Source organism: Pseudoalteromonas sp. 4NS20-0020, from assembly GCF_057554385.1.
This window is the reverse complement of sequence record NZ_BAAJMI010000001.1, coordinates 576715-634385: the sequence shown is the minus strand read 5'-3', so window position 1 is coordinate 634385 and position 57671 is coordinate 576715. Positions and strand designations below refer to the sequence as shown.

The 57671-nt window shown below is 39.4% G+C and carries 57 protein-coding genes (1 of these 57 running past the window's edge); 11 read left to right on the top strand and 46 right to left on the bottom strand.

Features of this window, described 5'->3' with window-relative positions; translation table 11 throughout:
• The 11 genes from fliM to AC27JL_RS02855 form a co-directional block, all read right to left on the bottom strand.
• Window positions 1-1055: the 5' portion of a flagellar motor switch protein FliM gene (gene fliM / locus AC27JL_RS02905; protein WP_010555915.1), read on the bottom strand. The gene continues 37 nt to the left of window position 1, outside the view; only the first 1055 of its 1092 coding nucleotides appear in the window; its start codon is at window positions 1053-1055; the stop codon falls past the left edge of the window.
• 9 nt (window positions 1056-1064) lie between these two features.
• Window positions 1065-1592: a flagellar basal body-associated protein FliL gene (gene fliL, locus AC27JL_RS02900; RefSeq protein ID WP_008132626.1), complete on the bottom strand. Its 528-nt coding sequence runs from the start codon at window positions 1590-1592 to the stop codon at window positions 1065-1067.
• Between the two features lie 57 nt (window positions 1593-1649).
• On the bottom strand, window positions 1650-3941 hold the full coding sequence (locus AC27JL_RS02895; RefSeq protein WP_487194853.1) for a flagellar hook-length control protein FliK: 2292 nt from the start codon (window positions 3939-3941) through the stop codon (window positions 1650-1652).
• Window positions 3942-4036: 95 nt separating this feature from the next.
• Window positions 4037-4483 (bottom strand): flagellar export protein FliJ, encoded by a 447-nt coding sequence (gene fliJ, locus AC27JL_RS02890; RefSeq protein ID WP_006792740.1) that lies wholly within the window; start codon window positions 4481-4483, stop codon window positions 4037-4039.
• The gene (fliI, locus tag AC27JL_RS02885) at window positions 4483-5817 is read right to left on the bottom strand and encodes a flagellar protein export ATPase FliI (RefSeq protein ID WP_006792739.1); all 1335 of its coding nucleotides are present in this window, start codon (window positions 5815-5817) and stop codon (window positions 4483-4485) included. The genes fliJ and fliI overlap by 1 nt, the downstream gene beginning before the upstream one ends.
• An 18-nt stretch (window positions 5818-5835) precedes the next feature.
• On the bottom strand, window positions 5836-6642 hold the full coding sequence (gene fliH / locus AC27JL_RS02880) for a flagellar assembly protein FliH (protein WP_487194762.1): 807 nt from the start codon (window positions 6640-6642) through the stop codon (window positions 5836-5838).
• 3 nt (window positions 6643-6645) lie between these two features.
• Complete coding sequence (fliG, locus tag AC27JL_RS02875) at window positions 6646-7692, bottom strand: flagellar motor switch protein FliG (RefSeq protein WP_006792737.1); 1047 nt, start codon at window positions 7690-7692, stop codon at window positions 6646-6648.
• A complete protein-coding gene (gene fliF / locus AC27JL_RS02870) occupies window positions 7685-9400 on the bottom strand; it encodes a flagellar basal-body MS-ring/collar protein FliF (RefSeq protein ID WP_008132632.1) in 1716 nt (571 codons plus the stop codon). Before fliF ends, fliG begins: the two co-directional genes overlap by 8 nt.
• A 20-nt stretch (window positions 9401-9420) precedes the next feature.
• Window positions 9421-9753, bottom strand: coding sequence for a flagellar hook-basal body complex protein FliE (gene fliE, locus AC27JL_RS02865; RefSeq protein WP_008132633.1), 333 nt, complete (start codon window positions 9751-9753; stop codon window positions 9421-9423).
• A gap of 157 nt (window positions 9754-9910) precedes the next feature.
• A complete protein-coding gene (locus AC27JL_RS02860) occupies window positions 9911-11377 on the bottom strand; it encodes a sigma-54-dependent transcriptional regulator (RefSeq protein ID WP_039036587.1) in 1467 nt (488 codons plus the stop codon).
• Window positions 11374-12486 (bottom strand): sensor histidine kinase, encoded by a 1113-nt coding sequence (locus tag AC27JL_RS02855; protein WP_138740375.1) that lies wholly within the window; start codon window positions 12484-12486, stop codon window positions 11374-11376. The genes AC27JL_RS02860 and AC27JL_RS02855 overlap by 4 nt, the downstream gene beginning before the upstream one ends.
• A 131-nt stretch (window positions 12487-12617) precedes the next feature.
• Here AC27JL_RS02855 and AC27JL_RS02850 point away from each other — a divergent pair, with 131 nt between their 5' ends.
• Entirely contained in the window at window positions 12618-13214 is a 597-nt protein-coding gene (locus AC27JL_RS02850) for a DNA-3-methyladenine glycosylase I (protein WP_487194761.1), read from the top strand.
• A 187-nt stretch (window positions 13215-13401) separates the two neighbouring features.
• Here the strand turns inward: AC27JL_RS02850 and AC27JL_RS02845 are convergent, their stop codons facing one another.
• Both AC27JL_RS02845 and AC27JL_RS02840 read right to left on the bottom strand, forming a co-directional pair.
• Window positions 13402-14838 (bottom strand): sigma-54 dependent transcriptional regulator, encoded by a 1437-nt coding sequence (locus AC27JL_RS02845; protein WP_487194760.1) that lies wholly within the window; start codon window positions 14836-14838, stop codon window positions 13402-13404.
• A gap of 161 nt (window positions 14839-14999) precedes the next feature.
• Window positions 15000-15785 carry a flagellin N-terminal helical domain-containing protein gene (locus AC27JL_RS02840; protein WP_277054189.1) on the bottom strand — a complete coding sequence of 262 codons (786 nt, stop codon included), beginning with the start codon at window positions 15783-15785 and terminating at the stop codon, window positions 15000-15002.
• A gap of 185 nt (window positions 15786-15970) precedes the next feature.
• Between AC27JL_RS02840 and pseB the strand changes: the two genes are divergently transcribed.
• Genes pseB through AC27JL_RS02825 form a run of 3 tightly spaced genes read left to right on the top strand, consistent with a single transcriptional unit; the run spans window position 15971 to window position 18996 of the window.
• Window positions 15971-16972, top strand: a complete 1002-nt coding sequence (gene pseB / locus AC27JL_RS02835; RefSeq protein ID WP_487194758.1) for a UDP-N-acetylglucosamine 4,6-dehydratase (inverting) — start codon at window positions 15971-15973, stop codon at window positions 16970-16972.
• Between the two features lie 15 nt (window positions 16973-16987).
• Window positions 16988-18139: a UDP-4-amino-4,6-dideoxy-N-acetyl-beta-L-altrosamine transaminase gene (gene pseC, locus AC27JL_RS02830; protein ID WP_305470952.1), complete on the top strand. Its 1152-nt coding sequence runs from the start codon at window positions 16988-16990 to the stop codon at window positions 18137-18139.
• Window positions 18136-18996: an aldo/keto reductase gene (locus tag AC27JL_RS02825; RefSeq protein ID WP_487194757.1), complete on the top strand. Its 861-nt coding sequence runs from the start codon at window positions 18136-18138 to the stop codon at window positions 18994-18996. Before pseC ends, AC27JL_RS02825 begins: the two co-directional genes overlap by 4 nt.
• Here AC27JL_RS02825 and AC27JL_RS02820 read toward each other — a convergent pair.
• The 31 genes from AC27JL_RS02820 to AC27JL_RS02670 form a co-directional block, all read right to left on the bottom strand.
• Window positions 18985-19713, bottom strand: a complete 729-nt coding sequence (locus AC27JL_RS02820) for a WbqC family protein (RefSeq protein ID WP_487194756.1) — start codon at window positions 19711-19713, stop codon at window positions 18985-18987. The genes AC27JL_RS02825 and AC27JL_RS02820 overlap by 12 nt on opposite strands.
• Before the next feature lie 5 nt (window positions 19714-19718).
• Complete coding sequence (locus AC27JL_RS02815; RefSeq protein WP_487194755.1) at window positions 19719-20363, bottom strand: class I SAM-dependent methyltransferase; 645 nt, start codon at window positions 20361-20363, stop codon at window positions 19719-19721.
• Window positions 20344-21279 (bottom strand): DegT/DnrJ/EryC1/StrS family aminotransferase, encoded by a 936-nt coding sequence (locus tag AC27JL_RS02810; RefSeq protein ID WP_487194754.1) that lies wholly within the window; start codon window positions 21277-21279, stop codon window positions 20344-20346. The genes AC27JL_RS02815 and AC27JL_RS02810 overlap by 20 nt, the downstream gene beginning before the upstream one ends.
• On the bottom strand, window positions 21270-21938 hold the full coding sequence (locus tag AC27JL_RS02805; protein WP_375277562.1) for a class I SAM-dependent methyltransferase: 669 nt from the start codon (window positions 21936-21938) through the stop codon (window positions 21270-21272). The genes AC27JL_RS02810 and AC27JL_RS02805 overlap by 10 nt, the downstream gene beginning before the upstream one ends.
• Window positions 21931-22893 (bottom strand): glycosyl transferase, encoded by a 963-nt coding sequence (locus AC27JL_RS02800; RefSeq protein WP_487194753.1) that lies wholly within the window; start codon window positions 22891-22893, stop codon window positions 21931-21933. The genes AC27JL_RS02805 and AC27JL_RS02800 overlap by 8 nt, the downstream gene beginning before the upstream one ends.
• Entirely contained in the window at window positions 22886-24256 is a 1371-nt protein-coding gene (locus AC27JL_RS02795; RefSeq protein ID WP_006792721.1) for an FAD-dependent oxidoreductase, read from the bottom strand. Before AC27JL_RS02795 ends, AC27JL_RS02800 begins: the two co-directional genes overlap by 8 nt.
• Before the next feature lie 2 nt (window positions 24257-24258).
• On the bottom strand, window positions 24259-25314 hold the full coding sequence (gene pseI / locus AC27JL_RS02790) for a pseudaminic acid synthase (RefSeq protein ID WP_487194752.1): 1056 nt from the start codon (window positions 25312-25314) through the stop codon (window positions 24259-24261).
• A gap of 17 nt (window positions 25315-25331) precedes the next feature.
• Complete coding sequence (locus tag AC27JL_RS02785; protein ID WP_487194751.1) at window positions 25332-26084, bottom strand: cytidylyltransferase domain-containing protein; 753 nt, start codon at window positions 26082-26084, stop codon at window positions 25332-25334.
• Window positions 26084-27409, bottom strand: a complete 1326-nt coding sequence (locus AC27JL_RS02780; RefSeq protein ID WP_487194750.1) for an aminotransferase class III-fold pyridoxal phosphate-dependent enzyme — start codon at window positions 27407-27409, stop codon at window positions 26084-26086. The genes AC27JL_RS02785 and AC27JL_RS02780 overlap by 1 nt, the downstream gene beginning before the upstream one ends.
• A gap of 119 nt (window positions 27410-27528) precedes the next feature.
• Complete coding sequence (locus tag AC27JL_RS02775) at window positions 27529-28008, bottom strand: GNAT family N-acetyltransferase (protein WP_006792717.1); 480 nt, start codon at window positions 28006-28008, stop codon at window positions 27529-27531.
• Window positions 28009-28013: 5 nt separating this feature from the next.
• Window positions 28014-30134, bottom strand: a complete 2121-nt coding sequence (locus AC27JL_RS02770; protein WP_487194749.1) for a motility associated factor glycosyltransferase family protein — start codon at window positions 30132-30134, stop codon at window positions 28014-28016.
• Window positions 30127-30390 carry a hypothetical protein gene (locus AC27JL_RS02765; RefSeq protein WP_238530323.1) on the bottom strand — a complete coding sequence of 88 codons (264 nt, stop codon included), beginning with the start codon at window positions 30388-30390 and terminating at the stop codon, window positions 30127-30129. Before AC27JL_RS02765 ends, AC27JL_RS02770 begins: the two co-directional genes overlap by 8 nt.
• A gap of 1 nt (window position 30391) precedes the next feature.
• Window positions 30392-30820: a flagellar export chaperone FliS gene (gene fliS / locus AC27JL_RS02760; protein ID WP_487194748.1), complete on the bottom strand. Its 429-nt coding sequence runs from the start codon at window positions 30818-30820 to the stop codon at window positions 30392-30394.
• 41 nt (window positions 30821-30861) lie between these two features.
• Window positions 30862-32268: a flagellar filament capping protein FliD gene (fliD, locus tag AC27JL_RS02755; RefSeq protein WP_006792713.1), complete on the bottom strand. Its 1407-nt coding sequence runs from the start codon at window positions 32266-32268 to the stop codon at window positions 30862-30864.
• 27 nt (window positions 32269-32295) lie between these two features.
• A complete protein-coding gene (locus tag AC27JL_RS02750; RefSeq protein WP_006792712.1) occupies window positions 32296-32730 on the bottom strand; it encodes a flagellar protein FlaG in 435 nt (144 codons plus the stop codon).
• A gap of 86 nt (window positions 32731-32816) precedes the next feature.
• Window positions 32817-33791 carry a flagellin N-terminal helical domain-containing protein gene (locus tag AC27JL_RS02745; RefSeq protein WP_006792711.1) on the bottom strand — a complete coding sequence of 325 codons (975 nt, stop codon included), beginning with the start codon at window positions 33789-33791 and terminating at the stop codon, window positions 32817-32819.
• Between the two features lie 164 nt (window positions 33792-33955).
• Window positions 33956-34924, bottom strand: coding sequence for a flagellin N-terminal helical domain-containing protein (locus tag AC27JL_RS02740; RefSeq protein ID WP_010555890.1), 969 nt, complete (start codon window positions 34922-34924; stop codon window positions 33956-33958).
• A 483-nt stretch (window positions 34925-35407) separates the two neighbouring features.
• Complete coding sequence (locus AC27JL_RS02735) at window positions 35408-36382, bottom strand: flagellin N-terminal helical domain-containing protein (RefSeq protein WP_006792709.1); 975 nt, start codon at window positions 36380-36382, stop codon at window positions 35408-35410.
• A gap of 333 nt (window positions 36383-36715) precedes the next feature.
• A complete protein-coding gene (gene flgL / locus AC27JL_RS02730) occupies window positions 36716-37948 on the bottom strand; it encodes a flagellar hook-associated protein FlgL (protein WP_006792708.1) in 1233 nt (410 codons plus the stop codon).
• Window positions 37949-37950: 2 nt separating this feature from the next.
• Complete coding sequence (gene flgK / locus AC27JL_RS02725; RefSeq protein ID WP_487194746.1) at window positions 37951-39954, bottom strand: flagellar hook-associated protein FlgK; 2004 nt, start codon at window positions 39952-39954, stop codon at window positions 37951-37953.
• Complete coding sequence (gene flgJ, locus AC27JL_RS02720) at window positions 39955-40950, bottom strand: flagellar assembly peptidoglycan hydrolase FlgJ (protein ID WP_487194745.1); 996 nt, start codon at window positions 40948-40950, stop codon at window positions 39955-39957.
• Window positions 40951-41071: 121 nt separating this feature from the next.
• Window positions 41072-42166 (bottom strand): flagellar basal body P-ring protein FlgI, encoded by a 1095-nt coding sequence (locus AC27JL_RS02715; RefSeq protein WP_487194744.1) that lies wholly within the window; start codon window positions 42164-42166, stop codon window positions 41072-41074.
• A 12-nt stretch (window positions 42167-42178) separates the two neighbouring features.
• Window positions 42179-42862, bottom strand: coding sequence for a flagellar basal body L-ring protein FlgH (gene flgH / locus AC27JL_RS02710; protein WP_006792704.1), 684 nt, complete (start codon window positions 42860-42862; stop codon window positions 42179-42181).
• Between the two features lie 15 nt (window positions 42863-42877).
• Window positions 42878-43666, bottom strand: coding sequence for a flagellar basal-body rod protein FlgG (flgG, locus tag AC27JL_RS02705; RefSeq protein ID WP_006792703.1), 789 nt, complete (start codon window positions 43664-43666; stop codon window positions 42878-42880).
• Window positions 43667-43686: 20 nt separating this feature from the next.
• Complete coding sequence (locus AC27JL_RS02700; RefSeq protein WP_006792702.1) at window positions 43687-44430, bottom strand: flagellar basal body rod protein FlgF; 744 nt, start codon at window positions 44428-44430, stop codon at window positions 43687-43689.
• A 156-nt stretch (window positions 44431-44586) separates the two neighbouring features.
• On the bottom strand, window positions 44587-45948 hold the full coding sequence (flgE, locus tag AC27JL_RS02695; protein ID WP_058403535.1) for a flagellar hook protein FlgE: 1362 nt from the start codon (window positions 45946-45948) through the stop codon (window positions 44587-44589).
• A gap of 59 nt (window positions 45949-46007) precedes the next feature.
• On the bottom strand, window positions 46008-46688 hold the full coding sequence (locus AC27JL_RS02690; RefSeq protein WP_487194743.1) for a flagellar hook assembly protein FlgD: 681 nt from the start codon (window positions 46686-46688) through the stop codon (window positions 46008-46010).
• 13 nt (window positions 46689-46701) lie between these two features.
• Window positions 46702-47133, bottom strand: coding sequence for a flagellar basal body rod protein FlgC (gene flgC, locus AC27JL_RS02685; RefSeq protein ID WP_006792699.1), 432 nt, complete (start codon window positions 47131-47133; stop codon window positions 46702-46704).
• Window positions 47134-47138: 5 nt separating this feature from the next.
• A complete protein-coding gene (gene flgB / locus AC27JL_RS02680) occupies window positions 47139-47546 on the bottom strand; it encodes a flagellar basal body rod protein FlgB (protein WP_006792698.1) in 408 nt (135 codons plus the stop codon).
• Between the two features lie 141 nt (window positions 47547-47687).
• A complete protein-coding gene (locus tag AC27JL_RS02675; protein WP_277054180.1) occupies window positions 47688-48518 on the bottom strand; it encodes a CheR family methyltransferase in 831 nt (276 codons plus the stop codon).
• A gap of 20 nt (window positions 48519-48538) precedes the next feature.
• Window positions 48539-49471: a chemotaxis protein CheV gene (locus AC27JL_RS02670; RefSeq protein WP_487194742.1), complete on the bottom strand. Its 933-nt coding sequence runs from the start codon at window positions 49469-49471 to the stop codon at window positions 48539-48541.
• A gap of 142 nt (window positions 49472-49613) precedes the next feature.
• Between AC27JL_RS02670 and flgA the strand changes: the two genes are divergently transcribed.
• The 3 genes from flgA to flgN all read left to right on the top strand — a co-directional run bounded on the left by flgA (window position 49614) and on the right by flgN (window position 51141).
• Window positions 49614-50321, top strand: coding sequence for a flagellar basal body P-ring formation chaperone FlgA (gene flgA / locus AC27JL_RS02665; protein ID WP_487194741.1), 708 nt, complete (start codon window positions 49614-49616; stop codon window positions 50319-50321).
• A 75-nt stretch (window positions 50322-50396) separates the two neighbouring features.
• On the top strand, window positions 50397-50717 hold the full coding sequence (flgM, locus tag AC27JL_RS02660; RefSeq protein WP_487194740.1) for a flagellar biosynthesis anti-sigma factor FlgM: 321 nt from the start codon (window positions 50397-50399) through the stop codon (window positions 50715-50717).
• The gene (gene flgN, locus AC27JL_RS02655; RefSeq protein ID WP_006792693.1) at window positions 50710-51141 is read left to right on the top strand and encodes a flagellar protein FlgN; all 432 of its coding nucleotides are present in this window, start codon (window positions 50710-50712) and stop codon (window positions 51139-51141) included. The genes flgM and flgN overlap by 8 nt, the downstream gene beginning before the upstream one ends.
• A 245-nt stretch (window positions 51142-51386) precedes the next feature.
• Here the strand turns inward: flgN and AC27JL_RS02650 are convergent, their stop codons facing one another.
• Entirely contained in the window at window positions 51387-51845 is a 459-nt protein-coding gene (locus tag AC27JL_RS02650) for an LPP20 family lipoprotein (protein ID WP_033019180.1), read from the bottom strand.
• A gap of 139 nt (window positions 51846-51984) precedes the next feature.
• Here AC27JL_RS02650 and AC27JL_RS02645 point away from each other — a divergent pair, with 139 nt between their 5' ends.
• On the top strand, window positions 51985-53178 hold the full coding sequence (locus AC27JL_RS02645) for a flagellar assembly protein FlgT (protein WP_487194739.1): 1194 nt from the start codon (window positions 51985-51987) through the stop codon (window positions 53176-53178).
• On the opposite strand, the gene AC27JL_RS02640 is transcribed toward AC27JL_RS02645, so the two are convergent.
• Window positions 53175-54074: a LysR substrate-binding domain-containing protein gene (locus tag AC27JL_RS02640; RefSeq protein WP_243532932.1), complete on the bottom strand. Its 900-nt coding sequence runs from the start codon at window positions 54072-54074 to the stop codon at window positions 53175-53177. The two genes, AC27JL_RS02645 and AC27JL_RS02640, sit on opposite strands and share 4 nt — an antisense overlap.
• Window positions 54075-54185: 111 nt before the next feature.
• Between AC27JL_RS02640 and AC27JL_RS02635 the strand changes: the two genes are divergently transcribed.
• From AC27JL_RS02635 to AC27JL_RS02625, 3 genes are all read left to right on the top strand, one after another.
• Window positions 54186-54914, top strand: coding sequence for a glutathione peroxidase (locus AC27JL_RS02635; protein ID WP_006792689.1), 729 nt, complete (start codon window positions 54186-54188; stop codon window positions 54912-54914).
• A gap of 52 nt (window positions 54915-54966) precedes the next feature.
• On the top strand, window positions 54967-56415 hold the full coding sequence (locus AC27JL_RS02630) for a dihydrolipoyl dehydrogenase (RefSeq protein WP_305470923.1): 1449 nt from the start codon (window positions 54967-54969) through the stop codon (window positions 56413-56415).
• A gap of 145 nt (window positions 56416-56560) precedes the next feature.
• Window positions 56561-57493 (top strand): DHH family phosphoesterase, encoded by a 933-nt coding sequence (locus AC27JL_RS02625; protein WP_010555880.1) that lies wholly within the window; start codon window positions 56561-56563, stop codon window positions 57491-57493.
• The last annotated feature ends 178 nt before the right edge of the window (window positions 57494-57671 follow it).

Sequence of the window (57671 nt, the reverse complement as noted above, 5' to 3'; positions counted from 1 at the left end):
TCTTCTTCTAATTCTGCTAACTCTGCATCTGAGTCAATTTTCTTGCCGCCTTTGGTAAATACATGCAGCTCAGATTTAACTGAATCAGGACGTTTAATTTTTTCGCTAATTTGCAACGCAACATTATCACGAGAGCGGCCCATTTTAGCTCTAAACGTGGGTAGCTCTTCTACAAATACAGTTATATGCTCTGGCATTTCAACAGGAATAATATCACCTGCTTTAAGCTCCATTATTTGTTGAAGTGTTAAGTCAACTTCTAAAAGCTGAGTTGACATGTCAACCTCAACATCCATTATTTCATCTCGTAATGCCTTACTCCAACGCAAGTCGGTATCTTCAGTATCTGACTGAACACCCGCATCCAAAAGTTCCCTTATTGGTTCGAGCATTGAATATGGCAAGGCAATATGAAAATCACCGCCGCCACCATCGAGTTCAATATGAAAAGAGCTAATAACCACAACTTCAGTCGGGCTTACAATATTAGCCATTGCGGGGTTTACCTCTGAATCGAGGTACTCAAACGACACGTCCATTACCGGTGCCCATGCCTCTTTATAATCTTCAAAGATTATTTTTAGCAACATTTGCACAATTCGGCGCTCTGTTGGGGTAAATTCACGGCCTTCAATTTTTGCATGGTAACGGCCATCACCGCCAAAAAAGTTATCCACCAAAATGAATACTAACCGTGCTTCCATGGTGATCAGGCCGGTACCCTTTAAAGGTCTGAAACGCACCATATTTAAGCTTGTTGGTACAAATAAAGTGTGAACATACTCACCAAACTTTATCATTTGAACGCCATTAATAGACACTTCCGCTGTGCGGCGCATCATATTAAATAGGCTAATTCGCATATGGCGAGCAAAACGCTCATTAACAATTTCCAGCGTCGGCATGCGACCACGTACGATTCGATCTTGCGAAGAAAAATCGTACTGAAGCGTACTTCCCCCGCCATCTTCACCATCGTTTATATCTTCCTCTTCAACGTCATCAACACCATGTAATAGCGCATCAATTTCGTCTTGGGATAATAAGTCGCTCACGCTAACCCCTTATTGCATTACAAAGCCGGTAAATAATACCCGCTCAATTACTTTGCTGCCTTCAACGTCATTTAAGGCAGTTTGCACTGTCTCTAGCGCAGTAAAACGCAGTGTTTCTTTACCTGCACTGGTACTAAGCTCGTCAGCAGTAGTGGTCGAAAATACACTGAGTAACTTACCTTCAATCAGCGGAATATGCTTTTTAGCTGTTTCTTCATTTACCTCACCACGTACCAAAAGTTGTACTTTAATTTGTACAATTCTATCTCGGCTCGAGCCCGGAACGTTAAAAACAAAAGGTCTTGGCATCGCAACATAAAGTGCACTGCCTATTTCTGCAGATGACCCAGAAGCTTCTGGCGCTTCTTCTGAAAGGGTCGTTTCTTCATCTAATGTTTCAACAGGCTCATCCGAGCCCGACATTAAAAAGAACCCCGCAGCACCACCTACAACGAGCAGTACTGCTGCAATAATAATTATCAGCTTTTTTTTACTTTTTGGCGCTTCTTCTATTTCTAAACTTGTTTCTTCAGCCATCATGATTCCTTATATCGCAAAGGTATTTGCTTGTTTTAGTTATTATAATAGCAGTAGTTAGGCATAGTAATCTATTGATGATGATGTTTGTTGCTCAGAAGTTTGTTCTGGGCTATTTGATGGCTCATCACTTTCACTATTTGCTGCTCCATTTTTGGCTAATTGCTCACCCGCCCCCGATTCATTTTGCTCAGCATTTTCACCACCTGATTGGCCATATGAAATAGTGCTTTCACCAAGTTCCAAACCCTGTTGTGCTAACATTTCGCGTAAGCGAGGCATAGATTGTTCGAGTGCTTCTTTGGCCTGTTGGTTTTGTACCACAAAGTTAATTTGTGCTTGTTCTGCATCGCTACGAACTCGTATTTGCATGCTGCCCATCTCAGGTGGATCCAGACGAATTTCAGCCTCTTTGTTATTAATGCTTAGCATTGAACTAACGCGCTCTTGTAGTAACTTGGCCGCGTCACTTTTAATTATATTAATCGCCTGCATCATACCAGGATCAATACTTACCTGCTTTGTCTGTGCTGTACTTTGTAACTGCTGATTTTGAATAGCTTGTTGATCCAACAAGCCCATTTCATAATCAACCGAATCATAATAGCTTTGGGCACTGGTTTGGGTTGTATTTAAAGCATTAGTTATATGGTTAAACACCTGCATAACTTTAGCGGGTGACTGCTCAGCCGTAGTATTTTTTAGCCCCTCTTTTTGCAATTGCTCAAGCGCTTTTGTAAGTTCTTCATCACCAGTAGGCTGTGCTGCTAATTTAGTTGGATCAGCGCTATTTTCAGAGCCTGATTTCACACTCACTTTTTGTGGTCTGTTTACCGTATTTGGTGTTTGTGAAGCTACAAAAGTAACTGGTTTTGTTATCTCTTCACCTTTTACCGGTAAGGTAACCACTTTGTCTATTTGAGATTCATTTGTTTGCGGCAATTTTTGTGAGTCATTTACAGCTTTTTGCGATATCGTAAATTTAGTGTCTGATGATTGATTCGCATCTTTCGCAACCAACACTTTTAGCTCACCAATCGCTTGCTTAATAGCTGCTAACTGTTCACCTTTTGGTTGCTCGGCTTTAATAAAGGCATTTAATTGAGTCAGTAATGCCTGCTTTTCGGTCCCTGAAAGCGTATTAAACTGCTCACTGGCTGACGACTTAACGTCAGTGCTTTGTGTCTGTTTATTATCTGTTATGAATTGGGTAAGCATTTGCTTTAAAACCGTCAATTTTTCAGCTTTGCTTGATGCGTCAAGCATTACTGGTTTAATTTCAGTCTGTAATTTTGTTAGCTGCTCAGGCGTTAGGCTTGCTAATACTTTATCTGTTTTAAATGCATTTACATCTTTAGCAATGAGTGCATTTATCGCGTCTGCTTTTTCAGTTTCAGTTATGTTTGAGTTGGGTGAAGTTGCTGTGAGCGTATTTTCTGCTGGTTCCGCAACTGTATTTTTAGCTATGGTATTTTGAGCTAAAGTATTGGCGTTAACTTTACCGCTATTCTCTACTGTGCTTTGAGTAGTAACTATTTTATCAACATCCGTTTTTAAAATAGTCTGATCAGAATTGACACTCACGTCAGAGAGTACTGAACTTTGTGAAGCTGTTATTTTATCCGTAAAAATGCCTTTGTTAGTATCTGCTCCATTATCCTTTGTATCAAAGCCCTGAGTTATACTTTGCGCTTCTGCAGGGTGTTTAACTTTATCCGATTTTATATTTAGTTCTGCTTCAACAGCCTGAGCAAGAGACGTTTTATTTTGTCTTTGTGAATTTGACGAGTCATTAATATCTTCATCATTTACTAAACTTGCCACACCGCTTGTGTTGTTATCAGTAAGTGGTGCATGTGGTCTTATTATTTTACCTACTTCATCTTTAACAGGTAAATCTTTTACTGGCACAGCAACATAGCCTTTAACCGGCAGTTTCTCTTTTAAATCAGCAATAACAAGCGGTGTTTTATTTGTTGATGTATCTGCAAGGTTTATATCTTTTGCTTTTTCACTTGGCTTTGTAACCTCAGTGTTCATTAGTTGAGATGAATTGATCTGCTCCAGAATATCGCTTCCAGACAAATTTATTTGGGCAATGTCTTCATCATCTGAATCACTGTTTAATTTTTCATTAGTAACTGATGAGGAATCTGCTGAGGCGGCAGATAAAGTATCTGTTTCAGGCTTATTAATCTCTTTTTTTATTGGCTCAAATGTAGTGTGAGCATCTTGCAACTGAGTAAAAAATTCAGTACCTGATTCATCGGCAGAATCAGCTAAGCTACTGTCTTTAAATGCTAAAAAAGACTCTTTATCAGCCGAAATTGAAACAGAAATATCATTCATCGCCATAAGTCACCTAATACGGTTACGGCAACATGTCACCGCACATTGCCCAAAATTAAATACCACCCATTAATAAAGCAATAAACGTGCCTAACTTAAGAAAGCTTGCGACGCTGAAAAAATTGATTAGATGTGAACTCATCCAGCATTTTTTGCTCGTTTTTAGCTACCACAGCTGCTGCTTTTATTTTTTGATTTTCAATCAATTTAGCCACCGCTTTAGCCTTTATTTGCTGTTTTAACCACAACGTTTTTCGCTGTGAAACAACTTGCTTTGCCGTATTTACAGTACTTGCTTGTTGCCGAATAGCCTCTTCAATTTTTGCTATAAACGCATGATACTGCCCAAAACCAGCGCTTGATAAACCTGATTGACCTTTTAAATGTAACTGTTGAGAGTATTCAAGCCTAAAGTCATTTAAGCCTTGAAGTTTTTGCTGGTTTGCTTGCAGGTTTTGATTAGCTTGCAAATAACTCATACGTAAACTTTCTTCTTTGTCGCTTTCAAGTTTTAGCAGCAAGTCAAATTTGTTTTTAGCCATTACCCTTGACCTAATAATTGGGCTAGCCCTTGCAGCCCATCGTCATAACTTATCACATCACGCATACCTTGCTGTAAAAACCCGTTTACTCTTGGCATCATATTTATTGCTTGGTCGAGCATGGGATCAGTGCCCTTTTGATAGGCGCCTAATGTGATCATGTCTTTATTTTGTTGGTACATTGAATACACTTGTTTAAGTACTCGCGCTTGTTGCATATGAGGCTCTGAAACCACTTGGGGCATAACACGTGATATAGATTTTTCGATATCTATTGCTGGATAATGGCCGCTGTCGGCTAACTCACGAGAAAGTACAATATGGCCGTCTAGTATGGCGCGTGCAGCGTCTGCAATTGGGTCTTGCATATCATCGCCTTCACTTAAGACGGTGAAAAAGGCTGTTATAGCACCTTGCCCTTCCCCCCCATTACCAGCTCGTTCAACTAAGGCTGGTAGTTTTGCAAAAACCGATGGTGGGTATCCTTTTGTTGCCGGTGGTTCTCCAACTGCTAAAGCAATTTCACGCTGAGCCATTGCGTAGCGAGTTACTGAATCGAGTAGCAGTAACACATTTAAACCTTGGTCTCTAAAATATTCGGCAATGGTCACTGCACTTTCACAACCTTTTAAACGCATTAATGGCGATGAATCGGCGGGTGCTGCAACAACAACAGAACGTTTACGCCCTTCTTCTCCAAGAATTTCTTCAATAAACTCTTTGACCTCACGACCACGTTCACCAACCAAACCAACTACAATGACATCGGCTTCGCTGCCCCTAGTCATCATTCCTAGCAGTACAGACTTACCTACACCAGAGCCTGCAAATAAGCCCATACGCTGACCTTGCCCTACGGTGATCACTGAATTAATAGCCCGCACCCCAACGTCCATTGGCTGGCTGATCGGACGTCTGGCTAAAGGGTTAATCGTATTTTGAGCAAACTTTAAATAATGTTCAGCGTTTATTTTACCAAGTCCGTCGAGTGGACGCCCTAAGCCATCAACTACACGCCCTAGTAGGCTCATTCCTACAGGTAACCCCAAATTATTTACTTGGGGTATTACTCGGGCACCTGGCAGTACGCCAGAAATATGATCATTAGGCATTAAATATAAGGTTTGGTCGTTAAAACCAACAATTTCTGCGTCAACAAAACCGTTCATGGTTTCGATTTTACATTGACTACCAACAGGTGCCCTCAGACCTTTTGCCTCTAATGTAAGGCCAACAACACGCGTTAATATACCCGCTACTGCAGGTGTGTAGGGCTTAATGTTTTGTTGATATTGCGACAAGCGTTCGCTCAAAGAAGCAATTTGCACAGACATAGTACGCCTAAAAAATATTTAGATATTACTATTATGCAAAAAACTATCCAACGTTTCTTTGACGCGTGTTTTTAACGTCATATCGAGCGAAGATTGCGCGGTTTTCACCTCACATCCACCTCTTTCAAGCGTGGGTTCGGGAACTAATTGCCAGTTATTGTCTGCTATAGTTTGCTCGCCATAGCTATCTTTTATAACCTCTAGATCGGTTGGGTTTAGATGCACTTTGACTTTTTCTTGTTGCGCATTTAACGAATCAATACTGTGTTTTAATGTATGTAAAATAACATCTGCCGATGTTTGTACTTCTTGGTATATAACTGCTTCAGCCAACATGCTAGCTAATTGAATAAGTTGCAACTCGGCTTGTTCATCCACTTTTTTTAGCGGTGAATTAAGTGCTTCTAAAATACCTTTAAGACTAATTAGTTGCTCTTCAATAATCGGTTTTATATCTTCTTGGCCTTGAGTTTTACCGAGCTCTACCCCTTCTTTATAACCAGCTTCATTTCCCTCACTAACGCCTTTTTCAAAGCCGTCAATGTAGCCTTGTTCATGACCTTGTTTAAGGCCTTCTTCATAAGCATCTTGTCTAATGCGTTCAAGCTCAACCATAGTAAGCTTTGGCAGCTCGGGCTCTTCGGGTTCATCAGCGGGCATTTCTTCGGCAAGCTCTTTTTTATAAAGCTCGCCCAATGGGGTGCCATAGGCTGTTGAGCGGTTACCAAAGCTTTTTTCGTTAGGTGCTACATCGGGAATAGCCCAATGTTTTAATAATTCATCAGCTTCTTCAGCTCGAAGTGGACGCCCTTTGAGTTTGCTCATGGCTTACAAGAACTCCTCACCACCACCACCGCCTAACTGAATTTCACCCGAATCAGATAAACGACGTGCCGTTGATAGAATTTCTTTTTGGGCAGCTTCAACTTCGCTAATACGTACAGGCGCCATTGCTTCTAAATCATCAGCCAGCATATCGGCAGCACGCTTAGACATATTGCCCAGTATTTTGTCTTTCAGACCGTCGTCTGCACCTTTGATTGCTTTCATTAATACATCTTGTTGTACTTCTCGTAGAATGGCTTGAATACCACGGTCATCCACATCCATTAAGTTTTCAAATACAAACATAAGATCCTGAATTTGCTGAGACATCTCTTCGTCATGTTCACGAATAGAATCCATTAACTGCCCTTCTACGTTTGTATCTAGGTAGTTCATAATGTCTGCCGCGGCTTTTAAGCCACCCATTTTCGCAGCTTGTGCCCCTGCTTGTCCGGCAAATTGTTTTTCCATAATTTCGTTAAGCTCTTGCAGTGCAGCTGGTTGCACTTCTTCAAGGTTAGCGATTCGCATGGTTAAATCAAGACGAACTTTCTCTGGGAACTGCGCAATAATTTCTGCGGACTGCTCAGGCTCTAAGTAAGACAATACAATCGTTTGTATTTGGGGGTGTTCATTACGAATAATATTCGCCACCTGCTTAGAATCCATCCATTTGAGAGAATCAAGGCCTTTAGCCCCAGACCCCATAACAATTTGGTCAATAAGGCTGGCCGCTTTATCTTCACCCAATGCAGCAGTAAGCGCCTTTTTAATAAAGTCTTCCGACTGAAACCCTATAGTACTGAAGCTTTGAATTTGCTCAATAAATAAATTGTGAACCGCACTTATTTTAGCCTGTGACAGGTCGTCTAACGCAGCCATTGCCATCCCAACTTTTTGAACTTGTTTAGGCTCCAAGTGCTTAAGTATTTGCGCTGCATCTTCCTCTGATAAACTCAGTAATAAAATAGCGGCTTTATCTACACCGTCTAGCTTATCAACATCAAACGCTGCTGGAAGTTGTTTTTGTTCTTGATCTTGATCAGTCATCTTCTGTTAACCACGCTTTCACTACTTGTGATGATAGTTCTGGTTCATTGGCTACAAGGGCACGAATTGCTTTAAGTAAGTCTTCGTCGCCATGTAAATCTGGTAATTGCAGTGTACCATCGCTTGAGAAACCAATTGAAGCAGAATCAAAGTCTTTGTTTAGCATATCCAACGTGCTATCGCCAATGTCTACGCCTGCACTTAACGCATCTTCGTCATACTCTTCAAGTGTATCGTCTGGGTAAATTAAACGTTTAAGCATCGGTTTAACTACCGCCATTATGAGTACAATAATGACTAATGCACCCAGTACCAAGCGGATTATTTTCATAAACCAATCCTGCTCCCAAAGCGGCACGCTAATGTCAAAATCAGTTGCTTCGCGAACAAACGGAACCGTTACCACTTCAAGTGCATCACCACGCTGCATGTCAAAACCAACGCCACCTTGTAATAAACGACGAATATTTGACAGTTCTTCCACTGAGCGCGGTGTCATTGTGGTTTCACCGTTTTCACCTACTTTCGGAATGTAGTCAACGGCCACCGACACACTTATTCTACGTATCACACCTGTTTGCTGACGCTTATGTGAGATAGTTGTATCTAACTCATAGTTACGCGTCGCTTCTTTATGCGTTCTTGATGGTGAAGTTGCACTACCTGCTCCACCTTGTCCTGCTACTTCAGGAATATTAGAGTTTACTGGAGGCTGATTCGTCAGTGCACCAGGTATACCTACCGCTAAACCACCTATATTATTTTCTTCGAATGTTGTTTCGCTTCTTACTGCTGGTAAATCTGGGTTGTAGCGTTTTTGCGTCTCCTCAACAGCACTAAAGTCCATACTTAAATCAACTTGTGCAGTGTAGTTTGCAAGCCCTACAACAGGTATTAAAATACTGTCTATTTTTTCAAGATATTCTTGTTCACGCTTACGCTCTATGTCGTACTCTTTACGTGAACGTGCAGCAAGCGATGTTTGCGAGCCTGAATTTAGTAAGCGACCATTTTGATCCGTTACTGTTACACGAGCCGGCTCTAAACCTTGTACAGCCGATGCAACCATATCAACCACTGAGTCGACCTCTTCGCTATCTAGCGAACGCCCACGCTTTAGCGTAAGCACAACAGTTGCTGAAGGCTTTTTCTCTCTGCGCGCAAATACATTTTCTTTTGGAATGGCAAGCAATACACGTGCACGCGTAATATTATTGAGCTCTTCAATTGTGCGCGCTAACTGTTGTTCTCGGCCATGCTTTAAGCGTTCACGCTCTAAACGCTGACTTACACCAAACCCCATGTCTTGCATAATAATATCTGAACCCGATGTAGGGCCTTGCTCTAGCCCTTCACGAGTCATTAAAAGTTTAATATTTTGATACTCAGTTTCAGGGACGAGCACTACATTTCCATCTACTTGGTATTCAATTTTTTGTGCGTCTAAAAAGTCGAGCGTTTCAATAAGCTCTTCTGTCTGCATTTTACCAAGTGGGCGCATATCTGGCTGACGTGCCCAAATAATAATAAATATAGCAATCGCTAAACAAATGCCTAAAGCAATAACTAAAGTTACTTGGCGCAATAAATCAACGCCATTTAGCGAACTTAAGTAGCCTGATTTCTGTTCTTGTTGATCGTCGCTATCGCTTTGGTCCATTTCACCAGTAGCAAGAGCCAGATCGGTTGATTGATTAGATTGCGCCACAATAATTCTCCACTACCTAGTTAAACAGGCATGTTCATGATTTCTTTGTAAGCTTCGACAAGTTTATTACGAACCTGCACTGTCGCTTCAAATGCAACTGACGACTTTTGAGAAGCAATCATTGCTTCAGCCAAAGACACGCTTCTGTCGCCTGTTTCTACCGCCACTACTTTTTGTTTAGCGTCTTGCTGCAAACCGTGCACAGTATTAATTGCATCCGATAGCATATCGCCAAATTGAGCGGTTGATGAGGCTTGTGTTTTTACTGGCAGTCTTTCGATTTGATTATTACGGCCAGCCTCTAAAGCCATTGATTGCATTTCTTGAAATACAGCGCTGTTTTGAATTTTCATAATTTGTCTCTGACAATGCAGTTAACTCTTAACATGAATAAAGCACAAAGCATGCCAAAAAATTAAATTAATAATTTCAATGAGTTGGAAGAGATTTGACAAGTCAGAGTTTTGACAGCCCTAAATTCAAAGGGTAAATTTAGGGCTAAAAATGATGTTATGCGGGGAGTGAAATACCTAAATCGCGCATCTGCGCTAGTTTGTAACGTAAAGTCCGAGGGCTTATACCTAGCGTTTCAGCGACATCTTTTCGCTTACCTTGGCATCTTGCTAACGTTTCTAAAATAATGCGATGCTCTTTATCTTTTAGCTCATCCTTATAACTTCCCGTATCAACAGCCAATAAGTCTTGTTTTGTTGGCTCGGCTGGAGATGACTGTTCGTCATAATAAGCTGAACTCATAGCGCCTTGATCAATATCTCTATTAGTAGCATTTACTTGCTGCTGACTAGTATTTTGCGCGCTGACAGATGCAGGCTCCATTACAAAATCTGTCGCCGCTATGTTTTCAATGAAAATAGCATGCTCGTTTAGAGTATCCCCAGTCCTAAGTATTAACGCACGTTGTATTACGTTATCAAGCTCACGCACATTACCAGGCCAAGAATGAGCAAGTAATTTTTTCTCTGCGGCACTATCAAGATAAGCCATAGGCTCTTTACTTTTGTTTAAGTGGCGCTCAATTAAATGCTTAGCCAATACAAGGATATCTCCAGGTCGCTGACAAAGTGGTCGCCACATCAAAGGAAACACATTAAGCCTGTAATATAAATCTTCTCTAAATTGGTTTTCGGTAACCGCTTCTTTCAAATCTCGGTTACTTGTTGCAAGTATCCTTACATCTAACTGGATTGTTTTTCTTCCACCTAAGCGCTCTACTTCGCGCTCTTGCAACACACGAAGTAGTTTAGCTTGCAGCCCTAAATCCATTTCTGTTATTTCGTCGAGCAATATAGTACCGCCTTGCGCTTGCTCAAACTTACCAGGACACGCTTGAATTGCGCCTGTAAACGCGCCTTTTTCATACCCAAATAAGGTTGCTTCAAGCATATTTTCAGGAATTGCTGCACAGTTAATTGCCACAAACGGCGCATCGCATCGGTTCGATTTATCATGAATATACCGTGCAAGCACTTCCTTACCTGAACCACTTGGGCCAAGCACCATAACGCTCGCATCAGAGCGTGCAACTTTACTTGCTAACTCTAAAAGTTGAATACTGCTTGGGTCGGCAACAATGGGTCCGTCGGTCTCTTTTGCTTTTTCAGGTAAGTATCGACTTACCATATTGAGTAAAACTTCAGGTGCAAACGGCTTTGCCATGTAATCAATAGCGCCCAAGCGCATCGCTTCAACAGCATCGTCAATGGTAGCGTACGCCGTCATCATTAAAACAGGCAATTCAGGGTGGTTAAGCTTAATACTGCGTAGTAAATCAAGCCCACTCATAGTGCCCATTTGTACATCACTCACCACCAGCGAAAATTGCTCTTTTTTCAGCAATAACATGGCTTGCTCTGCACAATTAGCCGCAATACATTCAATCCCCGACATTTCGAGTGTGTCAATTAAGGCTTCGCGAAGCCCTGCATCATCTTCGACAACTAAAATAGTGTTACTCATAATGATTCCTCTAATTTAGATGCGGTGCGAATAGGTAAAAGCAAACTAAAGCATGCTCCACCGCCTTTATTATTAGTCACGTCAACACGCCCCTGATGAGCGTTTGCAACCGAACTCACAACAGCAAGCCCTAACCCTGTGCCTTGGCTTTTAGTGGTATAAAAGGGTTCAAATATTTTTTCTGCTTGAGTTAAATCAATACCTGGACCGTTATCGGATACGCTGATACGAACAAAATCTGGATTTTGCTCGTCAGTCGCAGCACTTAATTTTACTTCAGCGCCAGCACCAATGACTTGAATACTGTTATGGATTAAATTTTGAATTGCGCTGGCTATGGCTGATTTATTGCCTGTTATTTGAATATCTGGCTCTGGGAGGTTAACAGCTAAATGACTGTCATTTAGTGTCACCATAGCATCAGCACCCGCTTTTACCTCACTGAGTAACTGCTGCATAGACACTTGCTCAACAACTTGTTGGTCGCCACTTTTGGCAAAAAGTAGCATATCGTTTACTTGAGTTTCTAAATCTTTTAAGCGTGACATTAACTTGCTTTGAAAATTATCGCGAGATGCCTCGGGTAAACGCTTAGAGCCCAAATTAGCAGCATAAAGCATGGCCGCTGAAAGTGGGGTTCGAACCTGATGTGCAAGCGACGCCACCATTTTACCCAAAGCACTTAGGCGCTGCATATGAGCAACTCGCTTTTGTAAACGGCGTGTTTCACTCAAATCGGTCATTAAAATTAGCTGGCCCGGCTCGGGCGCTAACGCTGTTATATCAAGCTTAATTAAACGGCCATCTTTAAGCGATACTTCGTGACCATCGTCTTGATGCGGTCTAAAAGAGCGTTGAATAACACTAAACCACTTTTCACCTTCTAAAGGTTCGCCTAACATATCAATGGCTATTTGGTTGGCCTTTGCAATCATTCCTTTACCATCAAGCACAACCACACCTGCGGGCATGGTATCAACTAAATGTGAAAGCCAACTTGCTTGCTGACGCAGATCGCTTAACTCACCTATGTACTCCTCTTGAAGTAAACATGGGTTATACTGATTTGCAGAAATAAACTGTGGTTTAAGCACGCTCGCAAGGGCCATAATCAACTCTCGAATTTGTATAGATACAGAGCTTAATGCACAATGTGTACCAAAATTTATTTACATTATTTTCATTGACTTACAACAATAATAGCGTGACATAAAAATGACGCGCATAAAAAGGAATATGTATGAGTGAGCAAAAAAAATGCCGATGTGCTTGGTTAGACGCCACCAAGCCCGATTACGTTTTATATCACGATTTAGAATGGGGCGTCCCTGTTTACGATGACCAAACACTGTTTGAATTTATAACGCTAGAGTCGGCTCAGGCAGGCTTAAGTTGGTATACCATTTTAAAAAAACGACAAGGGTATAAAAATGCATTTGCTAATTTTAATGTAGATAAAGTCGCGTTGTTTACCCAAGACGATGTTGAGCGTTTAATGCTTGATGAAAATATCGTACGAAACCGTTTAAAAATTAACGCCACAATAAATAATGCCAAGCAATTTATAGACATTCAAAAGGAATTTGGCAGTTTTAGCGCGTATCAATGGCAGTTTGTTGATAACAAACCGATCGTGAGCAATTTAAATTATACCGAAGAGACGCCTGCAATCACCAAAGAATCAACAGCCTTCGCAAAGGATTTAAAAAAGCGCGGCTTTAAATTTTTAGGCCCTACCACGGTATACGCTCATATGCAGGCCTGCGGTATGGTTAACGATCATAGTAATGACTGCTTTAGAAAAGAAGAAATTATCAAGGCTTTTTGTGGTGAGTAAGCAGCTAAATAAGTAGGTAAGTAATTAAAAGCTTTGCTTTTCACGCGAGCAAGCTCAGCGCCTACCTCCATGGTTTAAGTTTGTGTTTATCTTGTAGACGCCAAGCTTGCGTGACGGGCAAAGCCCGTAAAGTGATTAATCATTAATGATTAAAAATAACGAAAAGTATTTCACCACTTTCGTACTTCTAATCTCTTGAAAGGTTATACTTTTTCATTTTCTCTACGAGCGTTGTTCTTCTTACGCCCAGTATTTCAGCTGCCCGAGCCACCACGTAATCATATCGTTCTAATGCTTGGGTTATTAGGCTGATTTCAAGCTCAGCTAAATACTCTTTAAGCTCAATGCCCTCTTCGGGTAATACGCCTGAGCCAGCTTGGTTAAATTCAGGCTCTGGCTCATTGTCATAATCACTAAACCCTGTGCTGAATATATCGTTAAAAGCATCTTTTTCCATAAGTTCTTCAGGATATTCAGGCTCATAAGCATCTACCTCAATGTAACGATATTTATTGGGTAGATCAGGGATGTCCACTACCTTTTCAGGGAACATTATAACCATGCGCTCAACCAAATTCGCAAGCTCACGGATATTACCCGGCCATGCATGCTCTTTTAAACTTTCGATCGCTCGCTCAGTAAATTTAGCTGTCGTGCCCGTTTGCTCGTTTACGCGACGCATTAACTCCTTAAGTAGTAACGGAATGTCATCAGCACGCTCACTTAACGACGGGTTCTCTATAGGGAATACATTTAACCGGTAATATAAATCTTCACGAAAGCTGCCTGCTTCAATCATGACTTCGAGGTTGCGGTGTGTTGCAGCAATAACACGTACATCGGCTTGAATCGCCTTAGTGCCACCTACACGCTCATAGCTTCGCTCTTGTAATACGCGTAAAAGTTTAACCTGCATTTGTAGCGGCATATCACCAATTTCATCTAAAAACAGCGTACCGCCTTGCGCCAACTCAAAACGGCCTTTACGCGCAGAAATAGCCCCTGTAAACGCCCCTTTTTCGTGGCCAAAAAGTTCACTTTCTAATAGTTCTGCAGGTATAGCTCCACAGTTTACAGGCACAAATGGCCCTGTACTTCGTTTAGATAGCAAGTGAACGTTACGTGCAACCACTTCTTTACCAGTACCTGACTCACCTAAAATTAAAACGTTTGCATCTGTTTTTGCTACTTGTTCAATTAAAAAGCGGACCTCTTTTACGGCTTGTGTTTCACCTACAAGTCCATCAAAAGATTTATGTGACTGAGTATTTTTGTGCTCCCCCGGCAACATACGATGATACTGCTGGCAATCATGAAGCAACTGTGTGGTCACTTCATGATTAAATGGCTCACAAATAAGTCCAACTACATTAGCAATGCTAAGTAATGGTCTTAACGTTTCACCTATTAATAAAAATGGAAGTGTTGGGTAGCGCTTAATTAAGTTTTCGTGATCGAGAGACTGTAAAGCCCCTAAAATGACCATGCACTCATGCTGCTGATATTTTGCACACTCTTGTTCAAAGTTGTCTTCATCTAAACGATGAGTAACCTCACCGATAAAACCAAGTGATGCGTTTAACCCAATAGAGCGATTGTTATTATTATCTAAAATCAGGATCATAGTTAGCGAGCCGTGCTTCACTCTTTAATTTAATTAACTAAATTGTAAGCCAGTTAAGCACGGATGCAAGTGATAGCGGCAGTTTTTTGACATAAACGCCAAAAAACAGACGCACTCGTTAATTCAATCATACTTAAGAATTAACTATTAAGTATTAATATTTAAAGTAAGCCTAAAATAGACTCTGCAGATTGGTTAGCCTGGCCACGAAGAGCAACTGATGATTGCGCTAAAATATCATTAGACACTTGTTGAGAAATTGCTAGGGCGTAATCGGTATCTTGAATGCGGCTTTGACTGGCTGCAATATTTTCTTGCTGCGTCCCTAACCCTTTAATTGTGCTTGCCAACGTATTTTGAAATGCACCTAACTCAGCTCGTTGTGCATTTATTTCATCATTTGCTTGCTTACTGATGTCAATAGCCGCTTGAGCACCGGCTTGGGTTGAAATATCAATGGTTGATAACGCAGAGGCAAAACTACCATCTGTAGAGTTTACCGTTTGGTTTGTATTCGCATCAGCACCAACTTGAAACGTGACAGCTTGACCATCAAATAAAGGCTTACCACCGAATGAAGCATTTTCGAACGTTTCAGATATTTGGCTTTGCAATTGCACGACTTCTTCTTGCAACGCAGCACGATCATTGTCAGTCAATGCACCGTTACCCGCTTGAATTGATAACTCTTGAATACGCGAAACGGCATCATTCACACCACTCAAGTTAGCTTCGCTTACTTGAGTATATGAAATCCCGTCATACGCATTACTTACAGCTTGGCTAAAACCATTTTGCTGTGAAGTAAGCCTATCAATAATCTGCAAAGCCGCTGCATCATCTGCTGCGGTATTTACTTTTTTACCAGTTGCAAGTTGCTCTGCAAGTTTGTTATTTGTTTGCTGAGTTTGGTTTAAAAAGTTAGCTGATGCTGATTGAATTTTCATAACGGCCTCCGTGGTGCTGACTGATTAAATTATAGCTTAATTTGCGAAATTTTGCCCTTTGTACCATGGTTAGACTAAATTAACTTGGCACTTTGCTTGCTTAGTGGTTAAAGTATTGAGATGTGTATTAAAAAATCACGTTTGCGTGTCATAAAACGCCAATAATAAATAATTTGGGTAGCACTATGTTCGATAACAAAACAATTTTAATCACCGGTGGTACCGGTTCATTCGGGAAAAAATACGTCAAGACACTACTTGAGCGTTACAATCCAAAAAAAATCATTATTTTTTCACGCGATGAACTTAAGCAATTTGAAATGCAACAAGAGTTTGACCAACCTTGTATGCGTTATTTTATTGGCGATGTAAGAGATAAAGACAGATTAATACGTGCCATGCGCGGTGTAAACTTCGTTATTCATGCAGCTGCTTTGAAGCAGGTTCCGGCCGCTGAATACAACCCAATGGAATGTATCAAAACAAATATTAATGGGGCCGAAAACGTAATTGATGCAGCCCTTGATAACGATGTTGAAAAAGTAATCGCTTTGTCTACTGATAAGGCTGCAAACCCAATTAATTTGTATGGCGCCACAAAACTGGCATCAGACAAACTTTTTGTAGCCGCTAACAATATTGCAGGTGGCAACCGCACTACCTTCTCCGTTGTTCGCTACGGCAATGTGGTGTGCTCTCGCGGCTCTGTTGTGCCAGTTTTCCAAAAATTTATTGATGAAGGGCGCGATCACATCCCAATCACACACGATGAAATGACTCGCTTTTGGATAAACCTTCAACAAGGCGTCGATTTTGTACTTACTAACTTTGAACGCATGTTAGGCGGTGAAATTTTCGTTCCTAAAATCCCTTCAATTCGTATTACCGATCTTGCAAAAGCAATGGCACCTGACTTACCACTAAAAATAATTGGTATTCGCCCTGGTGAAAAACTTCATGAGGTTATGTGCCCCGCTGACTTATGTTTTGAAACCTACGAGTACAACGACCACTTTGTTATTGCGCCTGGTATTAAATTTAGTAGCCGTAGTAATGACTTTACCGTAAACGCAATTGGCGAGACTGGCAAAAAGGTAGAGCAAGGATTTGAATATAACTCTCTTCATAATTCGCACTACATGACGATTGATGAGATTAAAGAATTTAACACCCAGGCATTAAGTTAAAGCTGAATAAAATAAATGATTCCATACGGTAAACAACTAATAAGCCAAGCAGATATTGATAGTGTTGTAGCTGTTTTACAGTCTGACTGGCTGACTCAAGGGCCAAAAGTACCGGCTTTTGAAGCTGCTATTGCAAACTATTGTAATGCTCAATATGGTATTGCTGTTAATAGCGCGACTTCGGCACTACATATTGCATGCTTAGCATTAAATGTAAGCGAAGGTGACACTGTTTGGACGTCGCCAATTTCTTTTGTGGCCTCTGCCAATTGTGCGCTTTACTGTGGTGCTAAAGTAGACTTTGTAGATATAGACTTGGCAACTGGCAATATGTCTGTATCAGCCCTTACTGATAAGCTGATTAGCGCAAAACAAAATAATTGTTTACCTAAAGTCGTTATCCCTGTGCACTTGGCAGGCCAATCTTGTGATATGAAAGCCATTTATGATTTATCAAAGCAGTATGGTTTTAAAATCATTGAAGATGCATCACACGCTATTGGCGCGCAATATAATGGCAATAAAGTAGGTTGCTGTGAATTTTCAGATATAACCGTATTTAGTTTTCATCCGGTAAAAATAATTACCTCTGCTGAAGGCGGTATGGCGGTTACTAATAATCAACAGCTTGCAAAAAAACTACAGCGTTTAAGAAGTCATGGGATCACTAATGACCCTAACGAAATGACCGAGCCAAGCCATGGTCCCTGGTATTACCAGCAAATAGAGCTTGGCTTTAATTACCGAATGACAGAGCTACAAGCTGCACTTGGCCTCAGCCAACTTGATAAGCTTGATGAATTTGTTACTACCAGAAACGCATTCGCTATTTCATATTCTAATGCATTTGAAACTATGCCTCTTTCGCATTTAAAACAACTAACGCAGTGCTATTCAAGCTACCATTTATACGTAGTTAAACTTGCTGACGAACATAGTCACCTTCACAGGCATATTATTGAGCAATTGAGAAGTAAAGGCATTGTTAGTCACCTTCATTATATTCCAATACACACTCAACCTTTTTATAAGGCAATGGGGTTTAAAGACAGCGACTACCCCAACGCGATGAAATATTATAAAACAGCATTCACAATACCTTTGCATCCTCAACTAACAGAGCAAGAACAAAGCTATATTATTAATGAGGTTGGTAAGTTACTGTGAAGCTAGCACTTGGTACTGTTCAATTTGGTGTTGACTACGGAATAAGCAACACACTAGGCAAAACACACCACAAAGAAATAAAAAAAATACTCAACCTCGCTAAAAGCGAAAATATAACGACCATTGATACTGCATCAGCCTATGGTAATGCTGAAGCCGAACTAGGCCAGTGCTCACTGAGTCCATTCAATATAGTTAGTAAAATTCCACCTATACCTAACTTAAACAATGTTGATGATTTTATAACAAAAACGGTTAAACAGTCTCTTTGTGACTTAAATTGTGACGCTTTATATGGATTACTACTTCATCGCTTTGAAGACTTTAATCAATTCCCTGTTGCGCTTGATTGCTTAAAGCAATTAAAGGCAGATAACAAAGTAAAAAAGGTGGGTGTATCTTTATATTCACCAAATCAGCTTAACGATGATGTATTAACATTTGCAGATCTAATTCAGTTACCACTAAATATTCTTGATCAGCGCTTTGTTCTATCAAATTCATTAAAACAGCTAAAAGCTGCGAATGTAGAGATTCATACTCGTTCAGCCTTTCTGCAGGGGTTATTGCTGATGCATAGTGGCACGCATCCAGATTACTTTAAACCTATTACACCTTTATTGGAAAAGCTCACCAAGCTGAGTAACCACTTAAATATCTCTAAGTTATCGCTAGCATTAAACTATGTGGTTAGTATTAATGAAGTAGATAAAGTGGTTTTAGGCGTCAACAGCGAACAACAGCTTAACGAAATTTTAAGCAGCCTAACAACAAGCGTATCACACATAGATTTCTCTGAGTTTAGCCTAGTTGATGAGCAATTTATTAATCCTGCACGTTGGCAATTAAACCGATAACGATTGGTAGTGAGTATGTGTGCCTGTATATGTATTAATTAATTTAACCGTTTCAACGGGCCCAACGTTAAATAAGCAATCGATTACACTAAGATGAGAAATAAACTCCCCCTTAACTTGTGGGTATTTTGGATGGGTAAAGTTTTGATAAAAAACTTCAATATCATTTTTAACTAATGCCCCGCCTGGGGACTCTTTTTCAATGTAAGCTTGCGCGCCCACTGGTGACAAATAATTATTACATTCTAACTCATTACAAATAGATACTAGCCTAGCATCTTTAACACCAGACACGCCTTCAAGCTCTGAAGCAATAAATGTCGGAGTCGTTATATTCATATAGTCCATTAATGCTCTTATAATTTTAATATTCATTTGAGCCAAAAAAGTAATGCTTTCGTCTTTATAAATAGAATCTAAAAGTGGAAATAACGAACTAAAAAACGGTGCTTTTGCGTAGCTTTCAGCAATGCTTTTGAGGTGCTTTCTTCGCCAAGGATTTGCACTAACAAATTGAGTATTTTCAATTGTTGCTATCATCCTTCCTTTAGGGGTACTTACCGGACAAGTCAGCATTAGTTCTTGCCTCCCCGATTTAATTTTATTTCTAACGTGCCAATCACTTTTTTCAAGCTTTACATTGTCTAAAAATACAAATTTATCAGCGCTATTAATTAAGCTAAAATAACCTAACCAGGGTAAGTATGTGGGCTGCATTATGCTCAATAACATGTTGTTTCGCTTTTACTTAATTGCATTGTAAACTCATAAGGGTAACCACCTGGCTTAGTAACGTAATCATGCTTTAGGGAAACAAAAGGTGTCATTGTTGTTTTGCATAATTCGAATAACTCTAAGGGTGATACATAAAAAAGAGCTTCATTTTTAAATTCCACGAATGTCGATAACGCATTAAAAATAACCGACTGCTCACACTGCCTAATACTTTTTTGCAGGGTTAGCGTTAAAAAGTCCATATTATCAGTCATTTTATTATTAAACACGCCACTAATAAGCACATGGTCATAGCCTTGTGCTATCTCATCTTTATATATATCAAACACTTCAAACTGAGCTTTTGCATCAGAGCTAAACTTGGCACTAGCAACTTCTATAAATTCTGGCACAAAGTCGTAACCTAAATACTCACCGGTAAAGCCGTTTTTTCTTAGATACAAAAGCATATCACCCAAGCCACAGCCTAAATCAATAACTCGACTACTTGATGAAATCATATCCAGAAATATCGCAAACCTTACGTTTTGTGATTCTTTAGATACATGCTGTACTGATTTGTGGCTATCACCATACTCTTTATACAGAGACTGATAATATGACTTTAGAATATTACTTGTCTTGGTAGTCATTTATAAACATTACCATATTGGTTAATTGCTCTTGAGGTGTTTCTGGACGAACAAATAAATTTATAATTTGCTCATCAATCAATGACGCATTTGGATAATGCCCATTGGTTTGTAATTCACCTAACGATTTATAATGCTTAGTAAAAGTTATACCATTCTGTTTTGCTTTAGCTAAAAAGTGAGCTCTATTTTTTATGAGTAAAGGGTAGCGCCAATACGTTACGTCAGCATCAAAACTTACTTTTACAAAAAGCGAATTAATGATGTGTTTTTGCAGATAATCTACATTTTTTTTTCGAACTTGCATTTGCTTATTTAAATTTAAAAAGCGGTCATTTAATATTTCAAATTGTTTTGAGCCACTAAATTGAGCCATTTTATTATCATTTAAAAACCCCTTAGCACATTCGAATAAACGCTCAGAGTTAGTCAAAACAGCTCCGCCATATTGATTATCAATAGGTTTATCATAACCAAAACTCAAAATAGAAAGGTCGCCAAAGCTGCCTAATGGTTTGCCTTTATATGTACTACCATACGCTAAACACGCATCTTCTATTAATGTAATGTTGTTCTGTTTTGCAAAATTTGCTATTTCATCAATTTTACAATAATGCCCGTAACCATGAACGGCCACTATTACTGATACAGAATCATTAAAAACGGCCTCTATATTATTGACTTCCATAGATAAAGAGCACAATGAAACATCAGCCAGAATAACGTTGTACCCTGCCATTTGAATAGCAAACAAAACAATCGGGCAACAGCTTGCCGGCATTATTACTGAGCTCCCCTTTGGAGCCTGTGAGGCATTTAGTGCAGCTATAAGTGCAAAGCTGCCAGAGCTAGTCAATAATGCATGCCGACGGTCAAATTTAGTGGCAATAAAGCTCTGTAATTGAGTTAAACCCATAACCTCAAATCCTTACGATAACGAGATAAAGGAAAGCTCTCTGGCTGAGTAAGTATTTCTACTTTTTTGACACAGTGCTGTAAATCAGTTTCTAGTTGCTCAAAAGAAAAAAAGCGCCATAGAGAATAACGATGTATTAATGGAATCGTTTTTTCATATTCCAGATCACTTGAACTTTTTATATCATGCTCAAAGTGTTTATCTAGTATATCGCCAATCAAAATTACGCCACCGGGCCTGCATACTCGTATCATTTCTTTAATCACATCAAGTGCATATTGATAGCTTGGGAAATAATGAAAAATACTGTAACTCAGCACTCTTTCAAACTCATTGTCTGCAAACTGAAGATCACTGGCTTGTGATTGATAAAAGACGCCTTGAGGAAGCAATTTTTTTGCTTCATCGATCATTGCTTGAGAATAGTCAACACCTGCATACTGTGAGCATTTTTGTAATTTTGATAGTAGTAATCCGTTGCCACAGCCTACATCTAAAATACTATTTTCTTGCGCTGAGAGCATCAGTTTTTGCTCAACATCATCGCAAAGAGCCTGCCAAAGTGTATCGTCAAAGGGCCGCCCGACCTGTGCTTTAAAATCACTGTTAATACGAGCAATTTCATCCCACTCTGCTTGTTTAGAATTAAACTCACTCATTTGATACCTTTATGATTTCTTGTGCGAATTGCTCGGTTGAATCGAGAAAATATGATTTGAGCATTGCAGCTCTTTGCAATTTAATATCTGAATGTAAAAATCGCTCAATGTTTAATGTTAAGCTTTCAACCGTTGCATCTTCAGCAAGACCTAAGTCAAAGGTTAAATGTGCGCTGGCAAGTTCCAAAGTGTCTTTATGTTGTGCATGCGTTTGCGAGATAGCACAATTAGGTATAAGGCAAAAACCGGCTTCATATTTTGTAAGTCCCCCGCCATTAATAATCAAATCAGTTTGCTTGTAAACAGCAGACATATCATCAACAAACCCTAAAGCTTGGTAAATATTATTTTTTAAACTAATAGAAGGCATTTTTTCATCTAGTAGAATAATTTCTTTATTTACAAACAACTTATCTAAGGCGTAAACAACATGGGTAGCCACATCAAATCGATCATTACCGCCAATAAAAACCAAAATACTCTCAATACTATTTTTAAAATGAACCTGAAAGCGACTTTGCCTTAATGATAATAACTCTTGAGCAAATGAAAAGTAACGTACTCCTAACCTATGTTTGGCAGTTGAGCGACAAAACGCTTCAGCGTTAAATCTAAAATTCACAATAAGATCTATAAAGTCGTAATTGTATTGATCAAAGTCGTCAATGATACATAACTTCAATCCTATTTTTTTTAATTCAAATAATTGCTCAAAAGTAAACTGATAGCTATCAGCAAGTACCGTCATATGTGGTTCAAAAATAAAGCCACTGTCCGCTACAGTGAAACCAAAATTCTTTATACGCTGGGTAGAAAACTGATCAAAATCGCCAAAAAAAATAATATTACTACAAGGCTGCAATGCAAAGGTCGCTCTAGCAACATTCAGACACCTTGATAGATGCCCAAAGCCTGTTTTTGCAGTCCCACTACAATAAAAAATAAAATCAGCCAACAGTGCAATACTCTTTTAATTCTTTATGAGCAAGAGCAAGTACGTCAGATAACAACCAACAACGACCGCTAAACCTACCCGACACAATAATATTTTTAAATGAGTTCGTTAATGTTTCATAATTTAGCTGCGTTGTATTACAAAACTCATGCGTAGGTACAGGAAAAGTATTATCTATTTTTTGTACGCACCCACTTTTCATTTTTGTATCAGGCGATATCACCCCCATATTTTTAAGATCAATAATACCCTGCTCTAATGTGTATGTAGGATCTGCTTTATACCTTAAAACCTCTGCCGATACTTGATACTTGTCACTTTGTCTTAAATTATTGTACAGCGTAACCCTGAAAATATCCGAACATGGGTCCCAATTCCAAAGATAATGCGATTCTCGATTTAAAGGCTGCTTATCAAAGGTAAAATGTAAGATATTTGCAGTCCTAAATATAGGTTTATAATTTGCGATCGATAAATTAGCGGCCTTTAGTGCAAATACAGGCGGCGCACTCCAAAATAATAAATCACATTTAATACGTGAGCCATCGCTAAGGCTAAATGCGGTGACTAAATCATCTTGATATTCAATGTCTAAAACTTGGCTATTACAGCGAATTTCAACTCCCAAAGACTCTGCTTTTGCCTGCAATTGGTCAATCCAAACTTGCGCGCCTTTGGGATTGTTTGGGTAGTAATAATTTGGAAGGTTAGTACCTTGCGCTACAAGTAACGCTTCAAATTCAGCAGCGCTATGATAACCCAGCTTTTTATCAAACTCAGGATGTTGTTTTAACACGCGTGACAAAGATGCATTAAATGCTTTTATTCTTGTAGCACCAAAATAATTTATGCTGGTATTTTTAGCTAAATCAGTAAATGATACATCGCTGCCATAAAGCTTATTTATAACTGGTTTTGCAAGATATTGATAAAACACTACACCTAAAGTTTCGCACAAATATTGCTCAATATTATCGGCCTCAGACTCCGATGTGAGCGACATAAACTCACCGATGCCTTGTTTGTAAAGTGCTGAATCTAACTTTCTTGCATCAATAGTTTGCGTTTCTAAATCCCACTCACCTGCAAAGTAATTCCCTGTTTTGAGCTGTGTAAATGTATGCCAATTTTTAGAAAACTGAGGAAGATTGAATAATATCTCGTCTATTTCAGCAATCCCCGTGCTAGCTGGAATATGTGTGCCTTGATCGTAATAATTACCAGCATCGTCAGCGACCGAGTTAAGCAAGCCACCTAATGATTCAGACTGTTCAATTAATACAACGCGATCGTAATGTTTGCGCAATAAAATACTTGCCGTTATGCCGCAAATTCCACCACCGACCACTGCACATGTTCTCATAACTAGCCTCTTGACTCGTTTGTTAATGCAAAGCTAACCCTATCACCTAACTCTACATCACTTGTTAAACTTAACCCTAGTACATCGTCAAAATGCTTAGTATGTAAGCCAAAGCCAGGCCTAACAGATTTAATATCGTGTTTTGTAATAACGTGGCCTTTTTTTAAGTCTTTAGCAAAATAAAGTGAGCGCCTCGCTAACATATTCTTTTTAGCTGAATCAGTTATGTCATAGGTCACACCGCCTACTGCCTTTTCTGCATCTCTTACTGACTTAACGAGTAACGAAAATTCGTCTTTATCTAATGAGAAAAAGGCATCAACCGAGTCGTCAGATTTATCAATAATAAAGTGCTTTTCAATTATTTTGGCACCCAGCGTCACACTCACAATGGGTGAAATAATCCCTTGAGTATGATCCGACAAACCAGCAATACAATTAAATCGTTTAGCTATATCTGCAATAGTTGCTAAGTTGCATTCTTCTAATGGGGTTGGATAGGCTGTCGTACACTTTAATATTGCAATGCTGTCACAGCCATTATTACGCAATGTAGAAACCGCTAGTTCAATATCAGCTAACTCAGCAATTCCTGTAGAAAGAATTACAGGTTTGCCTGTTGCCGCAACATATTTCAAAAGAGGAATATCTGTTATTTCCGGCGAAGCTATTTTATATACCGGCGTATTTAATGATTCGAGTAAATCAACGGAAGATTCATCAAATGGAGAAGAGAATATATCAATTTCGCAACGTTTGGCCTCTTCAAACAACGCCTGATGCCATTCCCAAGGTGTAAACGCTTTTTGATAAAGTGAGTGCAAAGACACGTGTTCTTGCCAAGGATTGTCGCTAGGCAAACAAAAATCTGGCTTTGAACAATTTAGTGTAATTGTGTCTGCCGTGTACGTTTGTAGCTTTACAGCATCTGCCCCAGCCAACTTAGCTTCAGCGATTAATTTTTTCGCTTTATTAATGTCTCCACCATGATTAGCAGACATTTCAGCTATGATGTAGCACGGACTATTTTCATCGATTGTTTTATTGTTAATTTTCATAATAAGTCCAAAGCCAATTAATGTTGCTCATTTTGTAATGAAATAGCTAACCCTTCGTTACGAATAACTTGGCTATTAATCTGTTTAATGAGTGGATGAGCATCGAGTATGTTTTTTATACTTTGATAGTTAATGTTAACCGTATCGTTAGTAAAACGTGCTAATTCTTTAATAACCTGCCAATCTTCAGGTGTATCTAATGTAAACCGATAGCTGCTGTCATCTGTCGTGTTTTGAACTTCATAAATAGAAAATTGATTTAGTTTATTTTCGTAAAAATGTAACGTCACGTGTTCACGTTCAGACTCCCTGAGTTCGGCCGTGTTTAATGATGATAGCGAGCTCTTTGTGAAAACCTCACAATCAACGCCCTCAGCAAAATGCTCACTCAAATAAGCATAATCAACCTGTTTTTCAAAGTATGTGTGCAATAATAAATCACAAACGCCAGCATCAACAAAAGGTGAATCGCCTGTTATTCTTACAATATGCTCAGAGGGATACTTCTGGCTTGCTTGTTGAAAGCGCTCTAAAACATTTTCTTCTGAACCTCTAAACACGTCGATTTTATGGCGTTTGGCTAACTCAACCAACTCATCATTTTCTTTGTTAAAAGAAGTCAGAAGAACAATATTATCAATGTATCTTGATTGCTTTAAACGCATAACAATGTGCAGGATAACGGGGATCCCGTTTATTTCTTTTAACACCTTTCCTGGTAGTCTTGACGATCCCACTCTTGCTTGAATAAAGGCAGTAACGGACTTCATTAATTTAACCTTTGAAAGCCACTGTGGCATACCGGACCGTTAATTAGGCTTTCTATATCGACATTGCTGTCTAATGACTCCTGAAGAAAATAAAAAACCTCTCTCATTGCATCAATATATTTATCGCAAAGCTCATCAGTATGGGCTATCGAAAGGTAAATCACATTACTCGCTAAAAACCCTCTTCTAAGCATTTCTTGAGTAAATAGTGTTTTTAACGCCAATGCATGATCACCTGGAAATATAAATATAGGAACACTATCAATACCTATAATTTTTAGGTTAAAACCTGTTTGCGTGACCACTTCTTCAATGCGCGATTTTAGTCTTGCGCCAGTTTCATTTAAGCGTTTAGGAATATTATCTCTTTGAAATATTTCTAATGTTTTTAACGCTGCTGTAAAGCCAACCCGTTCGGTCCAATAAGAACTACTGATGAAGGATTGCTGCGCTGCATCCATCACTTCAGAACGACCTATTATAGCGCCTATTGGATGACCGTTACCCAACGCCTTTCCTAACACACAAATATCTGGCTCTATCGATGTTAAAAGGTGAGACGCCCCTGTGTTGAGTCTAAAACCAGAGGATATTTCATCAAAAATTACAACGATGTTATGTTCAACAGCTAAATCTTTCACAGCTTGTAAAAAGGCAACATCCGGCAAACCATGACGAAAAACTTCCATCATAACAACGCCAAGGTTATCACCGTGAGCATCTATGATTGCCTTAAAGCCATCAATATCACCTTCCTTAAATGGCACCACGGTATTTTGTAATTGCTTAGGAACACCAGCAGGCCTTAAACCAGGTAATAACTGCTCATCTAAATTTTCAGCGTCAGTTATATTTGTTGCTAAGTACCAATCATGCCAACCATGGTAGCCGCAAAAAGCAACAACATCTTTTTTACTATAGGCACGAGCAATTCGCACTGCTAACGCACACGATTCGCCACCAGTACGAGTAAAGCGGACAGCTCCCGCCCAAGGATGTATCTCAATAAGCTTTTCGGCTAACTCCACCTCTTCATGACAGTTCAAACTACTCATGCTTCCGTTAGAAATCGAACTTATCACCGCATCGTTAATTTCATCATTAGCATAACCTAAAGAACTAGTACCAATTCCCATAATAGAGAAATCATAGTAATGATTATCATCTAAATCCCAAACTTCACAGCCTTTAGACTTTTTATAATAGGCAGGCCATTGGTCGGGTAAAAACATTTCGGCACGCTTTGAAAGTAATTGATTCCCACCAGGAATAATTTTTTTGGCCTTTTGCCAAAGCTCTGCACCCGAATTGCTTTTTGATGACATGTTTTTTCCTTAGGAATAATAAGTTTAAATTATTTATTAACTATTATAATGAAATTTCGCTTACGCTCTAATAACTTATCGGCAATTTAAAAAAAAGACTTAGGAAGAATAGATATTTTTTATAGAAGTGATTTTTTCATAAACAAACCATGGTCAGTTTGTTCGCTAATTTCAAAGCCCAATTTTTTATAAGCAGAAATTGCAGGTGTATTACCTTTATCAACACCAAGTATTATTGTTTCGGTATGAAAGTGTTTTGCCAAGTAATCTGCACTTATAGAAATAACCTCAGCTGCAACACCTTTACCACGCCACTGAGCCTCACCTAACAAAATCCCCATTGTTGCGGTTTTATTAACTAAATCTATAGGTTCATACTTTATATTGCCGATGTGTTCACCATCAGTAAAAATGCCCAACAAAATAGCTGCTGGGTCATTATTTTTAGCTTTAATATAGTTCTTCAACTCGTCTAAAGATGACGATTTATAACTAATAAACTCTTTAGCTTTACTATCGTCAAACCAGCTTAGGTAGCGATATGTTGCATCAGCCTCTGTTAAGAGTGAAAGAACAAATCGTTTACTCTTAATCTGCATATTGACTAGCTCACCGAAGGCTTTGAGTAATCGAAGCTGTAATCACTTAACTCATTCCAACGGTCTCTGTATTGCTGTGGAGCATCAGCAATAAAATCTCGCCAAAGTGTTTTAGCTTTTTCATAGTAAGGGACTATCGTTGTCTCATCACCAAAGTTATAAAGTAGCGAAATAAGTACTGAGGTAACGTAAAGCGACTCACCTTCAAGTAGCAGATAAAGATGTGTGTATCTTGGATGGTTTTTAAATGAGAACAAATACCTTAAGCTCTCAAGTAACTGCTCTAAAGCTTCGGTTCGATTTAAAATTGGACCATCAAGTATCTCAACCATAGTGTTACATAGCTGCTCAAACTCATCAAAATCTAAATAGTCTGTCAAACACACGTTTTTATCTACTGCAGAAAATGGCTGAGTTTTTATATGTTCAATAACTTCATTTTTAGAAAAACTAAATTCTTCTAGTAAAATATCATCCGATCTCAAGGGCATACTGCCCTTAACGGCAGCGCCATCACTGCAATTAAAACAATTTATCCCTGCATCGAGCTTAGACTCTAAAAAACGTTCCATTTGCACTTTACCAGTATGCATAAAGTGATCAGTAATTATATCTCCGCCAAAATTACCAGGCACAATGAGTTCGCCACCCATCTTTAAGGGCGCATGTATCGTTTCCCCCTCACCCGAGTAATAATAGCTGCCTTTTGAATGATGGTGATTGGGATCTTTATAACCGTTATCGGCTCCGAAAAGGTAGATATTTTTAAACTCCATACTACCAAAAAAGCTCAGCGCGGTATTACCAACCAAGGGGTTACTAAACCCTATTGTTGATGTGATCCTGCCATTATTTAAAAACTCAGATATATGAAATAAAGAGGTGCCCGCTTCGTTACTTTTCAATGCTACTCCGCACCAGCCGAATAAATCTAAAACTTTGGGGTACATTACATTGAGAACGAGCAAGTTTATTTTCTGGCGTGTATGCTCAGGAATGAATGCAGTTAAAAAGTCTTCAGTTGCTTTTGTCCTTTCCAGTGCGACATGAAAATCTGGTGTTATGCCTTGCTTGAGCAATGCTGTCGTCGCAGAGTTACAAGCAACAATAATGACTTTATCTTGTAACTTTTTAATCGTATCGATGTCATTATCTAATGACGGGCCATTAGCGACGATAAAAATAGGGAAATGATTGTAAGTTTCTGAAATCTTTTTTGCTGGTTGTAGTAAATTTATAGGTTTTAAAGAGTTATCCACTGAATGAGCAACACTTAATAGTGCATCATCAAAAAAGCCCCACCCCATAAAAAATTGATGATAATTACCTTTAAACTCATTAATTAATTTATTTACAGCTTCAGAGGGGTAATGTTGAAAAAAAAGTGCACTTGCAACACTAAACGCACCAATTTCTCCAGCTCTTAAATGCAAAGCTTCATACATTTCTTGCTCAGGAACACCGATCGAAAAGTATAAATAACTTCCAGCTTCATCTACTTTATTAAGGAAGCTAGCCCAATCAAATGTAAACAAACTTGCAAAAAAATAATCTTCATTGGGTTCAAAAATACTTATATAAGCTGCATTAAAAGAACCGAACATATTATCTAAATGATAACCTAAGCCAACACCAAATATTATTGCACTAGGTATAAATTCAGCAACGGATTTTGTTGGAGTAAGGGCTTGTTGAGTTTCATTGTATATAGCGCCAATTTCAGCCATTAAATCAATATGGATAAAACCCGTCTCATTTTTTAAAAACTCTAATTGGCTATGGTCAACTTTACCCATAATCGGGTTTTCAAGCATACTTTTTATTTGTTCGCTAGACTGCTTATGAGGATCCTCGCTATAAATAGGCACCCCAGTGTCGTAGTCAATAAAGTTGGCTGAGCCATTTGAATTCAGAAATAAGTTAAATTTGCTACTTGGCTGATGTGAACTAAATTTCTCGGCAATATCAGGAAAATACTTTTTAAACGCTAGAATATTATTGTCAAAAGTAATATTGGCTTTATCTACAAAAGCATCTTCGTTTTGTTGTTTTTGAGAAATTGAATTGAGAGCCTCTTCAATCTCATTTATTGACTCTTGAGCACTTTGCAGATTATTTTTAGACATTTTGATATTTCTTAATATTCTTTTGATTTTTATTAAACTGAGTAATATTTTTAAAGGACTGTTTTTTTAAATCGTCGACTTTATTCAATACACTTTGATGCCTTGCGGCGACTGATAGAAAATAAGTAGCATTTTCATGTAGGGATAATTGATCGGTCGCTTTTATTTCGTCAAGTAGCTTGCGGTCTAAATTGAGGGCCTTTTCTAGGTTTGGCTCATCAATCGCAGCTTCAAGCTGCGATATCAAAGATTCCATTTTATCCAACATTTGCATCGATACCGTTTTCAGATAACGTCTGCTCTCTTACATCATGTGGAATTGCATCCCACGCTGATTTTATTTCTTTTAATAGGTTCGATACTTCAGTAATTATTTCTGGGTCGTTTTTTATACTCGCATCCAGTAAACGCTCATCCATATATGTATAAAGTGAATAAAGATTTGTTGACACATCACCACCAGCGTCAAAATCTAAACAACCGCGTAATGCATTGATTATTGCTGATGCTTTTGAGATATGCTCACTCTTTGCCTCAAAGTGCTTTTTATCAATCGCCACTTTCGCTAAAACCATTTTCTCAACTGCACCAGCCATTAGCATTTGAATAATTTCATACCTGTCAGCCCCTGCGACTCGCGTTTTTAAGGCTTCTTTTTGATAATTCTTTACTTTAGCGTTGTACATAATTCACCTGTATATTTTATTGCTAAATCAATTCTTTATGGTTAACTATCTGAACGGGTAAACCCTGGAAGACTTGCCAGTTGTGCACTTAAGTAGGTTTGTGTTGACTGCATTTGCGCAAGCAGTACATCTAACCCTGCATATTGTTCTCGTAGCCTAGCTTCCAAAGACTCCATTCTGAATTGATGATTTTCAACATCATCTTCTAATTCAGAAATTTGTCCATTTAAACTGTCCTCTCGCTGCTTCATTATGCCGTTTGTGTCGACATAATTATTTAGCAGCTCCTCAAACTTTGAGGCTATACCATTTTCACCTGCAAAAGCCTTGCCAATATCATCAAAATTATTATCTAACGCGTCATTTAAGCTTCTGACTAAAGTCGACTTCTCTAAGTAACCTTCTTTATCAACTCCAAGCCCAATATCAAAAATACTCTCAAAGGGGCCCGCATCTGTTAAGCTTGTTGATAAAGCATTCACTAATTGCGAACTAAGAGAGCGAATAGTCGAGTCACTATTTAAAGGTTTACCTATGCGTGACTGAAACCCTAGTTGACCTATAACATTATTATAATTTGTAATTAATTCATCAACTAACGTTGTTGCGCTTTCTCGGTCAAAATCGACTGAAAGTTTGGCAGTCTCATTGTCAACACTTTCACGTTTTGCTGTTATCGTCATATCTTGTACAGCATCTTTAAAGGTGTTTGTGTCGTTTGTTATGGTAATACCATCAACTTTAATAATTGCATCTTTTGCGGTGTTTTCTGCTGCTATTCCAATGCCGCCTGCACCACCAGCATTTGCTACAGTGGATACGTTATCAAGTTCAGCATTGTCGTTTGTAATAACAAGATCATTTCCAGTGCCTGTCACAGTTGAAGTCAAAACAAGCTTCGCTTCACTCCCTGTGTTGATAATATTAGCCGTAACACCAAAATTACTATCAGAGTCATTTATCGCATCGCGTAAATCTGAAAGAGTAGCACCGGCGTCTAGGGTTAAATCGAAAGTCTTATCCGGGCCTGCTGAAAATGATAGTGTACCGCCTGAAGCACTCACAACATCTTCATTAGTAGCAAACAATCCATCCTCAGATAGTGCTCGGCTACCTTGAGCTATTGCAACTACTTCTATTTTAAAATCACCTGGTGTGATATCAGAGGTAGGTGTAACAGAGATCAAATCTCCGTCATCACTTGTTGGCTGGGTTATATTAGCAACTCGTTTATTGAAGTTATCTGGGTCTGCTAATTTTTCAATTGTATCTTGTAACTGCGATAAAGCAGATTTAACTTCACCTATCGCTGATAACTCGACTTGAAGCGCCTCATCCTTCGCTGCAAAGGCATTCATTTTAGGTACATTTTCAGCATCAACTGACGCCGAAATTATACTTTCCAAATCGAGACCTGAACCAATACCCGCAGATGTAATAAGAGGCATAATATAATCCTAAATAGCTGTCAATGGCTAAACTGTTTTATTAAACAGTAAACCTTTATTAGTTAATTTATCGGCAAATTCGTCTAAAGCTTTAGCTATTTCCCTGAACTCTTCGGTAGGAATTTCTCTAATTACTTCATCGTTGCTTTTATCAAGCACTTTAATGATAGGAAGATCTCCACCATCATCAAACTCAAATTTTAAGTTAGTTGATGTTACTGGGATATACTCATTTAGCTTCTCTAGATTGTCTTTTACTTCGACAAACAATTCTTTATCTTCTTTACCTTCTTGCTCTTCTTGATCTTTAAGATTTTGAGCATTCTTCAAATCAACAGCTTCTCTTGCTGTTAAAGCTGTACCCTTTTCAAGCTTTTCTTCTTTTACCGCGTCTTTAGTAATAGATGTATTTACAACACTGAGTCCATCTATCGTTTTTTGTGTAGAGTTTAAATCAATCATCTCGGCTACCCTCGAAACATATATTAAGACTATAAGCCACATTTGGACTATTTGCTTAGTCTAAAGTGGCTCATAGTTCAAATCAATTAGCCTAAAAGCGATAACGCTGCTTGTGGACGCTGATTTGCTTGGCTTAAGATTGTTTGGCTAGCCTGTTGTAAGATCTGCATCTTAGTTAAGTTAGCTGTTTCTTGTGCGAAATCCGTATCTTGGATACGTGATTTTGCAGCCGATAAGTTTTCTGAGATATTTGACTGATTTCGGATAGTTGATTGGAAACGGTTTTGAACAGCACCTAACTCCGCACGTTTTTTATCAACTACAGCAATCATTGAGTCCATACCTGCTAAAACAAACTGTGCATTACCCTGTGTTGATACGCTAATTGTTTCGGCTCTGAACTTTGTATCAAAGTCATCTGTAGCGCCAACTGCCGCACCAGAAACATCAGAAACACCAGCAGCTAATGTAGTAAGGCCTTTACCAGTTAAGTTACTTGCAACACCTGCAATTCCTGATAATGTGAATCCACCATTTGCAGAAATAGAATTAGGACCACTTGCCGTAGTACCCACATCTTGCATACTAAAACCTATAGTTTGCACAGCGTCGGCACCAACTTGGAATTTAGCATCATAGCTACCATCTAGTAAGTTTTGACCACCAAATGTTGTGTCTTCTGCAACACGGTTAACTTCTGACGATAATGAACGAATTTCTTCTTGAATCGCTAAACGGTCTTCGTCTGTATTTGAACCGTTAGATGCTTGTTGAGCCAATGTACGAATACGTTGGAACATTGATGTTACTTCATCAAGCGCACCTTCAGCTGTTTGTGCAAGTGAAATACCATCGTTTGCATTTCGGTTACCTTGATTTAAACCATTCACTTGTGATGATAAACGGTTTGAAATCTGCATACCTGCAGCATCGTCTTTTGCACTGTTAATACGCATACCTGACGATAGACGTTGGAATGAAGTATCCAATGCGTTACTTGATTTGCTTAATTGTCTTTGTGCGTTCAAAGAACTCACATTACTATTTACGTATAAAGCCATGATAGCCTCCGCTTCAAAGTTCGATAGACAATAACGGGATACCCCTACCCTGTTATTATCCGTGATTTAGAGTCCTGGATTTTTAGTCCTCTAAATCATATATCGTCCATTGAAGCGAAAGCTTTAGCTTTATTTGTATTTAATTTCTACTAGCTGTGATCTTATTAACCCTGAAGTAGGCTAAGTGCGGCCTGTGGACGCTGATTAGCTTGCCCTAAAATAGTTTGACTTGCTTGCTGTAAAATCTGATTTTTAGTTAGATTAGCCGTTTCCATTGCAAAATCAGCATCTTTAATACGCGATTTAGCAGCAGATAAATTTTCAGAAATATTCGCTTGGTTACGGATTGTTGATTGGAAGCGGTTTTGTACCGCACCTAATTCTGCACGCTTTTTATCAACTACAGCAATCATTGCATCCATACCTGCAAATACTTGCTGTGCATTAGCCTGAGTAGATACACTAATTTCTGCAGCAACCATACTTGTGAAACTAGCAGTTGCAGCTGTAATACTACCGCTACCAATTTCGCTTATTCCGGCCGCAAAAGTAGACATACTTTTTCCTGCCACTGCAGATGCAATCCCTGCAATACCTGACATTGTAAAACCACCATTTGCAGAAATTGTATTAGCACTACCACCTACATCCTGCATGCTAAACCCGATTGTTTGAACCGCATCAGCACCAATTTGAAAGCTTGCAGAATAGGTACCGTCAAGTAGATTTTGACCACCAAAAGTAGTATCGGTAGCAATACGATTTACTTCATCAGATAATTGACGGATTTCTTCTTGGATAGCTAATCGGTCTTCATCTGTATTAGAGCCGTTTGACGCCTGTTGAGCAAGCGTTCGAATACGTTGAAAAGTAGAGGTAATTTCATCCATTGCACCTTCAGCAGTTTGCGCTAAAGAAATACCATCGTTCGCATTTCGGTTACCTTGGTTAAGGCCTAATATTTGCGACTGTAAACGATCTGAAATTTGCAAACCCGCAGCATCATCTGCTGCGCTGTTTATACGAAGACCTGACGATAAGCGCTTAAATGACGTATCTAAGTCACCACCGCTTCTCTCAAGCTGCCTTTGCGCATTAATCGCACTTACATTGGTATTTACATATAAAGCCATAATAAACTCTCTTATTATCTGTCAAAGTTAGGTCACTCTCTCATTCAAAGAAAGTGGGAATTTGACAAAGTGACTAGATATGTAGGCGGTATACTCTGCCTAGGGGCAACTATCTGCCACTTTGTAAGTTAAAATAAACTTACAAAGACAAAAGCAAACATTAGGCCAACTTTATATTAAAGACTGAAAACCTGTTGTACTTAGCTCTTATTTAAAATTGGGCAGTTTAAAGGCTGTAATAGTATAATAAAGGAATAAGGCCCGTTTAGGGCCTTATGATTTGATAAGTTTGAGAGTGGGTGACTGACATAAACTAATGGCATAGTTTATGCTAGTACATATGTGTTCTACAAATGTTAGAACAATTTGGATTAAGGCCTCCGCTGGCAAAATCCTATAGCGCCTTTGTTAATACCCCATTAAGCAGAGGCGCTTTCATTTCTTCTTCGCCAATAAATTGACTAATCTAATTGTAAAGCTTTATTAACCTAGTAGGCTAAGTGCAGCCTGTGGACGCTGGTTAGCTTGTCCCAAAATTGTTTGGCTTGCTTGTTGTAAAATCTGCATCTTAGTTAAGTTTGCCGTTTCTGCTGCGAAGTCTGTATCTTTAATACGTGAGCGCGCAGCTGATAAGTTTTCAGAAATATTTGATTGGTTACGAATTGTTGATTGGAAACGGTTCTGAACCGCACCAAGCTCTGCACGTTTTTTATCAACAACAGCAATTAATGAATCCATACCTGCTAAAACAAATTGTGCATTACCTTGAGTAGATACACTGATTGTTTCAGCTCTAAATTTAGTATCAAAGTCATCCGTGCCCGCCACGGCTGCACCAGAAATATCAGAAACACCTGCGGCTAAAGTTGTTAAACCTTTACCCGTTAAGTTACTAGCAACACCTGCAATACCTGATAATGTAAAACCACCGTTTGCAGAAATTGTGTTTGGACCACTAGCCGTAGTGCCTACATCTTTCATGCTGAAGCCGATAGTTTGTACCGCATCAGCACCAACTTGAAAACTTGCTTTGTAAGAACCATCAAGAAGGTTTTGACCGCCGAAAGTTGTATCTTCAGCAACACGGTTAACTTCTGATGATAATGAACGAATCTCTTCTTGAATTGCAAGACGATCTTCATCAGTGTTTGAACCATTAGATGCTTGTTGTGCAAGTGTACGAATACGTTGGAACATTGATGTTACTTCATCAAGTGCACCCTCAGCCGTTTGAGCTAGAGAGATACCGTCATTCGCGTTACGATTACCTTGGTTTAGACCATTTACTTGTGATGTAAGACGGTCAGAAATTTGTAGGCCAGCCGCATCATCTTTTGCGCTATTGATACGCATACCTGATGATAAACGTTGGAATGATGTATCAAGTGCATTACCTGAGTTGTTTAACTGTCTTTGTGCGTTTAACGCACTAACATTTGTATTTACATATAAAGCCATGATGTCTCTCCTAAAGTAAACTTATCATTTACTCTCAAACTTACTAGATTAAGCAGTGGTTGTAATTTCAACGCTGTGCTTGGTTAATTAAGTTATCGGTCTAGAAAAAAAATCCTTTAGCTTTTTTTTAAAAAAATCAAATTTATTTTTTAACTAATTGAATTTATTTAATTAAAATAAAAAAATTTAAAGTCATCGCTAAATAAAAACATCATTGTAAATGTTCTTAAAGTGCTTTTATTGGTGAGGTAAGTAATTTATTTAAAGGAAGTATTTATTCAAAGCGAAGAGTTTTACAGAGTAAGGCAAAGTATTGCCTTACTCTGAGTTTAATTATAAGTAATCAAACAACGAAAGGTTTGCTAAACGGCCAAAGGTTGCCTGTGATGCCTGAAGTGCTGTTTCTTGTTTGGTTAACTCAGTTATTGCTTCTGTTATATCTATATCAACCAAGTCAGATCGTGCTGATTTGTTATTAATATCTAAATCTGTATTTGATTGCAGTACTTTTTCTGCTGTATTGATTCGTCCACCCAGTCCAGCTTGAGTTAGAGACACATTATTTTTTGCGTTCGAGATTTGAACAAGCGAGTCAGCAATGACTTGCTCAAATTCTTCTTCAGTTAAAGCAGGGTTAGTCAGGCCCGCTATTAGCTCACTCATAGAGTTAAGCACATTTTCTTTTTTAGGCGCTTCAAGCGTAATATCAATTTGGCCTGTCGCAACTGGCGTAACACTTATCTCCATACCTGCAAACTTAATAACAGAGTCGTTGATGTTACCGGTTGCTAGTATTGTCCCTGCTTGCTCTATTTGATAAGTATTAGGTGATCCCGCCGTTGTGATCACATTTAGTGTATTAGCACCTGCGGCAGCCGATGGATCTGGGTTATAGTTCTGTTTATGGAACGTATCAAATTGACCTTGTTCCGTTACATACACCTTAGAACTTGTAATACCGCCTGATACAACTCCATCATTAGAAACAACATCTAAACGCGCATCCACTTTTTCAAAGGCATCAAACCCATTATCACTTGATTTAATATCAACCCCTTCAGCTATCTTAATCATATGCTGACCTTGGTCGCCGCCGTAAACATATAAACCGGTGGATGAATCGAGCGAGTAAGTCTGTGTATTATCCTGATAACCAGAAAAAATGTATTTCCCGTCTTCAGTTTTAGAGTTCATTAAATCAAGTACTGTACTTTGAAGCGCCTTAATTTCTTCGGCAAGCCCCTCTCTGTCAGCTGCACTATAAACACCATTTCCTGATTGAATGGTCAACGTATGCGCTCTCTCTAATGCGCTTTTGATGTTTTCAAGTGCACCTTCTTCTATATTCAAGCGGCTATTAAGCATGGTTATATTTTTACTGTACTGCTCATTACTCTGTATTCTATCGGTATATTGAAGTGCGCGGGAAGCCGCTGCAGGATCATCCGACGCCGTTAACACACGCTTTTGAGTATTAACTTGCTCTTGAGCCTTACTAACATTTTGTTGATTGTTCAAAATTGAATTTAAACTACTTTGGTACATCAAATTGTTTGATAAGCGCATAATTACCTCGCAGCACTTAATATAGTGTCAAAAACAGTACGAGCAGTTGCAAGTACCTGTGCAGAAGCCGCATAAGACTGTTGAAAACGTAATAAATTAGCAGCCTCTTCATCAAGGTTTACGCCAGAAAGCGATTCATACCAGGCTTCAGATTGCTGAGCAAGCGCTTCAAATGCTTCCCCATTCGTTTTTGCTTGGTTAGTTACCACGCCTATATCGCTTACTAATCCTGCATAAGCTTGGTTAAATGTTTTGTGGTTGTCTGAATTTGCACCGCTAACAACATTTTGACGCACTAATTCACCTTGCTGTAACCCCGCTAACTTTTGACCATTACGGTTATCATCAAAGCCACCTTGGTTAAACTCAAGTGTGAATGTATCGCCAGTTTCAGGGCTGCCTTCAATATCAAAGTCAAAACCATATAGTTCAAAGCCATTACCTGCCTGTTGTAACATGTCTTTTGCTGGCAAAGTTGCTGTAAAAGTACTGGTATTTACACCATCACTTATTGTGTATTCATTTAGATTAGCGGTTTTAACAACACTAATAGGTCCATTTGTAAGACCTGCCGGTGACGTTGTAAAGCTACCAGTAGTAACATCACTTACCTCACCAACCGTAATGGTGGCATTTCCTATATTGTTAATGTCGTTTGCTGTTCTTATTGGTGCTGCAAGCGCTAAATCTTCACCACGAGTGGTTGCTAAAGACATATTTGCCGCCGACTCAGAGTTAAGCTTTATTTGAAACTGATCACCTGCATTAGCAGCGCCCGCTACATTAATTTCTAAACCAAACGATTCGCCACTCGTGATTGTAGATGAATCAATGACGCCAGCGGTTATATTTGCTGTCGATGCTGTGCCTAGCGGCTCACCTTTATTATCTATTGGCTGAATTTCGACCGTTGAAGCACTGGTATAAGTGATTATAAAGTCACTTGCAGGCAATTCACTGCCCTTACCAGCTTCAAGGGTTGCAGTCATACTTGAACTACCCGTATTAGCCGTATAAGCATAGCCACCAACCGTAGGAATATTAAAAATATTCCCCCCGAGCTCTCCGTTAACGTCCATACCCAGCTTGTTTTGTTCATTAAAAGAATCGGCTATTGCTAAACCCATTTGGCCAATTTGATTTTGAGCAGGGACTAGCACATCGTCTCTAAATGCCAGTAATCCACCAATTTTTCCCTTTAATTTAGATACATCAACTTCAAGCGGCACTGCCTTGCCCCCATTAACATCTAACCTAAGTTCTTTAAAGTTTGGATCAGGATCGCCACGCATAGAAAACAAATTAAACGAGCCATTTTGCATTACAACCGCTTCACCGGTGCCCATAAATACAAGTTTTTCACCATTTGGGCCATCCAGTGTTTCTATATCAATAAGTTCTGATAAATCACGGATTGCCTTATCGCGTTCATTATAAGTAGAACTTGCATCAGCCTGGTTATTAGTGCCGTTAACAGCAGCAATATCTTGATTTAATGTACCAATTTTTTGAATTAAGCCATTTGCCTCTTCTGTAAATACGTCTAGCTGTTCATTTACAATATTTTTCTGATCGAAAACAATGCCTGAGAGTCTGTCCATTTGATTCACTAAGTTTTCAGCATCCGTCATTACCAGCGAGCGAGCAACGGTAGACGAAGGCTGATTTAACGACTCCTGAACATTATTAAACAATGAATTTATACTAGTAGATAAACTATTAGAATCTTCTGAAAACAAACTATCAACGCGGTTTGACTCTGTAACAAATTGATCAAAAAACGTTTTATTAGAGGTATCTCTGTTGAGTTGCTCTTGGGCAAACTGGTTTAACAAGCGATAGGTTTCTCCTTTCCCTACCTGGTTATCGACCATAGTTGTATGCTCTGTGCGCTCTCGCACATAGCCTTCGGTATTTACATTCGCTATATTTTTACTTGTCGTTTGCAGTAGCTCCGAATTTGCTCTAACCCCAGAACTGGCAATGTTTAATAAGTTAAACGACATTTACTTTACTCCTTGGCGAATAACACTGGCTGCAACATCTTTTAATTGAGCACTGTTAAGCACTTTTTTTATTTTACTCGCGTAATTAGGATCCGTTGCGTAGCCGGCTTTTTGTAATGAATCTAAAAACTCGCTTGGCTTAGCTGTATTTTGTAATGCTTCTTGGTAGCGTGGGTTTTGGGTTAAAAAATCAACAAAGTCGTTTACGCTCTCTTTTATTGAGTCATAAGCTCTAAAGCTTGCTTGTTTTTTAACAGGCGTTCCTTGTTCAAACTCTAGGGTTACTTTACTTGCTTTTTCGCCATCCCAGCTTTTATCTGATTTGATATTGAATAAGTTATTTGAACTGTTACCGTCGCTTTTATTAATAATGTGCTTACCCCAACCTGTTTCAAGTGCGGCTTGTGCAACCATAACAGCAGGGTTTAAACCAATTTTTTGTGCTGCTGTTTTAGCGTGTTCCCATACTGTAGTTACAAATTCTTCAGTACTTTCGAATGGCGCTGAAGGAACTTCAGGCACTTTAGAATCGGTTTTATCGTTTTGAACATTAACAGAAGCTTTTTCTTCATTTTGGGTATGAGGAAGCGAAGAGCCCGCACGCATATCACTTAAAAAGTCATTGGTTGTTCTCAATACAGAACCCGGCATAAAAGTTTTGCCGTCTGGCGATAACTGCTGAACAATTAAATCAGCAAGGCCTAAAGACCCATTTGATGAAAGCTCAGTAGATAACTGTTGATCATGCATGTCTTCAAAAAACTTAACGCTACTTGAGTTAAGTGGGCTTTCTTTATCTTCAAACGCTTCGTTAGCTTTACGCATACTTTTAAGTAGCATTTGGGTAAAAATAGCTTCAAATTGCGCAGCTGCTTTTTTAAGAGCGGCTTTAGATGCATCGGTTGATGCATCACCACCGCTTAAGGCTTCTTTACGAAGTGAATCTAAATTGCCTAAATCAAAAAAGTTTTGTTTGTCTAGATGATTAGTTTCCATCAGCTTTTTGACACAATAATGAATAATACAAATTAAAATGCAAAAATTAAGCCAGATTGAAAATGTGGATTAGGGAGAGAAAGAAAGCTTTAGCAAAGGCTTTGCTAAAGCTTAATAAATATTAAATAACAACAAGTTGGCCGTTTATTGCTCCGGCTTCTTTAAGGGCCTCTAAAATAGCCATTAAATCGCCAGGCGCTGCGCCTACCTCGTTTATAGCACGAACTAAATCGTCTAAACTAACACCCGGGTTAAACACAAACGCACGCGAGTCGTCTTCATTTACATCTATAATTGATTGCTGCGTTACAACGGTTTCGCCCTCAGCTAATGCATTAGGTTGAGTCACATTTTGTTGCTCTGAAATGGTTACAGTTAACCCGCCATGTGTTATTGCTGCAGGCTGTAACTTAACATTTTTACCAATCACAATGGTGCCTGTACGCGAGTTAACAATAATTTTTGCAGACATATCTGCAGGTTTAAATTCAAGATTTTCAAGCGTTGATAAATAAGACACACGTTGAGAAGCATCTCGAGGGGCAATCACACGAACAGACACAGAATCAATTGCTTTTGCACTGTTAGGGCCGACTAAATCGTTAATTGTTTTTTCAAGGCGCTTTGCCGTTGTAAAATCAGGGCGGTTTAAGTTAAACGTAATAAAATCGCCTTGCATAAACGGACTTTTAACTTCACGCTCTACTGTTGCGCCATTTGGAATACGGCCAACTGTTGGGGTATTAATAACAACCCGACTGCCGTCAGCGCCTTGGGCACCTAAGCCCCCCACTATTAAACTACCCTGAGCTACGGCATATACATTGCCATCAGCCCCTTTTAAAAACGTTTGTAATAACGTACCACCGCGCAAGCTACCCGCACTACCAATAGATGAAACGGTTATATCAATTGTTTGTCCTGGCTTTCTAAATGCGGGTAATTCAGCATGTACAGCAACGGCAGCAACGTTTTTAATCTTAGGGCTTAAATTTGCAGGTAGCGAAATACCAAAATTGCTTAACATGCCTTTAAAACTTTGCTGAGTAAAACGGCTCTGCTCACCCGTGCCGGGTAAACCCACTACTAAGCCATAACCTACCAACTGGTTCGATCTAACCCCTTCAACCATAGAAATATCTTTAATACGCTCAGCATGTGCCGAAAATTGGCAACCTATTAGCGTGATTAAACAAAATAACTTTAATACATTCATAATGAATGCCCTCTAAAAAGGAAAAATCGAGCTACTGAAAAAGCGTGTTAACCAACCTGCACTTTGCGCTTCTTGTGTTTGCCCTTTACCAGAGTACTGAATACGCGCATTGGCTATTCGGTTTGACTCAACTGTGTTATCAGAACTCACATCTTGCGGGCGTACTAAACCTTCCAAACGAATAAATTCTTCACCAGTGTTTAACGTTAACCACTTTTCGCCACGAATAACTAAGTTACCATTAGGTAAAACACGCATAACATTAACCGAAATATTGCCAAATAAGCTGTTTGATTGATTTGATTTAGAATCCCCCGTAAAAGAGGCGTCACTACCAATACCAAACTGAATACTATCGCCACCTATATTCACAGGGAGGCCACCAAGCCCTATGACAGGGTCTAGGCTTGCATCAGATTGCTTATCGGTTTCGGTTTTAGCTGCTTTAGTAGCTTGAGTAGACTCTTGTAAATTTACAGTAATAATGTCGCCAGTACGCAGTGCTTTTCTATCTGCGTATAAGTCGTTTGACACATTAGTATTAAATAACGAACCTGTTGCAACTACGGGTTCCATACTTGGTTCAGGATACATTGGCGCATAATAGGGGTCATCTTGAACAACATCACTATTTTGTGTTGAAACACAGCCACTTAAAAATAATGTACCTACCGCAAATAACATATAATGACGCATAATTCCCCCTACACCTTATAATTGCTGATTGATGTAACTCATCATCTCGTCAACAGCCGAGATGACTTTAGAGTTCATTTCGTAAATACGCTGCGTTTCAATTAGGTTAACCAGCTCTTCAGTTACATTTACGTTTGATGTTTCAAGTGAGCCCTGAATAATTGTGCCTAAGCCTTCTACACCCGGGTTACCTTGCACAGGCGCGCCACTTACTGCCGTTTCGGTATAAAGATTTTGCCCTACAGGCTCAAGGCCCGATGGATTAATAAAATCGCTAATTGTAAGCTGGCCAATCACAACATTATCGGCTTGACCTGAAATACGAACAGATACCTCACCATCTTGTGAAATAGTAATTGATTGCGCATCATCGGGAACATTCATTTCTGGTTGCACTACATAACCAGAACCAGACGTGACAATTCGACCATCGCCATCGGTAGTAAACTGCCCATTACGCGAATAAGCAATATTGCCATCGGGTTGTAATACTTCAAAAAAACCAGGCCCTGAGATCATCCAATCCAATGAATTCTCAGTGGTTAGCATATTACCCTGAGAAAAGTTTTTTTGGTTAGCCACTACTTTTGCACCAGCACCTAACATTAAACCAGACGGCATTTCAGTGTCTTGCGACGATCGCCCACCTGGCTGGTTAATATTTTGATAAAGTAAATCTTCAAAAATAGCGCGGCTTTTTTTATAACCTACCGTACTGGCATTCGCTAAATTGTTTGATATAACCGAAATATCGGTTTGCTGAGCGTCTAGCCCCGTTTTACTGATCCACAATGCTGGATTCATAATCGTGTCCTCATTTAAAGTTAAACTATGCGCATCAGCTGATCTTGTGATCTATCCAGATCTTCAGCTGTTTTCATCAGTTTTACTTGTAACTCAAATTGACGTTGATGGCTGATCATATCGACCATTTCGTGAACTGGGTTCACATTAGACATTTCTAAGGTTCCGCTTAATACTTTGACATTGGCAGAGGTATCAACAACCTCTCCTGCCTTAGGCCTAAATAAACCATCATTCCCTTTTTCTAGTTGAAAGCTATTAGCTTCAACCACCTTTAAGCGGTCAACTTCTTCTAAAAACGTAGCAGGCGCCCCCTGCGGGCGAACTTGAATTGCACCGTCTTCACTAAATTCAATTTTTTCAATCGGTACTGGTAAAATGACAGGCCCGCCTTCGCCAATTACTTGACGACCATGGCTGGTCATTAACATACCTTCAGCGGTAATATTTAATGTACCCACCTTGGTGTAAGCTTCATTGCCTGAGGCATCTTGGACGCTTAACCATGCGTTATCACTCATTGCAATGTCGAGGTCTCTACCTGTTTCAACTATGCCACCAGAGGTCATATTAGAACCTGGGCGCTCTTGCATAGAAAACACACGTGATGGCAACCCTTCACCAAAAGCCTGCATAGAGCGAGCTTGTGCAAAGTCTGACTTAAATCCAGTAGTATTCGCATTCGCCAAATTATTGGCTTTAAGGGCCAACCCCTGTAGGCTTTGTTTAGCGCCTGAGGCCGCAATGTAGACCATTTTGTCCATAGCATCGACTCATATTAAAAATCTCTATACACAAGAAATGCAAAATAGATGCCACAATAGGAAATGATGTAAAATGGTTATAAAACAAACTAAATGAAGTGAAAATAAAAAGGGCCACTTTAAAAAGCAGCCCTTAAAATTATGTTAAGTATTAAATTAACGAATCTGTAAGATTGCCTGTTGTAGTGTTGAGTTAACCTCAAGCGCACGAGAGTTAGCCTGGAAGTTACGCTGGGCACTAATTAGGTCAACCAGCTCATTAGTTAAATTCACATTTGATTGCTCTAGTGCTGATGAATTTATTGAACCTAAAGTACCTGAACCAGGTTCACCCGCAATTGGCTCACCTGACGTTAAGCTTTTTTTCCACGAGGTATCACCAACTTGAGATAAGCCCTGTGAATTAGAAAAACGAACCATCGCTACCTGACCTAGGAAAGATGTGTCGCCATTACTGTATGAAGCTACTATTTTTCCGTCAGTACCAATATCAATACCCGCCAAACGGCCAACTGTTGCACCATCTTGGTCGAGTGCTTTAACTTCAAATCGACTTGCGTACTGGGTTGGCTGCTTATTTGTAGTTGCAGCCTCATCTCGCCAATTAAGCTCTACGCCCGTATCAGGAAATGACGCGCCGTTGGTCAGTAACGAAGATAAACCAGTCCCAGCACCCGCAGGTAAAACTAACTCATCGAAACTGCTTGGGTTTGCATTAGCAACCCCATTTGTTGTTTCAGGTAAACCGCTTGAGCTAAAACCTAGGGTAGTTAAAGGTGTATATGGCGCAGTAGTTTGCTCAGCGCCCGTTGCTGGATCAACAACTAAACCATCGAGCGTTGCATGTATATCCCACTCATTAGGGTTTGTCGTCGGATCATTTTTTACAAAAAAGTATTGTAAAACATGTGCCTCACCCAGTGAATCGTAAACAGTGGTTGAAGTTGATGAGTTATACGAAGCACTTTCTGTTGGATCAAATGGCAACGAAGGCGCATCCGCACGCGAATCTAAGTTAAATGAACTGTATACCGTTGCCGTTGCACGAGGTGACCCAGACGAATCAGGGATTTGAAGTGCCGACGAAGTACTCAAACTGACTGAGGTAGTATCTCCGGTAGCTTCATCAACAGGGAAACCTTGTAAAAAGTTACCTTTGGCATCTACGATAAAGTTATCTTTATCTAATTTAAAAGCCCCTGCTCTTGTAAAGGTAAAATCTTGCGCCCCCAGGTCTTGGCTCATTGCAAAGTAGCCTTCACCTGTAATGGCTAAATCCAATGAGTTATTAGTAAATTGCAGCGAACCTTGGTGAAATTGCTGGGCAACCATAGTAGTTTGAACACCGTCACCATTTTTAGTTCTACCTGAACTAAACACTGAAGAAGCATATACATCTGCAAACTCAGCGCGAGACTCTTTAAAGCCGGTTGTATTAACGTTCGCAATATTATTTGCGGTAACGTCTAAATCTTTTTGTGCGGCAGCTATGCCTGTTAATGCAATATTGAAGCTCATAATTGACCTCTAACCTATTAAATACAGCCTGCAAACAGGCGAAATATTATCAAACTCTATTACGCGATCTCTGCGACATCAGTCAGCCTAACCGCACCTTCTTTAGTGTTAATAATGATGCCATTGGCACCGTTTATATTTACACTTTCAATATTCTTGAACGTAGCAATGGGTAAGCTTGAAAACTCACCATTTGTACTGCCTTCAGCTACAATATTGTATTCACCCTCAGGCAACCGCTCACCGGCTTCGTTTTTACCATCCCAAGCAAAGCGTATTGCACCAGCAGACTGTGAACCTAAATCAATACTGCGAACTAATTGACCTGACTCATCAGTAATACGAAGCGTTAAGCTATCTACTGGGCTTTCTGCAACGACTGAACCTTTCGCTTCACCCGTTGCATTTAAATCTAAGGAATCCGACTCAAGTAATGCTTGCTTACCAACCAATGTTGATGCCTGCAAAGCAGAGTTAGATGTCATCGAAGCTGCTAGCGACTCAAAATTACTATTAAGATTTGAGATACCTTCAGCCATCGTGAAATTAGTCATTTGTGCAATCATTTGATCGTTATCAGCAGGCTTACTCGGATCCTGAAACGATAACTGCTGAGTTAACAACGAGAAGAAATCTTCTTGAGTTAACGCATCGCTTTGCTCTTCGGTTGTCGTTGGTGTTGTATTCTGCCAACGCAAAGAATCTAAATAGGATGAAGATGTACTAATATCGTTACTCATAACCTACCCTCGGTTAACGCTGACCTAGCAGCAGAGTTTTACTTAACATTTGCTTAGCTGCATCAGCAACTTGCACGTTTGTTTCATAAGAGCGAGAGGCAGAAATCATGTTCGCCATCTCCTCTACAACATTAACGTTGGGTTTGTAGATATAACCATTTTCATCCGCACTCGGGTGATTAGGGTTGTATTCAATCTGCAGTGGTGCACTGCTTTCAACAATGCCCAGCACCTTAACACCAACAGAAGAGCCCTGATTATTACTTACCGACTCAGAAGCTTTGGTAAGCTCTGCAGCAAATACAGGTTGTCGCGCTCGGTACGTTTTGTCTTGAGAAGAGCTAATTGTATTAGCATTCGAAATATTACTCGCAGTGGTATTTAAACGAACATTCTGTGCGCTCATACCAGAACCAGCAATATCAAAAACGTTATATAAACTCATAATTATTATCCTTGACTACCGAGGGCTTTATTCAGGCCTTTAAATTTGCCGCTTAAAAATTGTAAGCTGGCCTGATACTCCATAGCATTCTGTGTATACAAGTTCCGTTCCACCTGTACATCCACTGAGTTACCATCACCTGTATCTGTTTGATTTGGCGTACGAAATAATTCATCACCACCCACACTACGGGTACCACCACCAATGTGTTTTTCATTAGTAGTTACCATTGTATTGCCGCTTTGCTGGTGTGATTTTGCCGCTTTTAATGCTGAGGCAAAGTTAATATCTTTTGCTTTGTAGCCCGGCGTATCAGCATTAGCAATATTACTTGCTAGCACTTCTGCTCGTTGTGAACGGATCAACATAGTATGCTGATGCACACCTAAAGCTTTATCAAAACTGATAGCCATAACCATCTCCAAAAAATTGACTTAACTTGAATAAAGCAATAAATAAGCCACTTATAATTGAGTGATTATATTTTTTGTAATCGAATGATTTAAAATGAAAAACGACACATGATGTGTCGTTTTGAAGGAAAGAAAAAAGGTTTATTTCTTTTGGTAAATAATGCCAGGATTGCATCTAACCATATCAAATTCGTCACTCAACCCGGCCATTGACTCCGAAGCCCCTAAAAATAAATAACCTTTAGGATTAAGCGCTTGTGAAAATTGTTTAATAATTTTTGCTTTTACCTCTGGAGAGAAGTAAATAAGTACATTGCGGCAAAAAATAATATCGAATTTACCCATTAATGCATACGAATCTAGTAAATTTAAATGCCTAAAGCTCACTTGTCTTTTCAAAGTGTCGTTAACTTTTGCCATACCATTGCCGCTATCTGTAAAAAACTTTTTTCGACGTTCTGCAGACAACCCGCGCGCCAAAGCTAACGCGTCATACTCGCCATTTTTACACATGTCTAGCATAGTGTTAGAAATATCAGTACCAATGATCTGAGCACCCATTTTTAAAACGTTAGGTTGCTTAGATTGAAACTCAGCAACCGACATAGCAATAGAATAAGGCTCTTGACCAGACGAACTAGCTGCAGACCAAATTTTTACAGGCCGCCTCAAATCTTTAAACTCAGGAAACAATCTGTTTTGAAGTAGCTCAAAGGGGTATTGGTCTCTGAACCACAAAGTTTCGTTGGTGGTCATCGCATCAACAACAGCCGCTCGTAATTGCCTTTCATGTGGCCCTAGTGTTTTGCTAACAAGTTCAGATAACGACCCTACATCAAAACGAGCCATTAATGGCGCAAGCCTGCTTTTAACCAAGTATTGCTTATTTTCACCAAGAACAATACCACATTGCTGTTCTAAAAACGAACGGAACTGATCGTATTCATTTTGCTGCAAGTCTTTGTTATTCAAATTAGTAGCACCTGTTTTGATTATTCACAATGAACCCATTTTTTAACCGCAGTGGCTAATTCATCAGGGTTAAATTTGGCAATAAAATCGTCTGCCCCCACCTTTTCAATCATTGCTTGGTTAAATACACCACTGAGTGACGTATGCAAAATAACATGTAAAGGTGCAAGTTTAGGGTCTGCTTTTATTTCTGCCGTTAGTGTATAGCCATCCATTTCAGGCATTTCAACATCAGATATAAGCAGCGCCACACGTTCTGTAATATCGGTTTGGCAATCAAGCTCGGCAATTTCTTTGAGTCTTACGAGTGCTTCTTTACCATTTTTGGCAAGTTCCGTTTGCACACCAAGCGGCTCTAGCGCACGTTTTACCTGATTTCGCGCAACCGCACTGTCATCAGCTATAAATACAATTCGTTCACCTAAATCTTTTTGAATGTCACCACTTTCAGCAACTTCAGAACTTACTTCTGTGTTAACAGGGCAAATTTCATTTAATATTTTTTCAACATCTAAAATTTCTACTAGCTCGTTTTCTATTTCAGTAACGGCGGTCAAATATGAATAACGTCCGGCACCAGAAGGTGGTGGCATTATTTTTTCCCAGTTCATATTAACTATACGTTCAACACCACCGACCAAAAAACCTTGCACTGAGCGATTATATTCAGCAATTATGATAAAGCTGTCTTTGATGTTATCGATTGGACGTCCACCTACCGCCATAGATAAATCTATGACAGAAATAGTTTGTCCACGAATATGAGCTACACCACGAATATAAGAATTCGATTTTGGCATACTAGTAAGCGGAGGACATTGAAGGACTTCTCTTACCTTAAATACATTGATCCCAAAACGCTGGCGCCCTCTGAGTTTAAATAATAGTAATTCTAGGCGGTTCTGGCCAACCAACTGAGTACGCTGGTTTACTGAGTCTAAAATGCCTGCCATTAAAATCTCCTTTAGAAAACAAATAATACGGAACGATAATTGCTTCCTACATATACAAAGCTACACAACATCGTGGGAGCGTCTTAATTTTGACGCAAAATATTTATACCCTGTTTGAAACCATAAGCATAGTCGAAACATTATGAGTTTGTTAAAAAAAATCAAAAGATACAGTGTTTTTTATTTTGTTACTAGCCTAGGAATGGCATTCCCTGTATCTGCACAAGTATTTACTAAAGCCTCACTACAAGAAATGGCTGTAAAATACATTGCTGAGCAAATTGGCGAACACGATAGTGAGCAAATACACCTCAGTGCATTGCCATTAGACAGCCGTATACCTGATCGTGCTTGTTCAACGACACCTGATATTATTTCATCAAGTGAACCACCGTTTAACAGACAAATTACAATACAAATAAAATGCGACGATGCTCAAAGTTGGGCTCAATACGTACATATAAAGGTGCTAAAAATGGCACCAGTTGTTGTAACAACTGATAATATTGCGCGGGGTGAAGTAATAACCAGCGCTCACCTAACCATTGAGATGAAACCGACACACTTTGTGAGAGTGCAATATCAAGACGATCCTAAAGCACTTATTGGCAGTCGAAGTAAACGCAACATTCGCGAAGGTATGCCAATATTGCTCAATCAAATATGTATGGTATGCAAAGGTGATGCTATTAATATTTATGCAAGCACAAAAGGCTTACAGATAAAAACGACCGGTGTTGCGCTTGAAGATGGCACTCTGGGCGAACAAATACTTGTAGAGAACAAAAAAACAGGTAAAGTTTTAAATGCGCGTGTAGATGGTGTAGAGTCTGTACAGGTAAATATTTAATTAAAAATAATATTAAAGTTTACTAAAGATATGCCGATATACTGGTATTAGTTGGGTAAATTATGGATTTTTATTATGGTTAATCAAGTCAATTCAGGTAATCAACAACCAAGCGCTTTAGCTAATGCTAAACAACAAAAGGTTGATTTGCAAAGAGAGAATGCAAATACACAAGCGGCTCAATCGGCTACGCCTAAAGCTGCTAGCGATTCTGTAAGCTTAACACCACAAGCACAGCAATTAAAAACACTGCAAGAAAAAGCACAGCAATCTTCTGGTTTTGACAGTAATAAAGTTGCTGAGCTAAAAAAAGCAATCACTGAAGGTAAGTACCAAATAGACAGTGAAAAGCTTGCCAAAAATTTAGCTGACTTCGAGTTTGATGTCTATGGCTGATCATAATAGCTTAATTATTGTTAAGCTAAACGAGCAAGATAAGTGTTTAGATTCTCTCGCTGTTTTATTAAACGACGAGCTAACCGCTATTGCCTCAAGAAGAGGTGAAGGTTTAAAAGAAATTACCCAACAAAAAATGACTTTTTTAACCAAGCTAAATAGCCTAGATCAAGAGCTGAATAAGTTACTTGCTAAAAATGACGAGCAGTCTGAAGAGCTTCCCGAGCTTATAGCCCAAGTTCGCAGTAAGTTAGAGAAATGCCAAAAACAAAACGAAGTAAACGCACATGCAGCACATCAGGCGCAGCTTAGTGTAAAACAACTAAAAAACATTTTAATTGGTGCCCCATCGTCCACCACATATAATCAGTCTGGCGGTGAAGTTAACACCAACGGTCAGCTTGTCAGAAATTTAAAAGCATAAACTCAAAACGCTTCAGCCAAATTACCTACTTTTTATAATATTTAAACCTGCTAGTTACCGGTATCTCAAACTTGAAAACCCAAAAATTGAGCCAAGCTGCTTCAACCTTTTTGACTGAGGTTTTTGTACTCTGGTGAGACTGTTTAGTTGGCGCATTGTAATATTTAAACTGCTGTATACTTAAAACTCTAACTTGCCTAAATACTAAACGTACAGCTGTAAAATTTATTGCGAACGTCAATTTATCAGTAATACGTTACTTTTTTTACTTCACGTGGTTTTATTTCGCCAATATATAAATCATGCACGCGCTTCATATTGAGTTCAAGCTCAGTGACGTATGTGTCGTCTACTGCATACGTTTTTATAATTTGTGCACCTTTAATAACGCCCTGCACTTTGCTTTCTAAATAATCATCCTTAGCGACTGCGTTTTCAACGCTCATACCCGCAGTTACCTTTTGCCCATATACTTGCTCTGTAAGCTCTCTGTATGCTTCAAGTTTAGAGGCTTTAATAGCCATAAGCTGCTTTTGTGAAGCGCTTGCCCCTTTTTGTAAACTAATAGGTGCATAACCTACCGCTTTTAATACCGGGTAATTATTAGGCTCAACATATTTGTACTCAACATGCTTATCAAACACGCTGCTGCACCCACTCAAGGTTAAACACCCAAGTGTAATAACTAATGAAATTGCTCGCATAATTTTGTGCCCTAGTAAATTAATTACGGTGGTATATGCATGTTTAATGCCATTTATAACGTTATTTTTATTGATTAATAACATTGGTACAGTCCTTGCTGCCTCAAGATAAAGCTAACGTTTATTTGGAGCAAAAAGTATGAAATCGTTTTTATTAAAGGCATTTGCAGGATTAAGCGCAACTGCGTTATTTACGTTTTCGACTTTTTCAAATGCGCAGTGGTATGAATCTACAGGGCACGCAATTATTCAAAACGACGACATAAGCGCGGCCAAATCAGCAGCTATAAAAGATGCCATAACTCAAGCGTTGGTTTTTTCTGGGGCGCGTGTCAGCTCAGTACAAACCTTGGTAGACGGCGTATTAATGCAAGATCAGTTAAAAATTAGTAGCCACGGCGAAATTCAAAAAATTGAACTTGTAAGTGAAAATAAATACGACGATAAATTTGCGATTACCCTGCGTTTAGATATATTTGCGCAAACAGAGCAATGCCCGCAAAGCAGCTTTAACAAGTTTGTTGCCGTAACACAAAGTCAGCTAGCTCATCGAGAGCAAGCTAGAATGGGTCAAATATTTGACGTAAACAAAGCAATTAGCAAACGAATATTCACCACCTTACAAAAATCAAAAATGAGCGCCCTACCCGTTGCTTATTACAATATGCCTTTAAATGTAGATAATTACTTTTCGCAGCAGTACGACTACTCGAAAGTTCAGTTAGAAGAAATATCATCTCGCACCAACGCTCAGTACGTGTTACTAAGCCAAATTACCGACCTATCAACAAGCGATAAACTCAATAGCGATTATGCTTTTTGGCAAGACGATAGCTACCAACGCAACTACAAAATAGAGTTTAGCCTTTTTAATGGCACAACCTATGAGCAGCTTTGGAGCAATAGTTATCAGGGCCAAGGCACTTGGCCATTCGAAAAAACCGCCATCATTGATGTAAACAGTGATAGATTTTGGCAATCACCCTACGGTCAAAGTATACAAGATATAAATCAAACCCTAAGTTATGACTTACAAGCTGTATTAGCCTGCTTTCCAACGCAAGGTAAAATAATGCATATGGAAAACAGCAAAATAGTAATTAATTTAGGTAAAGCACATGGCCTAAAAAAAGGGCAAATGCTGAGCATTGCACACCATAACTACCTAACTGATGCAGCAGGTAATGTAATGCCTCACACCACTACAACACTCAACAAAATACGTGTAGAGCAGTTATATCAACAAACTGCGGTTGCAGTAAGCATTAACGACCAGCCCCTACCCGGCGTACAAATCAACGATGTAGTTGAAGTAATAAGCCAAGATCTTTAAAGCGCTTTAGCAAGCTGTGTTTTTAAATTAGGGTGAGCCGACAACCACTCACCCAACTGCTCAACCCCTGCCAAATGCGGATAATGCTTTCTGCATGCAAACACGACATTACGCTGCTGATTGGGAAATATAGGCATATAATCAATACCCGTGCGCTGTGTGCAAGCTAACTTTGGCACAAAAGTAACGCCATCATCCATTGCCACCAGCGCAAGTAACGTTTCTAAACTATTGCCTTTATATTGATTAGACACATCAACCCCTGCCGAAAAACAAAACTTTTGGGCTTGATCTTTAAAGCAATGGCCATCACTTAACATTAATAGGCTGCAACCTTGAAGATCGCTAAGCGCGACTTTTTTATGCTTAGCCAGCGCGTTATCTTTTGAAACAGCGACTAAAAAGTCTTCTTTATAAAGTGGAATAGTGTGGTAATGATTAAGCTCAGCTACATCGGCCAAAATTGCAAAATCAAGCTCACCATTGTTAAGCGCATCTAATATGGTGGCTGTTTGCATTTCAATAAACGCAAATTGGCTATCTACAAATGCTTCTTTCATTGAGGTTAACAAAGTTGGCAATAAATACGGCGCAATAGTTGGAATAATACCAATTGTTATCTTACCTTGTAATGGTTCATTAGAGGTAGAAGCCAGCTCTTTGAGTATTTGAGTTTGCTCTAAAATAACCTCTATTTGCGCTAATAAACGTACACCTTTAGCAGTTAGAGTTACTTGTTTGGTTGAGCGGTCAAATAAAGTAACACCTAATGTTTGTTCAAGTTTTTTAACCTGCCCACTCAGTGTAGGTTGGCTAACAAAGCACGCATCGGCTGCTTTACGAAAATGTTTATGTTGTGCTATGGCTTTAACGTATTCAAAGTCTTTTAAGTTCATGTTCAGCTCCACCCTGATAGCTTTTGACTATCATTTTAATACAAACAAACGATTAGAACTATATTTAAATTTTCGCCATAATGGCTTTAACAAATCAAGAGGAACTAAACCATGTTAAAGAATATTGAAGGTCAAACAATCCCAAACGTTACATTTGCAACACGTCAAAACGACGAATGGAAATCGGTAACAACAGACGAGATTTTTAAAGGCAGAACCGTTGCTGTGTTTTCACTACCGGGTGCATTCACCCCAACATGTTCATCTACTCACCTTCCTCGCTACAACGAGCTAGCTGGTGTGTTTAAGCAAAATGGCGTAGATGAAATTGTATGTTTGTCAGTTAACGATACATTTGTAATGAATGCATGGGCTGAACACCAAGAAGCGCAAAACATTACTTTACTACCAGACGGCAACGGCGAGTTTACAGACGGCATGGGCATGTTAGTAGACAAAAACGATTTAGGCTTTGGTAAGCGCAGCTGGAGATACTCTATGCTAGTAAAAGATGGCGTAATTGAAAAAATGTTCATCGAACCAGACCTACCAGGCGACCCGTTTGAAGTGTCTGATGCAGACACAATGCTTGATTACATCAACCCTAAACAAGCTAAACCTGAGCCAGTAAGCGTTTTCACTAAGCCCGGTTGTCCATTCTGTAAAAAAGCAAAAGAACTACTTACAGAAAAAGGCTTTGCCTATGAGGAAATTGTTATGGGTGCAGGTGCATCATTAACAAGCCTAAAAGCAATCTCTGGCCGCGACACCGTTCCACAAGTATTTATTGGTGGTAATCACATTGGTGGTTCAGACGACCTAGAAAAATACTTTGCCTAATAAGTAAATTTAAATGGGGGCCAAGTGCCCCTATTTATTGAAGGAAAATACAATGAAACAATTGCAAACCGACGTAGTAGTTATAGGCGCAGGTACAGCAGGCTTAAGTGCATACCGAAACGCTAAACAGTTTACCCCAAACGTACTTATGATCGAATCAGGTCCTTATGGTACAACCTGCGCACGCGTAGGGTGTATGCCAAGCAAATTATTAATAGCTGCTGCAGAAGCTGCGCACGCTATAGAAATGGCACCTGCATTTGGTGTGCATAGCTCAAAGCCGGTAATAGACGGCAAAGCAGTTATGGCACGCGTTAAAAGTGAACGCGATCGTTTTGCTGGTTTTGTAGTAGAAGCCGTTGATGAACTACCAGACGAAGACAAAATTAAAGGTTACGCTAAATTTTTAGATGCAAACCGCGTACAAATAGATGACCACACCATTATTACAGCCAAGCGTTTTGTTATAGCCACAGGCTCTCGCCCTTCTTACCCTGGCGTATTTAATAATTTTGGTGACAAATTAATCATTAACGACGACGTATTTGAGTGGGACGACCTACCAGAATCTGTTGCCGTATTTGGCCCGGGCGTAATTGGCCTTGAAATAGGTCAAGCACTTAGCCGTTTAGGTGTTAATGTAAAATTATTTGGTGTAGGTGGTGCAATTGGTCCACTCACAGACCCCGTAGTAAAAGACTATGCAAATACAGTTTTTGCAAAAGAGTTTTTTGTTGATACCGACTCAAACGTATCAGACATGATGCAAATAGGCGACAAAGCGCAGCTTACTTACACCGACAAACAAGGTGAAAAACACACCGAACAGTTTGACTATGTACTAGCCGCAACAGGCCGAGTTCCTAATGTAGACAAGCTAGGCCTCGAAAACACAGGTATAGAACTTGACGAACGCGGCGTACCGCATGCCGATCCACACACAATGCAATGTGGCGAATCAAACATATTTATAGCCGGCGATGCAAGCAATATGATCCCGCTACTTCATGAAGCGTCTGATCAGGGAACCATCGCAGGGCAAAATGCAGGGCGTTTCCCAGATGTACGTATTGGCCTGCGCAGAGCTAAAATTGCCGCTGTATTCAGCGACCCACAAATTGCCATGGTAGGCGAAAGCTTTACCCAAATAACAGACCGTTTAGGCTCATGTGGCTGTTTTGAAGTGGGCGAAGTCAGCTTTGAAAACCAAGGCAGAAGCCGCGTAATGCTTAAAAATAAGGGCCATATGCGTGTATACGCAGAGCAAGGCACCGGCTTATTTTTAGGCGCCGAATTTATTGGCCCACAAGCCGAGCACATAGCGCATCTGCTTGCATGGGCAGTACAAAATAAAATGACCGTACCACAAATGCTTAATATGCCATATTACCACCCGGTTATTGAAGAAGGCTTACGCACCGCACTGCGCGACTTAAACGCCAAGCTTAAGTTTGGCCCAGATATCATTAACCACTGTATGGAATGTGGCCCAGGCGCATAACTTACAAAAAATAAACACTTGCTATCAAAAAGCCAAAACGTCTGTTTTGGCTTTTTTATTTATATAATTTTTAAGCACTGGTATCTCAAAAAATAGTTTAGCTGTTACACTGAATACGTAATTTAATTAAAAAGATGGAATAGCTATGCCCAATAATAAATTTAGACTAGTCACTCGTAGCGATTTTGATGGCCTTGTATGTGCTGTACTACTAAAAGATTTAGATCTAATTGATGACATTTTGTTTGTACACCCAAAAGACATGCAAGATGGAAAAATAGACATCACCGCTAACGATATTACCACTAACCTTCCCTACGTAGCGGGTTGTCACATAGCATTTGACCACCACTTAAGTGAAACCGTTCGAAACGCAAGCGACATTAAAAATCACATAATTGACCCTAAAGCGCCTTCAGCTGCGCGAGTCGTTTACGACTACTACGGCGGCGCCGAAAAATTTCCTAATATTTCAGTAGATATGATGGACGCTGTAGATAAAGGCGACGCAGCTCAGTTTTCTAAAGATGAAATACTCAATCCAACCGACTGGGTGTTAATGAACTTTATAATGGATGCCCGCACAGGCCTAGGCCGCTTTCGCGAATTCAAAATTTCAAACTACCAGTTAATGATGAAGCTCATTGATGCATGTAAAGATCAAAGCATCGACGACATTTTGCAAATGGAAGATGTTGCAGAGCGAGTTGCGCTTTATAATGAGCACAACGAAAAAGCAAAAGCACAAATAACACAGTGTGCAACAGTGCATAAAAACCTAGTGGTATTAGATCTAACTCAAGAAGAAACCATTTACGCCACCAACCGCTTTGTAATTTACGCCATGTACCCCGACTGCAATATTTCAATTCATAAAATGTGGGGGCTTAAAAAGCAAAACGTAGTATATGCAATTGGTAAGTCAATTACTAACCGCAGCTCAAACACAAACGTAGGTGAGTTATGCCTTAAATACGGCGGCGGCGGCCACTTAAATGCAGGCACCTGCCAAGTAGAGACCAGCCAAGCCGACACAGTACTCACTGAGCTGATCGATAAAATCACTAATGATGGTTAATTACTAACGATTAAATATCAAAATAAACAGGCGAGTAAATTTTCATTTACTCGCTTTTTTATGTGTAGTTATAAATTTTTAGCTATAAGAAACTGTTTTGCTAACGCTTCAACTCAATAGTTATTAATATCTTAGGTTTTTAAGGGCAGGTTTGAGAGAAACTGTCAGTCAAAATTTA

Excerpts from the sequence above, each read along its gene's own strand:
- fliJ (WP_006792740.1), bottom strand. The coding sequence starts at position 4,483 with ATGGCTAAAAACAAATTTGACTTGCTGCTAAAACTTGAAAGCGACAAA.
- AC27JL_RS02810 (WP_487194754.1), bottom strand. The coding sequence starts at position 21,279 with ATGGGTTTAACTCAATTACAGAGCTTTATTGCCACTAAATTTGACCGT.
- AC27JL_RS02650 (WP_033019180.1), bottom strand. The coding sequence starts at position 51,845 with ATGCGAGCAATTTCATTAGTTATTACACTTGGGTGTTTAACCTTGAGT.
- AC27JL_RS02745 (WP_006792711.1), bottom strand. The coding sequence starts at position 33,791 with ATGGCTTTATACGTAAATAGTAATGTGAGTTCTTTGAACGCACAAAGA.
- AC27JL_RS02845 (WP_487194760.1), bottom strand. The coding sequence starts at position 14,838 with ATGATCCTGATTTTAGATAATAATAACAATCGCTCTATTGGGTTAAAC.
- AC27JL_RS02815 (WP_487194755.1), bottom strand. The coding sequence starts at position 20,363 with ATGACTACCAAGACAAGTAATATTCTAAAGTCATATTATCAGTCTCTG.
- fliE (WP_008132633.1), bottom strand. The coding sequence starts at position 9,753 with ATGAAAATTCAAAACAGCGCTGTATTTCAAGAAATGCAATCAATGGCT.
- AC27JL_RS02860 (WP_039036587.1), bottom strand. The coding sequence starts at position 11,377 with ATGAGTAACACTATTTTAGTTGTCGAAGATGATGCAGGGCTTCGCGAA.
- flgK (WP_487194746.1), bottom strand. The coding sequence starts at position 39,954 with ATGTCGTTTAACTTATTAAACATTGCCAGTTCTGGGGTTAGAGCAAAT.
- flgL (WP_006792708.1), bottom strand. The coding sequence starts at position 37,948 with ATGCGCTTATCAAACAATTTGATGTACCAAAGTAGTTTAAATTCAATT.
- pseC (WP_305470952.1), top strand. The coding sequence starts at position 16,988 with ATGATTCCATACGGTAAACAACTAATAAGCCAAGCAGATATTGATAGT.
- AC27JL_RS02765 (WP_238530323.1), bottom strand. The coding sequence starts at position 30,390 with ATGGAATCTTTGATATCGCAGCTTGAAGCTGCGATTGATGAGCCAAAC.
- AC27JL_RS02715 (WP_487194744.1), bottom strand. The coding sequence starts at position 42,166 with ATGAATGTATTAAAGTTATTTTGTTTAATCACGCTAATAGGTTGCCAA.
- AC27JL_RS02795 (WP_006792721.1), bottom strand. The coding sequence starts at position 24,256 with ATGAGAACATGTGCAGTGGTCGGTGGTGGAATTTGCGGCATAACGGCA.
- fliG (WP_006792737.1), bottom strand. The coding sequence starts at position 7,692 with ATGACTGATCAAGATCAAGAACAAAAACAACTTCCAGCAGCGTTTGAT.
- AC27JL_RS02770 (WP_487194749.1), bottom strand. The coding sequence starts at position 30,134 with ATGTCTAAAAATAATCTGCAAAGTGCTCAAGAGTCAATAAATGAGATT.
- AC27JL_RS02645 (WP_487194739.1), top strand. The coding sequence starts at position 51,985 with ATGAAATCGTTTTTATTAAAGGCATTTGCAGGATTAAGCGCAACTGCG.
- AC27JL_RS02735 (WP_006792709.1), bottom strand. The coding sequence starts at position 36,382 with ATGGCTTTATATGTAAATACAAATGTTAGTGCGTTAAACGCACAAAGA.
- AC27JL_RS02780 (WP_487194750.1), bottom strand. The coding sequence starts at position 27,409 with ATGTCATCAAAAAGCAATTCGGGTGCAGAGCTTTGGCAAAAGGCCAAA.
- pseB (WP_487194758.1), top strand. The coding sequence starts at position 15,971 with ATGTTCGATAACAAAACAATTTTAATCACCGGTGGTACCGGTTCATTC.
- AC27JL_RS02740 (WP_010555890.1), bottom strand. The coding sequence starts at position 34,924 with ATGGCTTTATATGTAAATACCAATGTAAGTGCGATTAATGCGCAAAGG.
- fliI (WP_006792739.1), bottom strand. The coding sequence starts at position 5,817 with ATGTCTGTGCAAATTGCTTCTTTGAGCGAACGCTTGTCGCAATATCAA.
- AC27JL_RS02635 (WP_006792689.1), top strand. The coding sequence starts at position 54,186 with ATGTTAAAGAATATTGAAGGTCAAACAATCCCAAACGTTACATTTGCA.
- flgA (WP_487194741.1), top strand. The coding sequence starts at position 49,614 with ATGAGTTTGTTAAAAAAAATCAAAAGATACAGTGTTTTTTATTTTGTT.
- AC27JL_RS02625 (WP_010555880.1), top strand. The coding sequence starts at position 56,561 with ATGCCCAATAATAAATTTAGACTAGTCACTCGTAGCGATTTTGATGGC.
- AC27JL_RS02785 (WP_487194751.1), bottom strand. The coding sequence starts at position 26,084 with ATGAAGTCCGTTACTGCCTTTATTCAAGCAAGAGTGGGATCGTCAAGA.
- AC27JL_RS02895 (WP_487194853.1), bottom strand. The coding sequence starts at position 3,941 with ATGAATGATATTTCTGTTTCAATTTCGGCTGATAAAGAGTCTTTTTTA.
- flgC (WP_006792699.1), bottom strand. The coding sequence starts at position 47,133 with ATGAGTTTATATAACGTTTTTGATATTGCTGGTTCTGGTATGAGCGCA.
- flgM (WP_487194740.1), top strand. The coding sequence starts at position 50,397 with ATGGTTAATCAAGTCAATTCAGGTAATCAACAACCAAGCGCTTTAGCT.
- AC27JL_RS02805 (WP_375277562.1), bottom strand. The coding sequence starts at position 21,938 with ATGAGTGAGTTTAATTCTAAACAAGCAGAGTGGGATGAAATTGCTCGT.
- AC27JL_RS02820 (WP_487194756.1), bottom strand. The coding sequence starts at position 19,713 with ATGCAGCCCACATACTTACCCTGGTTAGGTTATTTTAGCTTAATTAAT.
- fliL (WP_008132626.1), bottom strand. The coding sequence starts at position 1,592 with ATGGCTGAAGAAACAAGTTTAGAAATAGAAGAAGCGCCAAAAAGTAAA.
- AC27JL_RS02775 (WP_006792717.1), bottom strand. The coding sequence starts at position 28,008 with ATGCAGATTAAGAGTAAACGATTTGTTCTTTCACTCTTAACAGAGGCT.
- AC27JL_RS02630 (WP_305470923.1), top strand. The coding sequence starts at position 54,967 with ATGAAACAATTGCAAACCGACGTAGTAGTTATAGGCGCAGGTACAGCA.
- AC27JL_RS02840 (WP_277054189.1), bottom strand. The coding sequence starts at position 15,785 with ATGAAAATTCAATCAGCATCAGCTAACTTTTTAAACCAAACTCAGCAA.
- AC27JL_RS02855 (WP_138740375.1), bottom strand. The coding sequence starts at position 12,486 with ATGGCCCTTGCGAGCGTGCTTAAACCACAGTTTATTTCTGCAAATCAG.
- pseI (WP_487194752.1), bottom strand. The coding sequence starts at position 25,314 with ATGAAAATTAACAATAAAACAATCGATGAAAATAGTCCGTGCTACATC.
- flgE (WP_058403535.1), bottom strand. The coding sequence starts at position 45,948 with ATGAGCTTCAATATTGCATTAACAGGCATAGCTGCCGCACAAAAAGAT.
- fliH (WP_487194762.1), bottom strand. The coding sequence starts at position 6,642 with ATGAGCAAACTCAAAGGGCGTCCACTTCGAGCTGAAGAAGCTGATGAA.
- flgN (WP_006792693.1), top strand. The coding sequence starts at position 50,710 with ATGGCTGATCATAATAGCTTAATTATTGTTAAGCTAAACGAGCAAGAT.
- flgJ (WP_487194745.1), bottom strand. The coding sequence starts at position 40,950 with ATGGAAACTAATCATCTAGACAAACAAAACTTTTTTGATTTAGGCAAT.
- flgB (WP_006792698.1), bottom strand. The coding sequence starts at position 47,546 with ATGGCTATCAGTTTTGATAAAGCTTTAGGTGTGCATCAGCATACTATG.
- AC27JL_RS02850 (WP_487194761.1), top strand. The coding sequence starts at position 12,618 with ATGAGTGAGCAAAAAAAATGCCGATGTGCTTGGTTAGACGCCACCAAG.
- AC27JL_RS02670 (WP_487194742.1), bottom strand. The coding sequence starts at position 49,471 with ATGGCAGGCATTTTAGACTCAGTAAACCAGCGTACTCAGTTGGTTGGC.
- flgG (WP_006792703.1), bottom strand. The coding sequence starts at position 43,666 with ATGAATCCAGCATTGTGGATCAGTAAAACGGGGCTAGACGCTCAGCAA.
- AC27JL_RS02690 (WP_487194743.1), bottom strand. The coding sequence starts at position 46,688 with ATGAGTAACGATATTAGTACATCTTCATCCTATTTAGATTCTTTGCGT.
- flgH (WP_006792704.1), bottom strand. The coding sequence starts at position 42,862 with ATGCGTCATTATATGTTATTTGCGGTAGGTACATTATTTTTAAGTGGC.
- AC27JL_RS02640 (WP_243532932.1), bottom strand. The coding sequence starts at position 54,074 with ATGAACTTAAAAGACTTTGAATACGTTAAAGCCATAGCACAACATAAA.
- AC27JL_RS02750 (WP_006792712.1), bottom strand. The coding sequence starts at position 32,730 with ATGATTGATTTAAACTCTACACAAAAAACGATAGATGGACTCAGTGTT.
- fliS (WP_487194748.1), bottom strand. The coding sequence starts at position 30,820 with ATGTACAACGCTAAAGTAAAGAATTATCAAAAAGAAGCCTTAAAAACG.
- fliD (WP_006792713.1), bottom strand. The coding sequence starts at position 32,268 with ATGCCTCTTATTACATCTGCGGGTATTGGTTCAGGTCTCGATTTGGAA.
- AC27JL_RS02700 (WP_006792702.1), bottom strand. The coding sequence starts at position 44,430 with ATGGACAAAATGGTCTACATTGCGGCCTCAGGCGCTAAACAAAGCCTA.